The organism is Halioglobus sp. D3-4 (genome assembly GCF_055809315.1).
The window spans coordinates 980,418-1,038,088 of sequence record NZ_CM147907.1; the positions used below are offsets into that span (position 1 = coordinate 980,418).

Genomic DNA, 57,671 nt, shown 5'->3' on the forward strand with positions numbered 1-57,671 from the left:
ATGCGCGCGCGCAGTCGATTGCTCTGGCCAGCCGCGGCGATGTGCAGGGAGAGCTCAATGTGTCCGGTACGGTAACGGGCGACACCTGGCGGGGAACACTAGCGCCAACCCGCCTGCAAACTCCCGTCGGCGATTGGGTGCTGGCAGAGCCAGTTGCGCTGAATGGTAAGCTCGCAGAGGAGCAGTTCACGATTGCGGGGCATTGTTGGCGACATCAGTTTGCCGACGTGTGTCCCGGCAGCGCAGTGCTCGGCTCGGGGGGCAATGGCAGTATTGCACTGCAGGGAAATCTGCAGATTCTGGCAGGCATATTGCCACCTGAATTGGACATGACAGGGGACGTGGAACTGCAACTCGATGCGCAGTGGCAGCCGCAATCCCCGGTGACAGTGAGTGGACGAGCTCAGACTACAGCGGTGGTGCTGACACAGTATTTTGAGGAAGGCGAGAGCGCGGAGTTCGGATGGGATGCAGCGGATATTAGCGCGCACACTACCGGCAAAGGCCTGCAACTTGATGCCGCTGTGGAGCGCGGCAGTCGTCGCATCCTGGCGCTGGAACTCCTGCTGCCATCGGAAAGGGCAGAGGCCATCAGCGGCACGATAACCGTTGATCAGATACGGATGGCAGGGCTGACACCGTTTGTTCCAGCGCTGTCACAACTCGCGGGGAAGCTCAGCGGTGAGATCTCCCTTGCTGGTACCATCGACAAACCACAGGGTTTCGGCAGATTGACACTCGCCGATGGTCACATCGCGCTGGAAGGCAACCCCACTGTGCTGGAGGATCTGCAGCTGACTCTGGATGTGCGCGACGCTGCGGCGAGTATTGAGGGCACAGGTGTTCTCGGTGGTGGCTCTCTGGAACTTACCGGTAGCTTGGAATTGCAACCGGAGCTGCGCCTTGAACTCGATGTCCGCGGGGAGAATCAATCCATCCTTTATCCACCCACCACTGAATTGTTGCTGTCGGAAGCGCTGCAACTAACCCTGAAACGCGACCTGTTGATACTCACAGGGAAGCTTACGGTTCTCGATGGTGTGCTGGAGATCGAGGAATTACCAGAGGGCAGTGTCGCGCTGTCGACCTCGGTTGTGGAAGTCGATTCCGATGGTGAGATTGTCCACGAGCGCTTTCCCTTCAAGGTGCGCATGAATGTGCAAATCCATATTGAAGACAGGCTTCGCGTTACCGGCAGCATGTTGGAAACCCAGCTCGGCGGCGATCTGCGCCTGCAGCAGAGACCGGGACAGCCGCTACAACTGTTCGGTAGCCTCAATACCAACGGCGGGGAATTTCGCGCCTATCAGGCACGCCTACAGATCAAGCGAGGCACCATAAGTTTTACCGGCCCGCCCACAAATCCTTCGGTGAGTGTGCGGGCAGAGCGGCGCATCAATAATAGCGATGTTACCGTGGGCGTGCATGTGCAGGGGCCGCTAGAGGACAATCTGCAACTCGATCTCTATTCTGATCCGAGCATGAGCCAGTCGGAGGCTATGTCGTATCTTATCCGCGGCAGGGGTATGGACGCCGGTGCCGGCCTCGATGGCACCACAGCCGCGCTGTCGCTGGCCAGCGGCGTGGTAAACCGCTCGGAACTGGTGACGGAACTCAACCGTATTCCAGGCCTCAGTCACGTGGAGTTCGGCGCCGAGGGCTCGGAAACAGATGCAACAGCGACGGTTAGCGGTTACTTTGGTGAACGCCTCTATCTGTCTTACGGGGTCGGTGTGTACGAGCCGGTGAACGTGCTGACCTCTCGTTTTTATTTTCGCTCGAGACTGTGGCTCGAGGTGGTCAGCAGTATTGAGAATTCTGTCGATCTTTATTATTCGTTTGATATCGACTAGCGAGTAGCGCATACGGCACGGTTATCGGGTTGATAGAGTTTGCGCGGGTGGCACGCCGCCTCACAATTCTGTAAATTTGGCAGAATTTTTCCACAGAGGCAGTTTGTACGAATGAATGCGCACACGATTATTGATGGCATCAATTACGGCCCACTGGCCGCACTGGTTGGAACCTGGCGCGGCGACAAGGGGGTCGATAGAGTGCCGGAACCCGACGGTGAGGATCGCAACCCCTACTATGAGACCATAGTGTTTGAGGCCGCGGGTGATGTGACCAATGCCGAAAAGCAGACACTGTCCGTCGTGCGCTATCACCAGCAGGTCAGCCGTAAATCAAATGACGAGGTCTTTCACGATCAGGTCGGTTACTGGCTTTGGGACCCGGCAGACAACAGTATTGTTGAAACCTTCACTATTCCTCGCGGCGTAGCCGTGTTGGCCGTTGGGACGCTCGCTCCGGCGAGTGCTGTCGATGAGGAGCTGATTTTTGATGTGTCCGCTGACACCAGTGGTATCGTGCAGGCACCCTTCATGTTCAAACAGGCGCGCACGACAGCGTTTACACATACGATAACAGTGAAGGGGGACAAGATGCGTTACACTGAAAACACTGTGCTGGACATCTACGACAAGAAGTCTTTTGATCATCGCGATGTCAATACGCTGAGTCGCGTCAGCTAGTGGATCCCCTCACTCAGGGCGTATTGGGTGCGGCACTTCCGCAGGCATCCAGTAAACCACGCTATGCGGCGACTGCCGGTTTGCTTGGTTTTTTTGCCGGCATGGCAGCCGATCTGGATGTGTTGATCCGCTCTGGCTCCGACCCGCTGCTGTTTCTGGAATACCACCGGCAGTTCACGCATTCACTGATTTTTATTCCGATTGGAGGAATACTCTGTGCGCTGGTGTTGCACGCGGTGCTGGGGCGTCGGCGGGGGCTGACATTCCGCCAGAGTTGGCTGTTCTGCACACTCGGTTATGCCACTCATGCGCTGCTGGATGCCTGCACGACATACGGCACGATGTTGTTCTGGCCATTCAGTGATGAGCGCATCGCATGGAATACCATATCGATCATCGACCCATTGTTTACGCTCCCGTTGCTGTTGGCTGTTGTGCTGGCCGCGCGGCGGCGCAAACCGGTGTACGCGCGTATCGGCTTGGTGTGGGCGCTGAGTTATATGGCACTGGGGTTGTGGCAGCGCAATGAGGCGCAGGAGATGGGGCAGTTGCTGGCGGCACAGCGTGGACACACACCACTGAGATTGGAGGCCAAGCCCAGTTTTGCCAATATCCTCGTGTGGAAAATTGTGTACGAAACCGAGGATCGATTTTATGTCGATGCAGTGAGATCCGGCTTGTCGCCGCGGGTATTCGAGGGCGACTCAGTGCAAAAACTGGATATTGACAGGGATATGCCGTGGCTGGACCGCAGCTCACAGCAGGCAAAGGATATCGAGCGCTTCCGCTGGTTCAGCAACGGCTATATCGCGCGTGACCCGCTGCATGCGCACCGGGTTATCGATGTCCGCTACTCAATGATTCCCAATGAGGTGTCGCCACTCTGGAGTATCGAGCTCGATCCGCTGCGCGGGCGCGATGTGCATGCCGATTACCTGGTGCACCGCGAAACGGGCAGTGCCGGGCCGGCGCGTATGTGGTCGATGCTGAGCGGACCCTGAGGCCGGAGGTTTTCCTGCCCCAGAGTCTATCGCTGAGATCTATTGATTGAAGACCTCGCGAGCGGCCGCCAGCGCCTTACCCGCGGTGATCGACGCGCCCTGACGCTGCAAAATGGCTTCCAGCGCGTTCAGGCAATAGACCACATTGCGCTCACTGCTGCCGAAGCCCATCAGGCCGATACGCCAGGTTTTACCCGCCAGCGCACCGAGGCCGGCGCCGATTTCCAGGTCGAACTCATTGAGCAGAGCCGTGCGCAGTGCCGCATCGTCAACACCCTCGGGTATCACAACTGAATTCAATTGTGGCAGACGGTGCTCTGGTGCTACGGCCATAGCCAGCCCCATCGCTTCGAGCCCGGCTACCAACGCCAGATGGTTGTGGTGATGGCGGGCATAGGCGTTATCCAGGCCTTCTTCCTGCAGCATAACCAGTGATTCATGCAACGCGTACAGATTGTTGATCGGTGCGGTGTGGTGGTAGGCGCGTTTACTGCCACTGCCCCAGTAGCCCATCACCAATTGCATATCCAGAAACCAGCTCTGGACTTTGTGAGTGCGTTCGTTGATACGCTTTACTGCGCGCTCGCCAAATGTGACCGGCGAGATGCCGGGAACGCAAGACAGGCATTTCTGGGTGCCGGAGTACATGGCATCCACTCCCCATTCATCGACGCAGACTTCTATACCGCCGACCGAGGTCACCGCGTCGACGATTGAAAGTGCGCCGCGGCTGCTCGCCAGCGTACACAGTGATTTGACATCACTTTGAACGCCCGTTGAGGTTTCGGCGTGGACAAAGGCGAGGATGGCGGCATCGGGGTGTTCATCGAAGGCGGCCTCGACCTTGTCCAGACTGACCGGTTCACCCCAGGCATCCTCAACCATCACAGCGGTACCGCCGCAGCGCTCGACGTTTTCCTTCATGCGCCCGCCGAACACGCCGTTCTGACAGACGATCACTTTGTCGCCCGGCGATACCAGGTTGACGAAACAGGCCTCCATTCCCGCAGAGCCGGGAGCCGAGATCGGCAGTGTCAGTGCGTTTTCAGTTTGAAACGCGTACTGCAGGAGTTCCTTGATCTCATCCATCAGTTTCAGGAACAGGGGATCGAGGTGGCCAATCGTAGGTCGGGCCAGTGCGCCCAGTACTCGAGATGAAACATCTGAAGGTCCGGGGCCCATCAGGGTACGCTGTGGCGGGTAGAAACTGCTGATCATGGTGGCGGTTGCTCCGTGCTGCAAAAATGTGGGGCAACGGTAGCAGATTTTGACAGTTGACTTAAGCTCACTGGCCAAATTCCCTGTATTGACGCCTGTGATATACGCAGGGCCTTCAAGTGGCTGGCCGGACATACCGTTCTGGCGTAGTATCGGGTCCAGAGAAGACCCAACAATAAGCGACTTGTCCAAAGCGCATAACACTCGCACTCATAACGCTCGGATAGGAGGTAACTGTGCATAGACCCTCGGTAGAACCCAATCTCGCCGGTACGATGTTGCGGCGCGCGCGGCTCAATCCTGAGCGGACAGCCCTGATCTTTGAAGAGCAGGCGTTCAGCTATGGCGAATTTTCCGAGCGTGTGTTGCGACTGTCCAGCTTGTTGAAGTCGGGCGGTATATGCGTTGGAGACCGCGTCGGCTATCTGGGATTTAATCACCCGGCCCTGCTGGAAACAATGTTTGCCGCACAGGCCCTGGGGGCCATCTTTGTGCCGCTGAATTATCGCCTGACGGCACAGGAACTGACTTTTATCATCAATGATGCGGGCATCCACACTCTCGTGGTGGACGACGCATCACGGCCAGTACTGGAACCCGTGCTCAGTGATTTGTGCTGCCAACAGTTTTTTACCAGCGAGAGTGCCGCCGACGGTTGGCGGCACCTGCCGACAGAACGGCCAGAGGCGCAGCCACTGGCCGACGCCGTTTCGGTCGATATGCATGATGTGGCCGTCATTATGTACACCTCCGGTACCACCGGTTTACCCAAAGGTGCGATGCTGACACATGGCAATATCGTATGGAATAACATCAATGCCCAGCTCGCATTCGGGGGCTCACGTGATGACGTGATACTGACAGCGGCGCCACTATTCCATATCGGCGGGCTGAATGTTATGACGCTGGGCTCGTTTCACACCGGTTCTACCGTTGTACTGCTGCGCAATTTTGATCCGGCACAGGTGCTGAAAGACTTTGAGCGGCATCAGGTTTCCCACATGTTTGGCGCGCCGGCGATGTTTCTGTTTATGTCGCAACATCCGTCGTTCGCGACGACCAATCTGGATGCTGTCCGCGTGCTGATGTGCGGTGCCGCGCCGGTGCCGGAATCACTCATTGAGCTCTACGCGGCGCGCGGCATTAATTTTTGCCAGGGTTACGGCCTCACTGAGACCGCACCGTTCTCCTCATTCCTTACGCCTGAATGGAGTCGCAGCAAGCTTGGTTCAGCCGGTCAAGCTCCGCTGTTCAGTGACACGCGGATAGTCGATGAGAACAACCAGCCAGTTGCTGCCGGTGTGCGCGGAGAGATCTGTATGCGCGGGCCCAACATCATGAAGGGTTACTGGAATCGTCCAGAGGCAACAGCCGCCGCCATAGACGCAGAGGGCTGGTTTCACTCCGGCGATGTCGGGTATTTTGATGAGGACGGTTTCCTCTTTATCTGCGATCGCCTCAAGGATATGGTCATTTCCGGAGGCGAAAATGTGTACCCCGCAGAAGTGGAGGGCGCACTGTACAAACACGATTCCATCGCTGAGGTGGCTGTGATAGGCCTGCCGGATGAGAAGTGGGGCGAGGCGGTAACCGCCGTGGTAGCGTTGCACGATGGACACGAGTTGACACTTGAGGAACTGCGGGAATTTGCCGAGCCGATGCTGGCACGCTATAAATTACCACTGCGCATGCATGTCATCGACGTGCTGCCACGCAACCCCGCCGGCAAAGTACTGAAGTTCGTACTGAAAGAAAACCTGCAGCAGTAGCTGCGAGATCTGCCCTAATGGCAGCCTCGCAGTGTTCAGTTCTGTGTCAGCCTTTTTCATCTCCGACATTGGCCTGGGCTGCTGCAATACGTGCAATGGGCACCCGGAACGGGCTGCAGGAGACGTAGTCGAGCCCGATATCGTGGCAGAACTGGATTGAGCGAGGGTCGCCGCCGTGTTCGCCGCAGATGCCGTACTTGATGCCTTTCTTTTTGCCGCGACTTTCCGTGATCGCCATCTGCATTAAACGTCCGACTGCGCGTTGATCCAGCGACACAAAGGGATCTACGTCGATCAGCTTTTCCTTGAGATATTTGGGTATAAACTTGCCGGCGTCATCACGCGAGAAACCATAGGTCATCTGTGTCAGGTCATTGGTGCCGAAACTCATGAACTCCACCTCAGGTGCAAGGCGGTCCGCGCCGAGTGCAGCACGCGGCGTTTCCATCATCGTACCGATCTTGTAGCGAATGGAGACCTGGCGCGCAAGCGTCAGTTCGTGAATACACTTCTCGATAATGTCTGTGATAAGGCGTATTTCCCGCACGTTGATGACCAGCGGTATCATAATTTCAGGGAGTGGACGGTAGCCTTTCTCGATCGCGTCTGCCGCCGCATTGATGATCGCCTTGACCTGCATTTCAGTGATTTGCGGGTACACGACTGAAAGCCTGCAACCACGAAAGCCCAGCATGGGGTTGACCTCAGCCAAGCGGTGCGCGATCTCCTGTATCTGTTCAACCGGTTTGCCGACCTGCGCCGCCAGTGCTTCCATATCCTCGCCGCCCTGTGGCAGGAATTCATGCAGCGGCGGGTCGAGCAGGCGTATCGTCACTGGCAGACCGTCCATGACGCGGAACAGCTCCAGAATGTCATCGTGCTGGAATACCTGCAGCTGATCCAGATAGGTCTGTCGTTCCTCGTCGGTTTCCGAGAGGATCATTGCGCGCATCACGCCGATACGCTCTGCAGCGAAAAACATATGCTCAGTGCGGCACAGGCCGATTCCTTCAGCACCTAGTTCTCTGGCCTTGGCTGCGTCTTCCGGTGTCTCGGCATTGGCACGCACGCGCAAGCGGCGGTGTTTATCTGCCCAGCTCAGCAATTCCTGAAAGTCGTTGCTGGAGCTTGCCTCGATTTTTGCGATGTCGCCCAGCATGACTTCACCGGATGTGCCGTCGAGCGTGATAATGTCTCCGCGCTTCACACAGACACCATCCTGCGTTGTTGCAGTGCCGGCGCTGGTATCAATGCTCAATGCACCACAGCCGGTGATCGCGCATACGCCCATACCTCGCGCAACCACAGCAGCGTGAGAGGTCATGCCACCCAATTCTGTCAGTACGCCAGCAGCGACGCGCATGCCGTGAATATCTTCCGGTGTGGTTTCACGGCGCAGCAGAATCACGCTGTGGCCAGCGGCGTTTTCTGTCTCTGCCTCTTCCGCCGAGAACACTACTTTGCCAGTCGCGCCGCCGGGGCTGGCGGGCAGCCCGGTGGCGATAATGTCCTGTTTCGCAGCGGGGTCGACCATGGGGTGGAGGAAGGCCTCAACGTGTTCGGGTGAGACGCGCATCAATGCCTCACGTTCAGTGATCAGGCCCTCTTTCACCATATCCACTGCGATCTTTATCGAGGCCCTTCCTGTGCGTTTGCCACTGCGTGTCTGCAGCATGTAGAACTTGCCGTCCTGCACGGTGAACTCGATATCCTGCATATCCCGGTAATGCTTTTCCAGCAGTGACTGGGTTTTGAAAAGCTGGTCGTACACCTCGGGCATACGCTCCTGCAGTGCGGAGACGGGCAGGGGAGTGCGTATGCCTGCCACCACATCCTCGCCGGCAGCATTGAACAGGTACTCGCCAAAAAACATACGCTCGCCGGTGGCGGGATTACGTGTGAACGCCACACCCGAGCCCGAGTTGTCCCCGAAATTGCCAAACACCATGGCCTGTACGCCAACAGCAGTTCCCAGACTGTCGTCGATATTGTTCATTTCGCGGTACACAACCGCACGCGGTGTGTGCCAGGAGCGGAATACTGCTTCCACCGCCATTTTTAGCTGCACGAACGGATCTTCCGGGAGCTCGGCCAGTGTCTTGTAGATGCGCACGATTTCCCGCCAGTCGTCGGCAGTCATTTCGATATCATCGGACTTGTTATTTGCCTGCTTGTAGCGCTCCAGTTCGTGTTCAAATTTATTGCCACCAACGTCCAGTACGACATCGGCAAACATCTGGATAAAGCGGCGGTAGGAATCGAAAGCGAAACGCGGGTTGCCTGTCTTGATGGCCAGCCCTTCGGTAATTTCATCGTTGAGCCCGAGATTGAGTATGGTATTCATCATGCCGGGCATGGAGACCGGCGCACCGGAACGAACGGAAAACAGCAGGGGGTTTTCCGGGTCACCGAAACGTGCGCCCATTTTTTTCTCCACGAGGTCCAGCGCCACGCGGTATTCCTGCTCCAGCAGGGATGGCAGTTTGTTACCGGCCTGGAAATACTCGCGACAGGTACTGGTGGTTATTACAAAACCGTAGGGCACCGGCAGCCCCAGGCTGGTCATTTCACAAAGGTTGGCGCCTTTGCCACCGAGGAGGTCTCTGTCATCCTTGCTGCCTTCATCGAAGAGGTATACGCGTTTTGCCATGAAATTGTGCCTGAGTGCTGTGATTCAAGGCGCGAGTATAGCCTCCCACCGCGCTGAGTGGGAGTCCAAATCCCGCAGAATGCGCAGCGGCGATGGGTTTTTGGGACTTCGGGAAGAGTGGCGGTGGGGGTCAGCGGCGTGCCAGCAACTCGCACAGACGCTCGATTTCCGACAGCTCCGCTGTCGCAGGCACAACGAACAACTCCTCACAGCTGGCTTCTTCGGCGTTATCCAGCGCCTCGCGCACCGCATCTGCACTGCTGCGGTGCACTGATTCGGCCATCATTGTGGCGATATCGTCGCCGGCAATCGCGAGATATTCGTAGACATAGTCATAGAGTTTCTGTTGTCCGTCATCGGCCAGCGTGTACCAGAATCCTCCCATACGATAGGGCGTCTGCGCTCTGCCGGCGCGCTCCCATGCCGCATCGGCCAGCGCAAATGTTCTGCTCAGCTCTTCCGCTTCGCCATTGCCAGACCAGGCGTAGAGTCCATCGGCCCATTGCGCGCAGCGCTCTATACTTTTTGGACCCATGGCGCCGGCCAGTAGGCGAGGACCGTTTGCCCTGTTCATTGTCGGGCCTATCTCACCGCCCCCAGCGACAATCTCCTGTCCACGCCAGACCTTGCGCATCTCGTCCACCTGGCGGTCCATCCGGCCGTATCGTCCCTCAAAACGGGCGCCCAACGCCTCGTAGTCCTTGGGCCGTCCGCCGTAGCCGAGTACGATGCTGTTGACCCTGTCTCCCGACAGAATGTCCAGTGTCGCGACTTCCTTGGCGACTCGGGCTGCACTGTGCATTGGCAGCACGTACAGGGTGGGCGTAAGTTCGACTCTGGTGGTGGCCATGGTTGCGGCGGCCAGCAGCACACGCATGTCATAGGTTGGACCGTGAATTCGCTCGCCACAGGACAGCGCGTGAAACGGTCCGTCGTCGATGGCTTTGAACCATGCCTGGTAGTCTTTGCGGCTGAGGCCGGCTTTCATGTAAGGCAGGCAGATGCCGATTTTCATTGTGGAAGACACTATCGCAATACCCCGTTGTCTGGATGAGCTGGATTCAGTGCAGGTATAGTAGCCCAGTTTGCAGAGCTCGCTGTTCAGCATAGTGAACCGTTACCGTTTTGCGCTGTGCACACCATGCAGCGCTGCCGATATTCAATGGGTGATATAGGGGCAGCCACTGAGTTAAACTGTCTACAATTGCTCGCCGACAGGGAATGCCCTGAGGTAAACTTCCCGCCCATATGAATAGCTCTGAGAGATCAACACCGTGTACCGCGCCGAGACTGGTGTTGAACGCCTTGCTGTTCGCGCTGTTTGGTGTCCTGCTTGTAGCCTGTAGCAGCCCCGCGCCGAAGCGGGCAGTCCTGCTGGGCGACAATGTGCAGGCGGTGAATATGAGTGGCTCCTGGGAGATGGACTACAGCCAGAGCGACAATACCCAGCAGAAGCTGGACTCAATGATAGGCGAGCTGAACAGGGAGGCCCGACGGCGTGCACAACAGGGTGGTATGCAGCAGGGTAATTTCGGCGGCGGGGTGGTGATAGGCTCGGGTGCCAACAGTGGTTCATCCATTCTGGGGCTGGTGCGCATGGCAGACCTGATTACGCAATCGCCGCTACTGGAAATTACCCAGAGTGAACACAAGATCCGTATAGAGCGCGAAGAAGATTTCGATCTCACCTGTGAATTTTATCCGGGGGAGATGCGTAAGGTAGAGACTCCATTTGGTACCGAGATCTGTGGCTGGAACGGCCATCAACTGATGTTCAAATTACTGCTGCCAGATGGACTCAGTATCCAGCATGTGATGACAATGGGCGCGGCAGGACAGAAACTCAATGTTGCGACCACCGTCGTCACCAGCCAGGTGACTTTTCCCTTCGTACTCAACCGCGTCTACAACCGTTTTGAACCGGGCCAGAGTGGTTATAAATGTGAAGTGACCTTGACCAGAGGGACGGTATGTACCACCGAAACCCGATAGCGGCATCACTCAACCGTGGCGCAGCAAGAGCTCCCAATGCAGTTGCGTCTGCTATTTGTGTATTTTTCATTGCTGTTTGGCTGGCGCTTTACACCCCGTTTGCGCACAGTGTGGACGAGGCGCGGTATGTCGATGTTGGCATTGTCGTATTCAATCCTGGCATTCCGGCAGATGCCTCCACTCACAGCAAACTCGGCATCTTCCCGGAAATTCGCAAGGCCGAGGCGAAGTACATGCCAGTGGTGTTACGACGGACCCTGATCGATAGCGGAGAGTGGGGTGTCGTCAGGGTGCTTCCCGAAGCACTGGACTCCTCGGAACTGCTGGTGACGGGCGCCATAGAACACTCCGATGGACAGCGGCTCGACCTGCGCATTGTGGCGAGGGATGCGGCCGGCGCGCTGTGGCTGGACAAGCTGTATACCGGTACCACAACCTCCGCCGGTTATCCGGTGAAAATGGACAGCGATCCCTATCTGGATGTGTACCTGCGAATCGCGTCGGACCTGCTGGCGGTGCGCCGCCAGATGAGTAACAAGCAATTGGCTGATCTGCGACAGATCGCGCTGATGCGGTATGCCATAGCGCTCGCCCCCGAAGTTTTTTCATCCTATCTCGGAAGTACGCCGGAGGGAGGCTACACCTTGCTTCGACTACCCGCCGAGGATGACCCTATGCTGGTTCGTGTGGTGCGCATCCGCAATCAGGAATACCTGTTTATCGATACTGTTGACGAGCAGTATGCACAGTTGGCAGAGGCGATGGCACCTACCTACAACCTGTGGCGTCAGTACAGTGCGGAGCAGGCCGAGTACAGGGATGAATACGAGGCGCGGGTCAGCGGCAGGAGCAGTCAGGGCAGGCGTGGTTCTTTCGTCGCGCTGGAGCAGACCTATAACGCCTACAAATGGTCCAAAATTCACCAACAGGATCTGGATGAGCTAGCGCTGGGTTTTAACAACGAGGTGGCACCTACCGTGATGGAAGTCAGTGGCACAGTATTTAAACTCAGTGGCGGCCTCGATGCCCAGTACACCGAGTGGCGCGATATTCTGCGGCGCATTTTCGCGCTGGAGACAGGCTTGCCGCCAGCCGCCTGATTTCTGCTATGCTGTGGGCATGGCCGGAAAAGAAAAAGACAACGATTCCCTACTGGAGACCCTGCGTAAGCGGACAGAGCAGATTGCCGGGGGCACATTCGACTTTGCCCGCAATACTGCCACCCTTACCGCAATGTTCGGCGAGAGCTGGCTGCGTAATACCCTGCTGAATAAGTTGGAGCCCGAGCGTTTGGAGGCGATGGCCGAGGCCGGTCGCTTCCTGCAGGATGCGCGCGAGACAGCGGGTATGTCGTTGAAGGACCTGTCGGAAAGTCTCGGGCTGTCCGACCGGGCCATGCTGGAAGACATAGAAAGTGGCGAGACCATCATGCCGCTGGAGTTGATGCTGCGCAGTGCCGCATTGCTGGCGCGGCACGATCCCATTCCCTTTCTTATCAAGTTTATGAGGACGTACAACCCGGCTCTGGAGAAGACGCTGGAGCAGTGGGGCGTGCTGGCACTGCCCAAGCAGTACGAGCGGGAGCGTCGCTTCGTCAACCTGATGCGTCAGCACGATGTGCTCAGGCGCTTGTCAGACGATGAATACGACCGTTATATCCATTACATGGAAAGTTCTAGCAATCTCGTGCTGGATGTTATGAACAAAGAAAAGGCCGCGAATGCGCCGGCCGGTAAAGCCAGGGCGACGCACAAGCCAAAAGCCAAAGCTAAAGCTAAAGCTAAAGCCAACTCCAGAGCCCCCCGGAAGAAAAAGGCGGCTCCGCGAGCAGGCAAGCGAGCGCCTGCACCACGTTCCGACAACCGCTAGTCACCCAGTTAATCGCTACCTGTAACCATTACAATGAGGGGCAGTCTCTGCCGCTTTGACCGTACAAAGGATAAATGGCTTGTCCCTGATCAACGCCGATTCAAACGCCTGGTTTGCCACCTGCCCGAAGGGGGTCGAGTCGCTGTTGTGCGACGAATTGAACAGCCTGGGCGCGCAGACCACGCGGGAAACTGTCGCCGGTGTGCATTTCACCGGCCCGCGTGCGCTGGCTTACCGCGCCTGCCTGTGGTCGCGCCTCGCCAACCGTGTGCTGTGGCCAATCGCGCAGTTGGACGCGGCAGATGGCGATGCACTGTATCGCAGTATGCAGGACGTCGACTGGGGGCAACTGTTTGACCCTCGGATGACGATCACGATCGATTTTTCCGGCGAGAACCGGAATATTCGCAACACCCAGTTCGGTGCTCAGCGCAGCAAGGATGCCATCGTCGACTGGTTTGTCGCGGCAACCGCGCAGCGACCTTCAGTGGATCGCGCCAACCCCGATGTGCGGATAAATGTGCGGCTGGTGCGCGACCGCGCCCATCTGTCTGTCGATTTGTCCGGTGGCAGCCTACACCAGCGCGGCTACCGGCTGCAGTCCGGTGTCGCGCCGCTCAAGGAGAATCTGGCCGCGGCGGTTCTGTTGCGCGCCGACTGGCCGGGTATCGCCGCCCGTGGTGGTGCGCTTATAGATCCCCTGTGTGGCTCTGCCACACTGTTACTGGAGGGCGCAATGATGGTGGCAAATATCGCGCCCGGCCTGGCGCGCAAACGCTTCGGCTTTGAGCGATTACTGATGCACGACGCGGCGCAGTGGCACGCAATCCGCAGCGATGCACTGGCGCTGGCCGAACGAGGCAGGGCCGCACAGTTGCCCGAGATTCGCGGCTACGACTGGGATCCGGCAGTGATCCGCCGCGCGCAACAGAATATCGCCCGTATCGGACTTGAGAAGGTTGTGCGGGTAAGCTGTAAACCGGTGTCAGAACTGCGCAAGCCCGACCATCGCCCGCTGCCGTTCGGCCTGCTGATCAGCAACCCGCCCTACGGTGAACGCATCGGCGAGAAAGAAAGTCTTATGGGCCTGTACCGTCAGCTGGGCGAGGCGATGATCCGGGAGTTTCCCGGCTGGCAGGCCGGTGTGCTGACCTCTGACCTGGATCTGGGGAGGGCCACGGGATTGCGCAGTCACAAGCGCTATGCACTCTTCAATGGCAAACTCGCCACCAGTTTGTTGTTGTTTGATCTGGGCGACAATGAACTGCGCGATAGCGGCGCGCGCGAGTCTGGCGTGGCACCTGCGCTGACCGAAGGCGCGACCATGTTCGCCAACCGCATTGGCAAGAATCGCAAACGCCTGGCGTCCTGGGTGAAAAGGGAGCAGGTACAGTGCTATCGCCTGTACGATGCTGATATGCCGGAGTATGCCGTCGCTGTGGATATTTACGGCGAGTATGTCCATGTCGCCGAATACCAGGCGCCCAAATCAATTTCTCTGGAGGTCGCAGAACAGCGCCTGGAAGATGTGCGCGCAGCGCTGCCGCAGGCATTGGGAGTGGCAGCAGAGAATGTTGTCTACAAGCAGCGCAGTCGGCAGCGCGGGAAGGCGCAGTACATACGGCAGGACAGCCGTGGTGAGTTATTGACGGTGCAAGAAGGCAGCGCGAAGCTGCTGGTCAACCTGCACGATTATCTCGATACGGGTTTGTTTCTCGATCATCGTCCACTGCGGTTGCGTATTGCGCAGGAGGCAAAGAGTAAGGACTTTCTCAATCTCTTCTGCTATACCGGGACCGCCACAGTGCATGCCGCACTCGGTGGGGCGCAATCCACAACCAGTGTCGATCTGTCCAACACCTATCTTAACTGGCTCAATAAAAATCTCGCGGTGAATCAGTTGCAGGGTGGCCGGCATACCGTGATCAGGGAGGACTGTCTGTCCTGGCTGGGCAGTGCACAGGGGCGATACGACCTTATCCTGCTGGATCCGCCGTCCTTCTCCAATTCCAAGGCAATGGCTGACAGCTTCGACGTGCAGCGCGATCACGCCGATATAGTACGCGCGGCGATGGCGGTGCTGCGCGAGAAAGGACAATTGTATTTTTCTAACAATCGGCGTGGGTTTACGCTGGATGACTCATTGAAGCAGGCGTTTCACTGTGAGGATATAACGGCCAAAACGTTACCACCGGACTTTCAACGCAATCGAAAAATTCACTGCTGCTGGGCAATCCGCCATAAATAGAGGGCTATACCGTTAGTATTCGCCAACTTTTTGTAGTAAAGGATATCCACATAAGTTTGATAACCCTGCGTTATTTCTGTGTAATGTGGCTGAAACACTTTAAAAATAATGTAAGTCACTGATACATATAGTTAAAAGTAAAAATTGGCGGTGCATTGACCCGATGTCCGTGTGCAGGCGTATCCGGATATGCTGCGGGTATTGACATCCCTGTCCCCAATGTTATCCACAGCATAGGCTGTGGATAACTACTCGGGGTCAGCCAGTTTCAACAATTGCTTGCCGACATTGCTGCCGATGAACAGTCGCTGCAAGGTACTGGGAATATTGTCGAAACCCTGCTGGATATCCTCGCGCCACGCGATCTCGCCGTTGAGCACCCACTCACTGAGCGCCTGTATCGCTTCGTCGGCCCGATCGAGATAATCCAGAACGATAAATCCCTGCATTCTGATACGGCGGCTGGTCAGTAGCATCAGGTTGCGCGGCCCCGGCTTCGGCTCTACATCGTTGTAGCCCGATATCGCCCCGCACAGTACGATGCGGCCGAAGTCCGCCATATGGGCAATACCAGCCTCCAGTGTCTCTCCACCGACATTGTCAAAGAACACGTGCACACCCTCCGGGCATAACTCGCCAATGCGCTGTTGCAGGGGTTCATTCTTGTAGTCGATGACGGCGTCGAGTTTGCAAGCGCTGCGCAGCCAATCGCACTTCTCCGGCCCACCGGCCAGACCGACGACTCGGCAGCCCTTCAGTCTGGCGATTTGCGCGACTACCGAGCCGGTAGCGCCGGCCGCGCCCGACACCAGTACGGTTTCTCCCGCTTGTGGCTGACCGACATCCAGCAGCCCGAAATAGGCGGTGAGACTGGTGCTGCCGAATACACTTAGTGCAAGATTCGGGGGGGTGCCGGCGGGCAGTGCGGTCGGCGGAATCATCCCCTGTGGATCACCGATGCTGTATTCCTGCCAGTTCATCAGTCCCTGTACCAGCGTACCGACCGGTAGGGCATTATTCTGTGATTCTATAACCTGTCCGACCCCACTGGCACGCATCGGTTCGCCGATGGCCACTGGTGGCAGGTAGCTGGGCGCATCCTCAAGCCAGCCGCGCATGGCGGGATCAAACCCCAGCATCAGGGTTTTTAGTAACACCTGTCCTGCAGCCAGGTCGGGCTGTGGCATAGGGGACTGCACCTGCTCGAAGTGCTGGGGACCAACCACACCTGACGGGCGCTCTCGCAATACCCACTGCCTATTTGTCGTGTTCATACTGAATCTCTCTGCAAAATTTACCGGCTCGTATTAGAGCACTTGATCCATCATCTGAATAGCCCGAACTGTGCATGGAGAACCCATACCGGATTATAGGTGTGTACGCTTTTTGGCTTCTCGGGCAATGCTAAATTTCTTGCGCCTAAGGCGTCGCAATTTTTTACATCGCCAATACTGTCCATCTCTTGAGCGCATGACAGCGCGGTGCCACTGTGTTCAAATTCACGCAGCTGTTAGCAAGTAGCGAAGTTGAAATGAAATCCCTGTTGATCGTCTATCACAGCCAGAGCGGGACCTGTGCGAACCTTACCAGAGCAGCATTGCGCGGCGCGCAGTTGGAGTCGGGGGTTGAGACCACCGTGAAGCGGGCCTGGGATGCCGATACCCGGCAGTTGTCGCGGGCGGATGGTGTGCTGCTGGTGATGGCAGAAAACTCAGGCGCGCTGTGCGGCGCGATGAAGGATTTTCTCGACCGCACGTTTTATCCGGCGAATGACCGTGGACTGGTATTGCCATACGCATTGTTGATCAGCGCGGGCAATGACGGGCGCGGAGCGCAGCGTCAGGCAGAACGCATTCTGTCCGGCTACCCGTTTCCAGCGGCGGCAGAACCGCTGATTTTACGCGGGGCTTGGAGTACACAGCAGCGCAGGGCGAGTGAGGATTTGGGCCAGGCGTTTGCAGCCGGTCTATCGATGGGTATTTTTTAGGAGGAACGCAGTAGTGGGTGACGTTATTGAGGAAGCTGTGCCAGCGGGGTTTGAACCACTGCGTACAGGTCTGGGTTATACCGACAGTTTGCAGCCGTCTTATCGGTGTGTAGAGGGAGAGAACGCGAGTTTCGGCCTGCTGGTGCAGGCGCAGCACTGTAACACGATGGGTATCTGCCACGGCGGCGTGCTGATGACGCTGGCCGATATCACCGCGGCCACCGGTACCAACCTGGCGCGCGGTGTTACCTCGGGCAGCCCAACGGTGCACCTGAGTATCGACTTCATATCCTCGGCGCGTCTCGGTCAATGGCTGCAGGCCGATGTTGAGCAGGTCAGTATCAAGCGCCGCTTCGGTTTCAGCAGCGGTGGAATCTATAATCGTGACGGCGTTGTCGCGCGCTTTAACGGCACGTTCTATTTTCCCGATCACAAGGGTATGTGGAAAGACGGGCGACGCGGCGACGGTGTGCTGCACCAGTCTGAGCAGAAGGACTAGTTCGGTACTATCTCAGAAACGGATTCCAGCGCCTCGATAAAGGCGCGGGCGGCGCGTGACAGGCTGCGGCTTTCATGGTGGACGACGCCCAGTGTTCGCTCTATGCGCGCATCGTGAATCGGCAGGGTAACCAGTGATGCATCCAGCATGCTGCGAGGCAGTACAGTCCAGCCCAGCCCGACTGCTGCCATCATCCGTATCGTCTCAAGGTAGTTGGTGGCGATGGCTACCTGCATCGGTAGGCCACGGCGGTCGAACAGGCTTTTAACAATCTGCCCGGTATAGGTGTTGAGCCCCGGCAGGATGGCGGGGTATTTGCTCAACTGTTCCAGGTCCATGTCTTTGTGGCCAGACAAGCTGTGTCCCGTCTGTATCATGAAATCCAGTGGATCGGGCCAGATCGGACGCGTGACGACGTTGTCCACTGGCGTGGGGGCCAGGGTGACGACGGCCAGTTCCGCCTCGCCGCGCAGGGTCAGTTCATAGGCCTGCTCTGAATCCATAAACTCGATATCGAGTTGCACATTCGGGTAGGTCTGACTGAAAAAGCTCAATACCGGCGGCAGGCGGTGCAGCCCGATATGGTGGCTCGTCGCCAAACGCAGTCTGCCGCGCACCTCTCCGGCAAGGTCGCGCACCGATTGCTCTGCAGCTTGTAGTTCCAATTGCACCGCGCGGGCATGGGGCAGCAGCGCCTGGCCCGCTTCAGTTGTGCTGATGGTTCTGCCGATCCTGTCAAACAGGGTGGTATTGAGCTGTTCTTCCAGTTGTGCCACACGCTTGCTGACTGCCGGCTGCGTCAGGTGCAGCTTCTCAGCGGCGAGCGAAAATGACCGGGTTTCGGCCACCAGCAGGAACGCCTTAAGGTTCTGGGTATCCATAGATCTATTCCAAATAGGAATTCATGTGATAAAAATAATAAATTTGAGTTATCTATAATACAAGCCCATAATTTATCCATTGAAGCTTACGTGTCTTACTTTTTAATGGAGGTGCCCCTATGAGCGGACAAACACTTTACGACAAGTTGTGGCAGAGCCACCTGGTAGAGGAACGCGATGACGGCAGTGCGCTGATTTATATTGATCGCCAGTTGATCCACGAAGTGACATCGCCGCAGGCTTTTGAGGGGCTGCGAATAGCTAACCGTCAGCCGTGGCGGGTCGATGCGAACTTTGCCGTACCCGATCACAATGTGCCCACCGAGGCGCACGAGCGCAGCGGCGGGGTGGCCGGTATTACGGATGCGGTCTCGCGGTTGCAGGTGCAGACACTGGATGATAACTGCCGCGATTTCGATATTCTCGAGTTTCACATCAACGATGTACGTCAGGGTATTGTCCACGTAGTCGGACCGGAGCAGGGCGTGACTCTGCCGGGTATGACTATTGTTTGTGGCGATTCACACACCTCAACCCATGGTGCACTCGGCGCGATGGCGCAGGGTATTGGTACCTCGGATGTAGAGCATGTTATGGCCACCCAGTGTCTGGTGCAGCAGAAAATGAAAAACATGCTGGTTCGTATCGATGGGCAGTTGCGACCCGGTGTGACTGCCAAGGATGTCGTGCTTGCGGTGATAGGAGAAATTGGCACGGCCGGTGGCACGCACCACGCGATTGAGTTCGGTGGCGAAGTCGTGCGTTCCCTCAGTATGGAAGGGCGTATGACCGTTTGTAATATGGCTATTGAAGCGGGCGCCCGCGTCGGACTGATCGCGGTGGACGACACCACAATTGACTACGTCAAGGGGCGGCCCTATGCGCCGCAGGGCGCCATGTGGGATCAAGCTGTTGCTGCCTGGCGTGATCTGCATAGTGACTCCGATGCGCATTTTGATCGCATCGTCGAGTTACGTGGCGAAGATATACAGCCGCAGGTCACCTGGGGTAACTCGCCGGAAATGGTATTGCCGGTCAGTGGCGTTATACCCAACCCGGCGACAATCGACGATACCGGCAAGCGCGCAGCGACCGAACGCGCTCTGCACTATATGGGCCTGAAGGCAGGTATGCCGATTACGGATATAAAACTGGATGCGGTGTTCATCGGTTCCTGCACCAACTCCCGTATTGAAGATCTGCGCGCCGCTGCGGCTGTCGTGAAAGGCAAAAAAGTTGCCGCCAACGTAAAGCGCGCGCTGGTGGTACCGGGCTCGGGGCAGGTCAAGCAGCAGGCCGAGGAAGAGGGGCTGGACAAAATATTTATCGAGGCTGGCCTGGAGTGGCGCGAGCCAGGCTGTTCGATGTGCCTGGCGATGAATTCGGACAAACTCGGCGAAGGGGAGCATTGCGCATCCACCTCAAACCGCAATTTCGAAGGGCGCCAGGGCTTTGGCGGGCGGACGCATCTGGTCAGCCCGGCGATGGCTGCAGCGGCCTCGGTGGCCGGTCATTTTGTCGATGTCAGAGATTGGTAGGAGACGATTACTATGAAGAGTTTTACTGTGTTAAAAGGCATCGCTGCGCCGATGGACCGTGCCAATGTCGATACGGACCTGATTATCCCCAAGCAGTTTTTGAAGTCGATCCAGCGCAGTGGTTTCGGCCCCAACCTGTTTGATGGCCTGCGCTATCTGGATGAGGGTGAGCCCGGGCAAGACTGCAGCAATCGTCCACTGAACCCGGATTTCCCGCTCAACCAGCCGCGTTACAAGGGTGCGAGTGTGTTGCTGGCGCGGGAAAATTTTGGCTGCGGTTCCAGTCGCGAGCACGCGCCCTGGGCGCTGGAAGATTTCGGTATCTACTGCATCATAGCCCCCAGCTATGCAGATATCTTTTACAATAACTGTTTCAAGAACGGCATTTTGCCTATCGAGCTCGATGCGGCCATCGTCGATCGCCTTTTTGCGGAGCTCTACGCCAGTGAGGGCTACAGCGAGGAGTTTGAGCTGACAGTCGATCTCGCCAGCCAGACGATAGAAACCCCATCTGGTGAAGTTATTCACTTCGAGGTGGATGAATTTCGCAAGCATTGCCTGCTCAATGGCCTGGACGATATCGGCTTAACGCTGGAGAGTGCCGATGCCATTCGCGCCTACGAACAAAAACGGCGCGAGCAGGCACCGTGGTTATTCGACGTTATCGGCTGAAGCAGGCCCGATTAAAGATTTGCAATGCAAGGAGGAAAACGAGCAATGAGTAACGAGTACGATGTAGCCGTAGTGGGTGCCACAGGTGCGGTCGGTGAAGTAATGATGAGTGTGCTGGAGGAGCGTAATTTCCCAGTGCGCAATCTCTACCCGCTTGCCAGCAGCCGCTCTGCCGGTAAAAGTATTCAGTTCAAGGGCAAGTCTGTCAGGGTGACCGATCTCGCCGAGTTCGACTTCAGCAAAGCGCAGATCGGGCTTTTTTCCGCCGGTGGAAGCATTTCGGAAAAATACGCACCCATCGCGGCTGCCGCAGGTTGCGTAGTAATTGATAATACCTCCCATTTTCGTCGGGAGGACGATATCCCCCTCATTGTGCCCGAAGTGAACATCGAAGCGCTGGCCGGTTACACCACACGCAATATCATCGCCAACCCCAACTGTTCAACCATCCAGATGCTGGTGGCGCTCAAGCCCATTTATGACGCCGTTGGCATCGAGCGACTAAATGTGGCGACATACCAGGCTGTATCGGGGACCGGCAAGGAGGCAATTGAAGAACTGGCGGGGCAGACGGCCAAACTCCTCAACGGGCAGGAGATCACGGCTGAGGTTTATCCCAAGCAGATCGCGTTCAATGTGCTGCCACATATCGATACCTTCCAGGACAACGGCTATACCCGTGAAGAGATGAAGATGGTGTGGGAAACGCAGAAGATCTTCGGCAATGAAGGCATTCTGGTCAATCCAACCTGTGTCCGTGTGCCGGTATTTTTCGGGCATTCGGAAGCGGTCCACATTGAGACTGTAGACAAAATCAGTGCGCTGGAGGCAAGGGAACTGCTGGAAGCGGCAGCGGGCGTAACAGTGGTGGATGAGCACGCGGATGGTGGCTATCCTACTGCGGTGACTGAATCTGCCGGCAAGGATGCGGTATTCGTGGGCAGAATTCGTGAGGACCTGTCACATCCGAGGGGTCTGAATATGTGGATCGTCTCGGACAATGTCAGGAAGGGAGCTGCATTAAATAGTGTGCAAATTGCCGAGAGCTTGGTGTCAACCTACCTTGATTAATGCCCGTAATTCACTGATACTTGAGCCGAAATTCGGATTGTGATCATGGCCTTCGGGCGCCCGAAACACGGGTGTACCAGGCTAGCACAAACGGGTGTGAATCCGACCCATTCAGATTCACACTGCGAACTCCGAAAGCTGTGACCGATATCAGGGGAGTCGGTTTGAAATTCGCGGGTACAATAATAAGGGGCTGGTATGGCTCGTAAGTTAGCGGCTGTAGCGTTCTCGTTGGGATGTTTCCACACGAGTTCATTGATGGCGCTCGGCCTCGGTGAAATGCAGCTGGATTCATTCCTTAATGAGCCGCTTAGAGCCAGTGTTGACCTTCTAAATATGGAGGGGCTGCACGAGGATGAGGTCAGGGTTCGCCTGGCTACCTCCGAAGACTTCGAGAAACTGGGGCTGGATAGAGCGTACTTCCTCACCAATATCACGTTTGAAGTAGTGTCCGACGGACAGGGCGGTGCGAAGATACTGCTGCGCTCGGAAGAGCCCGTGCTGGAACCGTATCTGGATTTTATTGTAGAAGCGCGCTGGCCCTCGGGGCGGCTTTTGCGCAATTACACGGTGTTGATAGATCCACCGGTGTTTTCGCAAGCGACTCCCGTTGTTTCTGCGAGTGAGCGCGTTGCGACCACTGAGGGTATCCCTGCTCCTGCGCCGGCAAAAAAAAGTGAATCTTACTCGTACGACTACAACGCCGACCGTGTAAACGTGCAGCAGCGTTCCGACCTTGCCGCTGGTGCCATGCCGCAGCGCAATTACAATGCGTCAACGGCAGGGACTCCTACACCTGGCAGTCGTTACATGATTCACCGTGACCAGACTCTGTGGGAAATCGCCAGTATGGCGAAGCCGGCAGGGGTTTCCGTGCACCAGACGATGCTTGACATACAGCGCCTGAACCCCGATGCGTTCATTAACGGGAATATCAATCGCATCAAGGCAGGATTCATTATTTATATACCCACTGCCGAAGATATCAGCTCAGCCGATTTACCCACGGCGCTGGAAGAGGTGCGTGAACAGAATGCCGCTTGGCGCGAAGGTCGCGATACCGCACCTTATGCCAGCAGTGGTCCATCCCTGAGAATTTCTGCAGAACCGGAAGCAGCTGCCGCCACCGAGACAGTCGATGCCAGTGGGTCGCCTCGGGCCGCTGAGACGGGGTCACCGGCGCCCGACGCTGGTCGCACGGGAGGTGCCTCAGCAGAGACGCTGGAGCGACTTGCCGCTCTTGAGCAGCAGCTTGAGACATTGCAGCGGATCGTTGCGCTCAAGGATGACCAGATTGCTGCGCTGCAAAGCGCGTTGAGGGAAGCAGGCGGGAGCGTGGATGTCGATGAGACCGGACTCCTGACGCCTGATACTGAGCCGGACATCGATGTGGAGATCGCATCTGATGACATGCCGGTGACAAGCGATGACGAAGAGGTGGACGTTGACCTTGCCGCTGAGGCGCCAGTTGTTGCGGCCGTTGTTGAGAAGAAAACTCCCGCAGAAAGCACGAAACCAACACCGGTGAAACCGGTTGAAACAGCCGCGCCAGCCGATAAGAAGCCGCCTGTACCGGCAGAGTCTGCGGATGGCTGGACCAGTTACATCCTTTATATTGTGGGCGCACTGGTACTGCTGATTGCCGGCTTCGTGTTTTCCCGGCGCCGTGGTGAAAAGGATCAGGAAGAAGAGGCACTGCCAGTTGCGCCAGTCGCTGCAACCGCAGCAGCGACGACAGACGATGTATTTGCCGATGTGCAACTGCAGGATTCGAATGTTGAAGTACAACCCGAAATGTCATCGGGCGATGATAAAACAGCCGACCAGCCCGAGGCGGATAACCGAGGTTATGGCGAGCACAAACACGATGCGTATGCCTCCGATGTGGATGCGGCAGATGCCCTCGCCGAAGCGGACATCTATATCGCGTATGGCCGCCACCCCCAAGCCATTGACCTGCTCAATAATGCGTTGGTCTCAGAGCCGGGCAACCCGGTGTACCGTCTTAAGTTGCTCGAGATCTATGTAGAGCTGGATAACCAGGGCGCCGCGATGGCGCAGTACAAGAAAATAATGGATATCGGGGACAGCGACAGCATTGCGCGTGCCGAATTGATGATAGAGCGCCTTGGCGATGAAGCTTTCGTGGATGAGGGGCTAAGGTCAGACGCGCCGGCGGTAACCGAAGCGCCAATAAAAGCGGACGATGCTCCGGGACTCTCGCCCAATCCTCTGAATATACTCACCGATTCAAATGAGTCACTGGAGGAAGTATTCACCGGTCTGGAGATAGAAGAGGAGATCGGTGAGGACGAGGAAGAGGACGACCTGGATTTGTCCAGTGACTTCGAGGTCGATCAGCCTGACAGCGAGGAGGACGAAGAATTGGTTATCGCTGCCGACAGTAACGCACTGTCCACCAAGCTGGATCTGGCCCGTGCTTACCTCGATATGGGCGACGATGACGGTGCCCGTCAGATACTCGATGAAGTCGTCGCGGAAGGCTCCGCTGAGCTGCAAGCCGAGGCGCGCGACCTGCTCGAACGCATTGGTTGAGAGCCCTTTTTCCTCTGAACCACTGGCGGCGGGTACGCGAGTAGCGTGTCGTATTGAGTACGACGGCAGTCTCTACAATGGTTGGCAGTCGCAGCCCCACCTGGGTGTCGTCACCGTTCAGGATCAACTGGAACAGGCACTGGCGGAGATCGCCAACTCGCCACTGCGGGTTCAGTGTGCCGGGCGTACCGATACCGGCGTTCACGCCTACTCCCAGATTGTTCATTTTGACAGTCCGATTGCCCGCAGCAGCAAGGCGTGGGTGATGGGAGGCAATGCCTGTCTCCCACAGACGATCCGCATCCATTGGGCCGTTCCGGTTGACGGTGAGTTTCATGCCCGCTTTTCGGCGCTGTCGCGTCGCTATCGCTACGTGATTGCCAACACCCCAATACGCCCGGCATTGATGCAGGGACAGTTGACCTGGCATCGCCGTAAACTCGATGTGCCCGCCATGCATGAAGCGGCGCAGGCGTTGCTGGGTGAGCAGGATTTCAGTGCTTTTCGTGCCGCTTCCTGTCAATCGCGTACGCCGATGCGCAATGTGCAGTTCATCGATGTCAGTCGCCGCGATGACCTGGTAGTACTGGAAGTGCAGGCCAATGCGTTTCTGCATCACATGGTGAGAAATATTGCCGGCTCCTTGCTGGCGGTTGGTGACGGGCGCAGGCCGCGCGAGTGGATAGCCGAGTTGTTGGCTGGGCGCGATCGCACCGCAGCGGCCGAGACTGCGCCTGCCACTGGCTTGTATCTCGTGGAGGTGGAGTATCCTGCGCACTACGGCTTGCCGATGACGCCCTACGGGCCAATTCTACTGGGCACAAAACCGCGATCCAGTCCCGGCAGTTAAAGACACTCTGCCGCGTGATCTGGTATCATGCGCCCCTTGTTTTTGCAGGGTTTCAGGGGACATGGCCACTACGCGCGTCAAAATATGCGGGATAACCCGTGAAGAGGATGCGCTCGCCGTCGCAGCCAGTGGCGCGGATGCCATTGGGCTCAATTTCTACGGCGCAAGCCCCAGATTCGTCAGTGGCGATAGGGCGGCCGAGCTGGCGGAGGTGGTTCCACCCTTTTTAAGCATTGTTGCACTGTTCGTCGATGAACCAGTCAGCGGAATCAAGCGTATACTGGATACAGTACCCATTGACATCATTCAGTTTCACGGTGACGAAACACCCGGGTTCTGCGAGCAGTTCGGCCGCCCGTGGATCAAGGCGTTACGCGTTAAACCGGGGCTCGATATCGTTGGCGCCTGTCGCCGGTATCACCGCGCACGCGGTGTGCTGCTCGATACCTGGCAAACTGGCGTCCCCGGTGGCACCGGAAAAACGTTCGACTGGAATCTGGCGCCGGGCAATCTGTCTTTACCAACAGTGCTTGCGGGTGGTTTGCATCCGGAGAACGTGGGTGAGGCGATTATGGCGCTGCAACCGGCAGCGGTGGATGTCAGCGGTGGTGTCGAGAGCGCGCCCGGTATTAAGGACGCGGAAAAAGTTCATCGATTTGTAGCGGCTGTACGAGCCGCAGAGCACAAGGCAGACGGAGTAGGATATGTCGACTAGTACGAAACAGGACGCATTTGCCGCAGTACCGGACGCGCAGGGCCGTTTCGGGGAATACGGGGGCAAGTATGTCTCTGAAACCCTGATGGCAGCGCTGGCCGAGTTGGAGGCAGTCTATGCCGAACTCTCTGTTGATGAGACCTTTCAACGCGAGCTCGACGAGGACCTCAAGCATTACGTGGGGCGCCCTTCACCGTTGTACGAGGCTGCCCGATGGTCAGACAATATCGGCGGTGCGCGGATCTATCTCAAGCGAGAGGATCTCAATCACACCGGCGCGCACAAGGTGAACAATACTATAGGGCAGGCATTGCTGGCCAAGCACATGGGTAAGAAGCGGGTTATTGCCGAGACAGGTGCCGGTCAGCACGGTGTGGCTACTGCCACCATCGCCGCGCGCCTCGGGCTCGAGTGTCAGGTATTTATGGGTGAGGAAGATATCCGTCGTCAGGCGCTGAATGTTTATCGCATGAAGTTGCTGGGCGCTGAGGTTATTTCCGTCACCTCCGGTTCGCGCACATTGAAAGACGCGATGAATGAGGCTATGCGGGATTGGGTAACCAATGTCGATGACACCTTTTACATTATCGGCACGGTCGCTGGCCCCCATCCTTATCCGCTTTTGGTGCGGGACTTTCAGTGCGTCATTGGGCGTGAGGCGCGTGCCCAGAGCCTGGCGCAGGCTGGTCGTTTGCCCGATGCGCTGGTCGCCTGTGTCGGTGGCGGTTCCAATGCGATCGGGTTGTTCCACCCGTTCCTGAACGATGAAGCGGTCGCAATGTACGGTGTGGAGGCCGGTGGGCACGGACTGGCCACCAGCGAGCACGCGGCGCCGTTGAACGCCGGTACGCCCGGTGTTCTGCACGGCAATCGAACCTATCTGATGCAGGACGACGATGGGCAAATTGTGCACACGCACTCCATTTCTGCCGGTCTGGATTATCCCGGTGTCGGGCCCGAGCACGCCTGGTTGAAGGATGTCGGCAGGGTGAATTATGTGGTCGCGGACGACGACGAGGCGCTGCGCGCCTTCCATACGCTCACCCGAGTCGAGGGTATTATGCCCGCGCTGGAAAGCAGCCATGCACTGGCATATGCAGAGAAACTCGCAGCGCAGATGACCCCTGAGCAGATGATCGTCGTCAATCTCTCGGGACGTGGTGATAAGGATATTCACACGGTCGCCCAGATCGACGGCATAGAGTTTTAATTTACCCACCGGAGATAATGAAGTGAGTCGAATTGCGGGATGTTTCCAGAAACTGGCCGAGGAAGGCCGCACCGCCTTAATCCCTTATGTGGTCGCGGGTGATCCCGGTCAGGCATTCACCGTGCCTCTGATGCACAAACTGGTTGAAAGTGGTGCCGATATACTTGAGCTAGGTGTCCCTTTTTCTGATCCAATGGCAGAGGGCCCGGTTATCCAACTGGCGCACGAGCGCGCACTGGCCAATGGCACGACACTGAGCAAGGTGCTGGCGATGGTACGCGAGTTCCGCAAGACGAATACCGCTACACCGGTACTGCTTATGGGCTATGCCAACCCGGTAATGCACATGGGTTATCGCGCTTTTGCAGATACTGCTGCCGACGCCGGTTTGGACGGGTTATTGACGGTGGATATTCCACCGGAGGAAGTGGACGACATCAACGCTGAACTGAAGCGTGTGCAGATGGACAATATATTTCTGGTGGCGCCGACCACCCCCGACGAACGTATTGCCCGTATTGCCAGTAGAGCCAGCGGTTTTATCTACTATGTGTCGCTGAAGGGCGTGACCGGAGCAGGGCACCTCGATACGGCTGAAGTCGCAAGCCGCGTTGGAGCTATCCGCCAGCAGAGTAGCCTGCCCGTAGCGGTGGGTTTCGGTATCAAGGATGCCGCATCTGCTCGCGCGGTCGCCCAGACGGCTGACGGTGTTGTTGTCGGCAGCGCTTTGGTAAATACGATGGCCGAAGTGATCGAGCAGGGTGGCGAGCCAGATGCGGCGACCGGAGCCGCGGCCGCACTGTTGGCTGCGATTCGCGAGGGAATTGACAGCTAGTCATAGCGCCCCATCGTGGCAATATCACCATCAGGTAGTTCTAGTTGAGCGGTACCCCGTCTATAATGCGACATTCGACACGGTAGAGAGGAAGACAATGAGCTGGATTGACAAGATTCTGCCGGCCGGTGTGCGCAGTGATTCTGGTGGAAAAACCTCCAGCAGCGTGCCGGAGGGCCTGTGGAAGAAGTGTGTCAAATGCGAGGCTGTACTCTATCTGCCCGATGTCGAGCGCAATAATGACGTCTGCCCCAAGTGCGATCATCACATGCGTATTGGGGCACGCAAGCGCCTGGGTCGATTCTTCGATGAGGGCACTGGCGAGGAAATTCTGGCCGAAATCGAGCCTGTCGATCGCCTCAAATTCAAGGACAAGAAACGCTACCGCGATCGCCTGAGCGCTGCGCAGAAATCCACCGGTGAAAAAGATGCCTTGATCGCGATGAAGGGCAGCGTACGCGGCCTATCACTGATCGCAGTGGCGTTTGAGTTTGAGTTCCATGGTGGCTCCATGGGGTATGCAGTGGGTGAAAAGTTCACCCAAGCCGCGCAACTGGCACTGGAAGAACAGGTACCTCTGGTGTGTTTTTCCGCATCGGGCGGGGCGCGTATGCAGGAGGCCCTTATCTCATTGATGCAGATGGCCAAGACCAGTGCTGTGATAGAGCGCATGAAGCTTGCACGCGTGCCCTATATTTCGGTGATGACAGACCCCATCTATGGCGGCGTATCCGCGTCGCTGGCTCTGCTGGGCGATATCAATATTGCCGAGCCGGATGCCCGGGCGGGATTTGCCGGTCCCAATATCATTGAGCAGACCATTCGGCAGAAACTGCCGAAGGGCTTCCAGCGCAGTGAGTTTCTGCTGGAACATGGTGCGATTGATATGATCGTGCACCGCACCGAGATGCGCGATACCATCGCGCGTCTGTTGTCCAAGTTGACAGGGCGTCCACTGGCTCCGCTGGAAGAACCGGCCAGCGATATGCCTGAGGACAGCGACGATGTGGCAAAGGAAATCGCGGCAGGAGATGAGTAAGACAACGCTGGAGCAGTGGCTGCAGCGACTGGAGACTATTCACCCTAGTGAGGTGGAGCTGGGTCTGGAACGTATTTCCACCGTGGCCCGTTCACTGGATCTGCTACCCGTCTCCAAAACCGTTATTACTGTCGCTGGTACGAACGGCAAAGGCTCAACGGTGGCTCTGTTGGAGGCGATTCTGCTGCAATCCGGTTACCGTCCCGGCACGTTTACGTCTCCGCATTTTTTGCGTTTCAACGAGCGTATTCGGATTGCCGGCGCCGAGGCGTCGGATACAGAGATCATCGCGGCATTTTCCGCCATTGATGATGCCAGAGGCGCGGTTTCACTGACATACTTTGAATTTGCGGCACTTGCCGCGCTACTGCTGTTCAAGACAAATGCGACTGATATCCTCCTGCTGGAAGTCGGGCTGGGAGGGCGTCTGGACGCGGTGAATATGGTGGACCCGACGCTGGCAATCATTACCAGTATCGATCTGGATCACCAGAACTGGCTCGGAGAATCCCGCGGTGAAATAGCCCGAGAAAAAGCCGGAATTCTGCGTGAATCTGTTCCTGTGGTGGTGGCAGACTCTAATCCACCACCTGAATTGTTGCACCGCATCACGGAAGTGGGTGCTCGTCCTGCCCTCTTTCTGGGAAAGGAGTTTACACTGGCGAAGGGGCAGCACGCCTGGCAGGCCGTGTTGCAGGGGAGTAATGGTGAGCCTGTCGCGCTGGTGCCGCGCGAGTATGGTTCGATACTGCCAGAGAATATTTGTGCAGCGGCACAGGCTGCTCTGTTATTAGGTTTGACGCCCAGCGAAGCGGATTTATCGCGTGCACTGGAGCGAGCTGTCCCTGTAGGGCGCCGGCAGCGCCGGCAGATTGACGAGCGGGAATATGTGCTCGATGTCGCACATAATCCGGCAGCAGTGGGAAAACTGGTTGAGTATTTGCAGGTGTCGCCCTGTGAGGGACGAACAATTGGACTTTTTTCTGTGATGTCGGACAAGGATTTGAAGAGCATCGTTGCAACAGCGCTCGGCCACTTCGACGCGTGGTTTCTGGCCGATCAACCGCACAATGAGCGCGCGGCCCGAGCCAGCGATATTGCCGCGGTGCTGAGTGAAGCTGGGGAGGATATGATCAGCGTCAGCAAGAATCTTCGCCAGGCATTTCGGCGCGCCCAGAGTGTCATGAGCAGAGGGGACAGATTGGTTGTATTCGGTTCGTTCACCACTGTAGCAGGTGTGTTGCCGTTTCTGGAAAACTCAGATGGTGACAGCGCAGCGCGCGCCAAGGACGAACAGGTTCAGATCTGTATCGGGGGGGGCAAGTGAACGAGATCCTCAAGCAGCGACTGGTCGGCGCGCTCATCCTGCTCGCGTTGGGCGTGGTTTTTTGGCCGATAGTATTTGTGGAACCAGAACAGGAGACAAGCGCTCAGCAGCGCCCCATTCCGGAACCACCCGCTGTGTCTACTGCGGATATCGAAGCGCCGGGGCAGGCCGGCCTCAGGGCGTCACCGGCACTCACCGCAGACGAATCTAGGCAGGGTGTGGACTCTCCGCTGCCTGAAGCTCGCGAGTCAGAAATGACCGCAGAGGTGCAACAGGCGGTTGCCACGACCGAAGTGACTGGCGATACGTTGCACAGCACTGAGGGTGCCAGCATGGTTCGAACGGAGGCACCGCAGCCACTGGAAGTGGATAATGACGGTGTACCAGTCGCGTGGACGCTGCAGGTTGCCACAGTCAGCAGCGCTGAGAAAGCTGAGGTGCTGCGCAGCCAATTGCTGGCGAAAAATGAGAAAGCCTATATCAAGACGATATCCAGTGGCGGGAAACAGCTCTACCGTGTTTGTGTCGGCCCAAAGTTTGAGAAGAAGGAGTTGGAGCGGATACAGGGCCAAATCAATGCCCAGTTCGGTGTGAAAACGATGCTCGTAAGGTATTTACCCTGATGTGCGCGCAGGCTGCCTGACCGCCATGGTGGACTGGTTACAGTTTAACGCGGCCGACTGGGCTATCATTGTAATCCTCGGGCTTTCGATACTGCTCAGTTTGTGGCGCGGATTTATCCGTGAAGCAGCCTCGCTGCTCGGCTGGATTGCGGCCTTTATTATCGCCAATATGTTTGTCACGGAGATGGCGACGCTGTTGTCACAATGGATTGCCAACGTAACAGGGCGCTATATCGCAGCGTATGCCCTGTTGTTCGCCGGTACACTGGTTGTCGTTGGCGTACTTGGAAATATAGGGGCGCAACTGGTCAGGGCGACCGGTCTGACGCTGTTGGATAGATTACTGGGCACCGCGTTTGGATTTGCGCGCGGTATCATTATTGTATTGGTGTTGGTGTATCTATTGCGGCAGTTGGCACCGCCACAGAATCTGGTGTGGTTGGATCAGGCTCAGCTGATGCCGCATGTCGATATGCTGGGACAGTGGGTACAGCAGCTATTTTCCAGTTATCAGTCCGGACGAGGTCTGGGCGTTTCAATTTAATTGTGCGTAGTGGGGTAAGTGCAGCATGTGTGGCCTTGTAGGAATGGTAGCGAAATCCGGTGTCGCTCCCGAAATATACGATGCCCTGACAGTTCTGCAGCATCGCGGGCAGGATGCAGCGGGCATCGTTACCTGTGGTGACGGCAGGTTCAGCCAGCGTAAAGCGGAGGGTCTGGTGCGGGATGTCTTCCGCCAGGATCACATGCAGCGCCTGAAAGGCTCTATGGGAATAGGTCACGTGCGCTATCCGACAGCCGGCAGTTCGGGTATTGCGCTGGCGCAACCCTTTTATGTGAACTCGCCGTATGGCATCGCGTTGGCGCATAACGGGAATCTGACGAACTCGGAACAGCTCACGCTGGAGATTTTCCAGGATGATCTACGTCACCTGAATACGGACTCTGACACTGAAGTGCTGCTCAATATTTTTGCCCATGAATTACAAACGCTGGGCAAACTCAACCCCTGTGCGGATGATATTTTTACTGCCGTCGAAGCTGTTCACAACCGCTGCCGCGGCGGCTATGCGGTGGTGGGGTTGTTGGTCAACCACGGCGTGTTCGGGTTTCGGGACCCGTCAGGTATCCGTCCGCTGGTGATCGGTACCCGCGACACCCCATCGGGGCAGGAATACATGATCGCCTCGGAGAGTGTCGCGCTCGATGTGCTGGGTTTCACCCTGCTTGATGACGTCGCCCCGGGAGAGGCGATATTCATCGACGAGGAAGGGCATTTGCATCGACGTCGGTGTGCGGCAAACGCACAGCTGCGACCGTGTATTTTTGAGCATGTATACTTTGCGCGGCCGGATTCCCTGATGGACGGTATTTCAATCTACAAGACGCGTATGCGGCAAGGTGAGGCGCTGGCTAAGAAAATTCGACGTCTGCGCCCGGAACTGGATATCGATGTCATTATCCCGATTCCCGACACCAGCCGTATCGCGGCGCAATCCATGGCCTATGAGCTGAATATAAAGTTCCGCGAGGGGCTGATGAAGAATCGCTACATAGGCCGGACCTTTATTATGCCGGGCCAGAGTCACCGCAAAAAGTCCGTGCGGCAGAAACTCAACCCGGTACCACTGGAATTTTCTGGCAAAAATGTGATGTTGGTTGACGATTCCATTGTACGTGGCACCACTTGTCGTCAGATTATAGACATGGCCCGAGAGGCCGGTGCAGCCAATGTTTATTTTGCATCAGCTGCACCGCCGGTGCGTTATCCCAATGTATACGGGATTGATATGCCATCCGCGTCGGAACTAATAGCGCATAACCGCACAGTGGAAGAGGTCTGTGAACTGATCGGTGCCGATTGGCTGGTATATCAGGATCTTGACGATCTCATACACTGCTCGTTGGAGGGCAATCCACACGTTGACGGGTTCGATTGTTCAGTATTCAACGGTGAGTATATTACCGGTGATATCGATCAGAATTACCTTGATCGGGTGGAATTGTTGCGCAACGATGAGGCGCAGAACGAACGTCGTGTGGCACTGCAAACAGACGGTGCCGTCGTCGGCTTGTACAACGATGTCTAGGACAGTTTCATGAATGAGGACGACCCGCTCGTCGGGGCACATATAGATACGCTGGCCATACGCAGTGGTATCGCGCGGTCGCAGGAGGGTGAGCACGCGGAGCCAATCTTCGCGACCTCCAGCTATGTCTTTGAAAGCGCAGCCCAGGCAGCGGCACGTTTTTCCGGGGAAGAGCCGGGCAATGTCTATTCCCGCTATACCAATCCGACCGTGCGCTCATTTGAACAGCGGCTGGCTGCGCTGGAAGGCGCTGAGTCTGCGGTGGCGACAGCCTCCGGAATGGCCGCTATTCTCGCTGTTGGTATGGCGTTGCTGAAAGCCGGTGACCACGTTATCTGTTCGCGCGATGTGTTTGGCACCACCGTCAATCTGTTCAGCAAGTTTCTCGGGAAATTTGGTGTGGAAGTGACCTATGTGCCATTGCTGGATGCCGATGCCTGGCGCGCAGCGGTGCGGCCTGAAACCGTTATGCTGTTTCTAGAGACGCCCTCCAATCCACTGTGTGAAATAGTGGATATGAAGGTGATCTCTGAACTGGCCAAAGTGAATGATTGTGTGTTTGTCGTGGACAACTCGTTTTGCACTCCGGCGCTGCAACTCCCTTTACAGGCAGGTGCGGATATTGTCGTCTATTCCGCTACCAAGTACCTCGATGGTCAGGGGCGCTGCATGGGAGGTGCGGTTTTGGGGAGCGCTCAACAGATGAACGAAGTGCGCACCTTTTTGCGCACCTGTGGACCGACAATGAGCCCGTTTAACGCGTGGGTCTTTCTGAAGGGGCTCGAGACGCTGCGTCTGCGGATGGAAGCTCACAGTCGTTCCGCACAGGAGATCGCGCAGTGGTTGCAGCAGCAGCCGTTGGTTGAACGGGTGTTTTATGCCGGTCTGCCGGACCATCCCGGTCACGCGATAGCCGCGCAACAGCAGTCCGGCTTTGGCGGGGTTTTGTCTTTCCTTATAAAAGGCGGCAGAGAGCAGGCGTGGCAGTTTATAGACGCCACCCGACTGATGTCGCACACGGCGAATCTGGGTGATGCAAAAACAACCATCGTGCATCCGGCGACAACCACTCATGGACGCCTTACACCTGAACAGCGCGAACAGGCAGGCATTCGGGACGGCCTGATTCGTATCGCAGTGGGCCTGGAAGACGTGGCCGATTTGAAGGCCGATATTCTGTGCGGGTTTGCCGGAATTAGATAACAATAGACAGCATTCATGGGGTAATACAATGCAGGTAAGGGGCTTGGTGGATTCTGCGGTGCAGGAGGTGGGTAACATCCTGCTTGGGAAGGAACCACAGATCAGATTGGCGTTGTGCTGTTTGTTTGCCCGCGGTCACCTGTTGCTTGAAGACCTTCCCGGCATGGGGAAAACTACTCTCTCGCATGCGCTGGCAGCTGTGCTCGGCCTGTCCTGGAAGCGTGTGCAGTTCACCAGTGACCTGCTTCCGGCGGATATTCTGGGCGTTTCAGTTTTTGACACCAAGGAATCGAGTTTCACGTTTCACCCGGGTCCGATTTTCACCCAGCTATTGCTGGCTGATGAAATCAACCGTACCACCCCCCGTACGCAGAGTGCGCTGCTCGAAGCCATGGCGGAAGGGCAGGTGACCGTCGAGGGCGAAACGCGGCCTTTGCCGCAGCCCTTTTTCGTAATCGCTACCCAGAACCCCGTGCATCAATCGGGTACTTATCCGCTGCCGGAGTCGCAACTGGATCGTTTTTTGATGCGCCTGGAATTAGGGTATCCCCACCCGCAGGCAGAGCGGCAGATGTTTGAGCGCCGCCACAGCGGTGCACAGGAGATTCAGAATCCGCAGCAGTGCATCGATCTGGAGCAGCTTGAGATGATACGCATAGCAGTCAGCAAAGTGCATGCGTCCGAGAATCTTATCGACTACCTGCAGCGCCTGGTTGCCTATACGCGTCAGTCGCCAGAGTTCGAAGTGGGCCTGTCGCCGCGTGGCGCGCTGGCGTTGCTGGACTGCGCCAAGACCTGGGCCGCGATGAACAACCGCAGTCATGTAGTGCCTGAGGATATACAGGCTGTTCTGCCATCGGTGGCCTCTCACCGCCTCGTTCCCAGCGGAGATTATGCGGGCGACGGTGACGCACTTGTCGAGCTGTTGCGACGTGATGTGGATGTCGTAGGGCGCTGAGAGAGCCCCGGTGAATAATAACCAACCCAGTTTTGACATGCGTGATCACAGTTTTTTGGGGCGCATGCGTCGGCGCTTTCGCGGCTGGGTAAATCGGCGCATCCCCCCTTCACGGGAGGTGACGCTGGATCAGCGTCGCATCTTCATCTTTCCCAGTCGCACTGGCTTATTTTTTGGCTGCAGCCTGACGGTTATGCTAATTGCGGCTATCAATTTTGAGAATAACCTCAGCTATGCGCTGACCTTCCTGCTTGCTACGCTGTTCGTTGTGGCAACGCTGCATACCTACGCCAATCTGTCCGGATTGACTCTTCGTGCCGTGCGAGCCCAGCCGGCGTTTCCCGGGCAGCAGTCTGAGTTTTTGGTGATGCTGGAGAGGAAGAAGCGCCGCGATCACTACGCCTTGTACCTCAAGTGGCCAACGAGTAGCGATGCATTGGTGAACCTTGTTGATGACGACTGCATCAAGGTGCAGTTGCATATGCCTGTTGATAAGCGCGGCTGGTTCCGCCCTGGGCGCCTGTTACTGGAATCGACGTATCCGCTGGGGCTACTGCGCTGTTGGACCTGGGTCGACCTCGACCTGCACGCACTCGTCTATCCGCGGCCCATGTCGTCAGCGGAGTTGCCAGGGCTGGCCACTGACACGCCTGACGGCGCCGCTGCAATGGTGGACGGCAACGACGATTTCTACGGTTTCCGCGATTACCGCAAGGGCGATTCTCTGCGGCAGGTACACTGGAAAGGTTTGGCAAAAGGTCAGGAGATACAGACCAAACAATATACGGCTTACGCCGATCGCAGCGTGTGGCTCGATTGGGAGTTATTTCCCGGTATGGGCGTAGAGCAGCGCCTGTCGCATCTATGCTATTGGGTGCTGGAATTCGACGAGCGCAGGGAGGAGTACGGATTGCGCCTGCCAGGCGTCACCATTGACCCAGGTGTGGGTGATAAGCACCGGGAACTTGTTCTCAAGGAACTCGCCCTTTTTGGCAAAGGGGGTAGCAAGGGGTGAACGTGTTGCAGCAGGTACCGCGCAATGCCCTGATGTGGATAATCATCAGCCTGTTTGCCCTGGTTGCACCGCATGCAGCCCGACTACCAATCTGGGTGCTTGCCGTCTATGTGATTGCCGTTATCTGGCGGTTGCAGGTACATCGCGGTCGCTGGTCCTTCCCCGGTCGCTGGGTGAAGGTGGCAATGACAGTCAGCGGGTTTGCGGGAATTTACGCGAGCTATGGCACGCTAGTGGGGCTGGAGCCCACTGTGGCGTTGCTTCTGACTGCATTCGCGCTCAAGTTTATCGAGTTGTCGCAGCGCAAGGATGCCTATGTACTGTTGTTCCTCGGATACTTCATCTGCATCACTGAGTTCCTGTTTAGTCAGGATCTGTTGATTACGCTCTACTCGATGCTCACTGTTCTGCTGGTCACTACAGCGCTGGTCGCCCTGCACCAGCCCGGGCTAAATCGGTTTAACCGCGGCACCGTGCGGTTAGCGGGGTTTATGCTGTTGCAGGCCATGCCTCTTATGGTGGTTCTGTTTTTTGTCTTTCCGCGATTTGGCCCTCTGTGGACGGTGCCGCTGAAGAGTCATGCCGCCAAAACCGGCATGAGTGATTTTATGAAACCCGGCGATGTCGCCAGTCTCAGTCAGTCGGCCGATGTGGCGTTCAGGGTGAAGTTTGAAGGCGCTATTCCGCCAAAATCTGAATTGTATTGGCGCGGCCTGGTTTTCAGTCGACTGGAGCAGAATGTCTGGTCTGGACTGGGTTACTACGATGTGCCGCTGAGTGAGCAGAGAGCGGATGATATTGCTACCTCCGGAAAACCCGTGCGTTATAGCGTCATCATGGAATCCACGCAGCAGACCTGGTTGTACGGTTTGCACTATGCGCTTGCCAGATCGCCGGGTGTGCTGCACTCACCAGATTACAGAATGATGTCTCCGGCTCCGGTGGAGACAGAGTACATGTACAAGGTGAACAGTTGGATGAATGTTCCGACGGAACTGGAACTTTCGGATTGGCGGCGCAAGACAGAAACCAAGCTGCCGCCGCAAGGTAATGACCGGGCGCGACAACTGGCACTGGATTTACGGGCGTCTGTGGACAGTGATGAGGCCTTTGTCGACGATGTGCTGAACAAGTTTAGCCAGGAAAATTATGTTTATACACTGCGTCCCGGCCAGTTGTCCGGGCCCGATACTATAGATCAGTTTTTGTTTCAGACACAGCGGGGGTTTTGCGAGCATTACGCCTCTGCGTTTGTGTTCATGATGCGTGCAGCAGGTGTGCCGGCAAGGGTGGTCGCGGGCTATCAGGGCGGCGAGATAAATCCGCTGAACAAAACTGTTATCGTGCATCAGTTCGATGCCCATGCCTGGGCCGAAGTCTGGCTGGAGAACAAGGGGTGGGTACGCGTTGACCCTACCTCTGCGGTTTCACCGTTGCGCATAGAGATGGGGCTGGAAGAAGCGATGGCGTCAGAGGGCAGTTTTCTCGCGGCTGCGCCACTGTCGCCATTGCGTTATCGCAGTATACCGCTGTTGAATCAGTTGCGCCTGCGCTACGACGCGCTGACGTATCGCTGGCAGAGTTGGGTAGTCGGTTTTGACAGCGAGCAGCAGTTTGATCTGCTGCAAAGCATGTTCGGTGAGATCAGCACACGGGTGTTTGCCACGCTGCTTCTGGGGAGTTGGGCGTTGGTGCTTATTCCGGTTGCCATATCGCTTTTTCTCAAGCGTGATACCCAGCCCGTGAGTCCGCTCGATAAGTACTACAGGCTGTTTTGTGAGCGTATGGCGGGCCTTGGTCTGGAGCGTGCTCCCGGCGAACCACCCGGACAGTTTGCGCAGCGGGCGATAGCGGCGCTGCCGGGGTTCAGGGAGGAGTTACAGCATATTACCGGGCTCTACGATAACCTTGCGTATGCCGGCGTCGCCGACAAAACTGAACTGCTGCAATTCACCCGTGCGGTGAAGCGCTTCCAGCCGGACAGGCGCCGTGGCCTGATTGAGGAAGACAATACTATCTAGCGCACAACGCCGTGTTGGGGATATTACAGGCAAAAAAAACCCCGCTTACGCGGGGTGGTGTGCAGTGTCAGCAGTGTCGGGGATCAGGCACTCAGTTCCTGTATTTCGACCGCTGCAATTCTGGCTCCTTCCTCGGCACTCTTCTGGAACTCAGCAATCTGGTCAAAGTTGAGATACCGATAAATGTCCGCAGCCATGGAGTCGATATTGTTCGCAAACTCCATGTACTCGGCGGGTGTCGGCAGTTTGCCGAGAATGGCGCCCACGGAAGCCAACTCTGCCGATGTCAGATAGACATTGGCCCCGTCACCGAGGCGGTTGGGGAAGTTGCGGGTAGAGGTTGAAAGCACCGTCGAATTGGCGGCGACTCGCGCCTGGTTACCCATGCACAGCGAGCAGCCCGGCATTTCCGTGCGCGCACCGGCGGCACCGAAGATGTTGTAGTAACCTTCTTCCATCAACTGGTGCTCGTCCATGCGCGTGGGGGGAACAACCCACATGCGCGTGGATATTGTGCCCTTGTGTTGCTCGAGGAGTTTACCCGCGGCCCGGAAATGTCCGATATTGGTCATGCAACTGCCAATGAACACCTCATCGACCTTGTCGCCAGCCACTTCAGACAGTAGTCGTGCATCATCCGGGTCGTTGGGCGCACAGACGATGGGTTCGTTGACTTCCGCCAGATCGATCTCGATAACGGCCTTGTACTCGGCATCGGCATCGGCCTTCATCAGGCTCGGCTCTGCCAGCCATTCCTCCATTTTGCGTGCGCGCCGCTCCAGTGTTCTGGCGTCGCCGTAACCCTCAGCGATCATGGTGCGCAGCAGGACGATATTGGAGCGCAGGTATTCGGCAACAGTGTCTTCATCCAGGGCGATGGTGCAGCCAGCAGCGGAGCGTTCTGCGGACGCGTCAGACAACTCAAACGCCTGTTCGACAGTGAGGTCACCCAGCCCTTCGATCTCAAGGATGCGACCGGAGAAGATGTTCTTCTTGCCCTTCTTGTCGACTGTGAGTAGCCCCTGCTGTATCGCGTAATAGGGAATGGCGTGGACCAGGTCGCGCAGGGTGATGCCGGGTTGCATCTTGCCTTTGAAGCGCACCAGCACGGACTCAGGCATATCCAGTGGCATTACGCCGGTGGCGGCGGCGAAGGCCACCAGCCCCGAGCCCGCCGGGAACGAAATACCCATAGGAAAGCGTGTGTGGGAATCGCCGCCGGTACCGACGGTATCCGGGAGCAGCATACGGTTCAACCAGGAGTGAATGATGCCGTCGCCGGGGCGCAGGGAGACACCGCCCCGTGTCATGATGAAATCGGGTAGCGAGTGCTGTGTTTCGATATCAACCGGTTTCGGGTAGGCAGCCGTGTGGCAGAATGACTGCATGGTCAGGTCTGCGGAGAAGCCCAGACAGGCCAGATCTTTCAGTTCATCGCGGGTCATCGGCCCGGTGGTGTCCTGTGATCCGACAGTGGTCATGCGCGGCTCACAGTAGGTACCGGGGCGGATACCGTCGGTGCCGCACGCCCGGCCAACCATTTTCTGTGCCAGCGAAAAGCCCTTGCCGGTATCGTTTGGCTGCTCCGGTTTGCGGAACAACTCGGAAACGGGTAATCCCAGTGCCTCTCTGGCCCGAGTGGTCAGGCCTCGACCGATAATCAGGTTGATCCGGCCACCGGCGCGCACTTCGTCTAGGAGTACGTCGGATTTCAGGGTGAACTCGCTCAATACCTCGCCGGACTCAGACAGAATCTTGCCGTCGTAGGGGCGTATCTCAATCACATCGCCCATGTTCAGTTTTTCGACGGGCGCTTCAAAGACCAGCGCGCCGGCGTCTTCCATGGTGTTGTAGAAAATCGGCGCCACGTTCCCGCCGATACAGATGCCGCCGCTTTTCTTGTTGGGCACGCCGTCCATGTCTTCGCCGAAGTACCACAGTACGGAGTTTGTTGCAGACTTGCGCGAGGAGCCGGTACCGACCACATCGCCGACGAGGGCGACGGGCAGGCCCTTTTTCTGCAGCGCTTCGATCTGCTGCATCGGGCCGGTAACGCCGTGCTCCTGTGGCTCCAGGCCATCGCGCGTCATTTTGTACATAGCCAGTGCGTGCAGCGGAATATCCGGGCGCGACCAGGCATCGGGAGCGGGGGAGAGGTCGTCGGTGTTGGTTTCACCAGTAACCTTGAACACCGATACCTTGATAGATTCGGGTACTTCTGCCTGGTTGGTAAACCACTCGCCATCGGCCCATGACTGCATCACACCCTTGGCATTTTCACAGCCGGATTTGGCCAGTTCAGCGACATCGTGAAAGGCTTCAAACACCAGCAGGGTGTGCTTGAGCTCAGTCGCTGCGGCCTCGCCCAGATCCGCGTCAGTCAACAGGCTCACCAGCGTCTCGATGTTGTAGCCGCCGTGCATATTGCCGAGTAATTTCACGGCGCTGAGCTTGTCGATCAGGGGGCAGGTCGTCTCGCCTTTAGCGATGGCCGACAGAAAACCGGCTTTGACGTAGGCCGCTTCGTCCACGCCCGGTGGTACGCGGTTGCTTATCAGGTCGAGCAAAAAGGCTTCTTCGCCAGCAGGCGGATTTTTCAGCAGTTCCACCAGATCCGCAACCTGATCGGCTTTCAGCGGTTTGGGAGGAATATTCAGGGCGGCCCGTTCAGCCGCGTGGACGCGATATGCTTCTAGCACAATTGAGCTCCTTTGCATTGCCTGTATCGTCTCGGAAAGGCCCGGGACGCGTGTTCAGAAGGGGTGTAAGCAGGCGCTTATTATAGCGTAGAGTGCTATTGAGATAAACGAATCAGGCGCTTATATCTCGCATTCACCCAGGTGATATCGTACACTCGCGATGAATTCCCAGCCCCTCGGAAACTGCTTACGCAATGCTGCAACGCACTGTTAAAACCCCTTGTATCGGAGTCTGTTCGACCGGTATCGGAGACAGTGTGTGTCGTGGCTGCAAGCGTTTCAGCCACGAGGTGATCGACTGGAACAGCTATACGCTCGCACAAAAACAGGCTGTGGACTCGCGGCTTTCAGGCTTCCTCTCTCAGTGTGTCAGCAACAAGTTGCAGGTGCGTGATACAGCCCTGTTGAAGTGGCAACTCGAGGTACAGAAGGTGCGCTACGTCGAGCACCACGACGAGTATTGCTGGGTGTTCAGCCTGTTGAAGGCGGGGGCAGGGCAGATAAGCGACACGCAGGCATTCGGGTTTGAGGTTGACCTGCGCTATCGCGAGTGGCCGTTGATAGAGCTTCGAGAGCACATTGACCAGGAGTTTTACATTTTGTCAGAGGCACACTACGAACGGTATATGCTCGCACCCGATCTCTTTCGCGAGAGCTCCAGATGACAGCGGCGCCGGATATCAGCGCAGTGCAGTCCTTTCTGCTCTGTCCCACGCCGCGCGCCTGGGTCGAATGGGCGCTGCAACACCCCGAAATCCTGTTGATCGATCACGCCAATTGTGAAAAAAAGGCGGCATCCACGGCGTTGAACCTGATGTATCGCTATGTCGACCACTACAAGCTGTTAACCAAACTTTCGCGGCTGGCGCGGGAGGAGTTGCGCCATTTTGAGCAGGTGATCGCGATCATGCGCGCGCGCGGGATCGATTACCGTCAAATCGCCGCCTCGCGCTACGCGGGCACATTGCGTGAGCAAGTCAGGAAGCAGGACCCTGCAAGGTTGCTGGATACCCTGTTGATAGGCGCGATCATTGAGGCCAGGTCGTGTGAGCGCTTTGCCGCCCTGGCGCTTGAGCTGGATGCAGAGTTGGCCGCTTTTTACCTGTCGCTGTTAAAGTCTGAATCCCGGCATTTCACCGATTATCTCAAGCTGGCAGCCGAATTGGGCTCTGAGGCCGGTGTGGCTGAACGGTTGCCGGTACTGCTTGAATGCGAGCGCGAACTGGTTGAGTCGCCAGATACCGAATTTCGGTTTCACAGCGGTGTACCGGTGCCGACAGCGCCGTAAAGGGTGCTGAAGGTTGCTCGAATCAATATTAAGTTAACTTTAATAAAATCTGGTATATAGCTGTTTTATAAAGAAATAGCATAATATTTTCCGTCTGCTGTCTGCTGTCTGCTGTCGTGCGTGTGGGGCTGCGCTCGTGCATCGGCGAAGCCGCCCATGGCGTGGGAAGATGAAGGAGTGGGGTGGGATGTGTGAACACTGCCAGCCGGGTAGCGGCCAGCAGTGGAAGCGAATTTACTCTTCGACGACTACAACAGACTCGATGATCACCGGGTCAGAAGGGACATCCTGATGACCCTTTTTGCTGGATGTCGGCACAGCGCGGATTTTGTCCAATACTTCGGAGCCCTCAGTGACCTTCCCAAAGACCGCGTAACCCCAGCCTTGCATGTTTTTACCGCTGTGGTTGAGGAAGTCATTGTCTTTCACATTGATGAAAAACTGGGCGGTTGCAGAGTGCGGGTCGGAGGTTCTGGCCATAGCAATTGTGCCGAAATCATTTTTCAGCCCGTTATCAGCCTCGTTCTCTATGGGTTCACCGCTGGCTTTCTGTTGCATCTCAGTGTCGAAGCCGCCGCCCTGGATCATAAAGTTGTCGATCACACGATGGAAAATGGTGCCATCGTAGAAGCCGTCACGGGCATAATTTAAGAAATTGGCGACGGTTTTCGGCGCTTTTTCGGCGTCTAGTTCAAGTTTTATTTCGCCGAATGTCGTGCGAATAATGACCATGTTATCTTTCCTTGGGGGTGTCTGAAGCAAGCCGGCCAATAATACGGACTTTTAGCGCTCAGTAAAACATTTAGCGGGCAAAGATGGTCAGAAATGCGAGATTGGTCAGCACAGCGGTGTGAATTCGCGACTGGCGGGTGAATTGGCTATAAGCACAGCCGGGGAGCCGTTATAATACGCGACTTTTTTAATCGGCGCAGTACACCCTATGGACGACACACCAGCCAGTAATTTCCTGCAAACCATCATCTCTGATGATATCGCCAGCGGCCGCGTAGCCACTGTCGTGACCCGCTTCCCTCCTGAGCCTAACGGTTACTTGCATATCGGGCATGCCAAGTCGATCAGTGTAAACTTTGGTCTGGCCGAGTCCAATGGCGGCCGTTGCAACCTGCGTTTTGACGATACCAATCCCGAGAAGGAATCCAGCGTGTATATTGAGGCGATCATCGCCGATGTGCGCTGGCTGGGCTACCAGTGGGAAGGGGATGTGCGCTATGCCTCGTCATATTTCCAGCAATTTTACGAGTGGGCTGTGCACCTCATAAAGGCGGGTAACGCCTATGTGTGCGACCTGAATGCCGATGAGGCCAGAGAGTATCGCGGCACATTGACCGAGCCCGGGCGCAACAGCCCATATCGGGAGCGCAGTGTTGAGGAGAATCTTGATCTGCTCGCCCGTATGAAAGCGGGTGAATTCGCCGAGGGCGCAAAAGTACTGCGAGCGAAAATTGATATGAGTTCGCCCAATATGAATATGCGTGATCCCATCCTGTACCGCATACGCAAAGTGACTCACCATCAGACGGGTAATGACTGGTCAATTTATCCCACCTACGATTTTGCCCACGGGCAGGAGGACGCTATCGAGGGCGTGACGCATTCCATTTGTACGCTGGAATTCGAAGATCACCGCCCGCTGTATGACTGGTTCCTGGAACATTTGCCGGTGCCCTCGCGGCCCCGGCAGTATGAGTTTGGCCGATTGAACCCCAGCTACACGGTGACCAGCAAACGCAAGCTCAAACAGCTGGTGGATGAGAATATTGTCAACGGTTGGGATGATCCGCGCATGCCCACGATTTCTGGTATGCGCAGGCGCGGCTACACTGCAGCCTCTATCCGTCGTTTCTGCGAGATGATCGGTACCACGCGCAGTGATGGCGTGGTGGATGTGGCGATGCTGGAATTTGCCATTCGCGAAGATCTCAATGAAAACGCCGTGCGCGGGATGTGTGTGCTCAACCCACTGAAAGTCGTGCTCACGGATTATCCCGAGGACAAGATCGAGACGTTAAGCGCACCGCGCCACCCAAATCGTGACGATCTGGGGGAGCGTGAGTTGCCGTTCACCCGCGAGATCTATATCGATGCGGATGATTTTCGCGAGGAAGCCAACAAGAAATACAAGCGCCTGGTGCTGGGCAAGCGTGTGCGTTTGCGCAATGCCTATGTGATTGAGGCGGATGACGTCATAAGGGACGACAACGGCGAAATCACCGAGATCCGTGCACACACCATCCCCGGTACGCTGGGCGAGAATCCCGCCGACGGCATCAAGCCCAAGGGGGTTATCCACTGGGTGTCTGTCTGCAGGGGTGTGGCAGCCGAGGTTCGCCTCTACGACCGGCTGTTTAACCACGAGGCTCCTGACAAGGGCGATAATGACTTCATGGATCACATTAACCCCGATTCACTGAGTGTCGTCACCAACGCCTGGATAGAGCCGGCACTGGCCTTGGCTAGCAACGAACAGCAGTTCCAGTTTGAACGTGAGGGGTATTTTGTGGCCGATCGCTTCGACCACAGTACCGATAAACCGGTTTTTAATAAGACAATCGGCCTGCGTGATACGTGGGTGGATGGATAAGGAAGGAACAATGAGCCTCACGCTTTACAACACGCTGAGCGGCCGCAAGGAAACCTTTGAACCGCTGATCCCCGACACGGTCACCATGTATGTCTGTGGGCCAACCGTGTACAACCTCGCCCATATTGGCAATGCGCGCCCGGTGGTGGTGTTCGATACGCTATTTCGCCTGCTGCAGACGCACTATGACACGGTGACCTACGCGCGCAATATCACCGATATTGATGACAAGATCATCGCAGCGGCGCGGGAGGGTGGCCGCAGCATCGGGGCTGTCACTGAGGAGTACACGACCAAGTACCGGGAAGATATGGCACAACTCAATGCGCTGCCGCCAACACTGGAGCCGCTGGCCACACAGAATATCGATGCGATGATCGCCCTGACCGCCACACTGTTGGAAAAAGGCCATGCCTACGAGGCCCAGGGACATGTGTTGTTTGCGGTTGAATCAATGGAGGATTACGGCAAGCTGTCCAAACGTTCACTGGACGATATGCTAGCTGGCGCGCGGGTGGAAGTGGCTGATTACAAACGGCACCCGGGCGATTTCGTGCTGTGGAAGCCCGCCAGTGATGATGATCCCGGTTGGGATAGCCCCTGGGGGCGCGGGCGGCCTGGGTGGCACCTCGAGTGTTCGGCGATGATCCGCGAACACCTCGGAGAGACCATCGATATACACGGCGGTGGTCGCGATCTGATTTTCCCGCATCACGAAAATGAGATTGCCCAGAGCAAATGTGCGCATGGTGGCGATTACGTGCGCTACTGGATGCACAATGCCTACCTAGATATAGACGGCGAGAAAATGTCCAAATCACTGGGCAATTTCCGCACCGTGCGCGATTTGCTGCAAAGCTATCGCGGTGAGGTGTTGCGCTTCGCGCTGCTGTCCGCGCAGTATCGCTCACCGCTGAACTTCTCCGCGGAGCTACTGGACCAGGCGCAGGCCACGCTCGACAGCCTCTATAGCACGTTGCGGGACGTGCAGGATGTCGATGTGGATATGGACGTCAGCCTGCTCGACGAGCCGTTCTACCACGCGTTGAACGATGATCTGAACACACCTGTCGCGATTGCGGAGATTCACGCGCTGGCCAAGCAACTGCACAAGGCGGCGCCGGAAGATAAGCCCGCGCTAAAGGGCCGTATCCTGGCAGCGGGGAACCTGCTGGGTATTCTCGAGCAGGATGCTGTGGAGTGGCTGCAGGGAACGGCGGCGTCCGACGCGATTTCAGCGGCGGATATCGAGGCGCTGATCGAGGAGCGGCACGCGGCGAAGCTGGCGAAGAATTATGCACGGGCGGATGAGGTACGCGAGGAGTTGCTGGCGCAGGGTGTGGTGCTGGAGGATTCTCGCGACGGTACGCAGTGGAAGCGTAAGTCGGATTGACTATCGCTTTGTACAAATATGACGATGTCCCGTAGCCGGTGAGTATGGCTACTCCCCGCAACCGTCCAGTATGATCAACTCTCACAGCCGGCAGGTAATGCCACTTCCCGTAGCCAGCAGGTAGGGCAACTCGCTACAGCGGGATCGAAGCTACCCCAGGCTTTTTTCACCCGATACAACACTCTGCATGATCAGGGTATTGATCGTCATAGGCCCAACACCGCCCGGAACCGGCGTATAGGCAGAGGCTCGTTCGACCAGTGGTGCCAACTCGATATCGCCGACGCCGCCCGGGTGGTAGCCAGCGTCAACTACGACTGCACCATCTTTTACCCAGTCCGCCTTGATGAATTCCGGCTTGCCAACGGCGCCGACCAGAATATCGGCCTGCGCGATAATGCTCGGAAGGTCTTTGGTACGCGAATGGCAGATGGTGACAGTGGCATTTTTCTGTAGCAGCATCATTGCCATGGGTTTGCCGAGAATCGGGCTGCGGCCGACGACAACGGCGTGTTTGCCCTCGATCTCAATGCCGTAGTGCTCCAGTATGCGCATGATGCCCTGGGGGGTGGCGCAACCGTAGGCGTCCTCGCCCATCGCCATGCGGCCGAAGCCCAGGCATGTGACGCCGTCTACATCCTTGGACAGGGCTATGGCGTCGAAACAGGCGCGCTCGTCGATTTGTCCCGGCACCGGGTGCTGCAACAGGATGCCGTGGACATTGGGGTCATTGTTCAACTCGTCAATACGGGCCAGCAGTTCCTCGGTAGTGGTGGAGGAGGGCATTTCAACTGCCAGTGATTCCATGCCGACTCTGCGACAGGCGTTACCTTTCATTTTGACGTAGGTGGCGGAGGCGGGGTCATCGCCCACCAGAATGGTCGCCAGTATCGGTGTTCTGCCGCTGGAGCGGGCTTTTAACTGCTCTACCCGCGCCAGTAATTCAGCTTCTGATTGTGCAGCGAGGGATTTGCCGTCCAGGACGAGTGCAGACATGCGGTATGATCCTCAGATTTCGGTAGAATTTTGGGCCAGTGGGCGTGGCGGCGAGCCGATTGCCCTGCTTTAGCGGACCTATTGTCCCATGAGAACTTGTGTCAGTGAAAGTGCCGGCGTACATTTGCAGTGAATCGTTGCTGCTTTTTAGCGTTGACGCTCGCCGGAGGGCTGAGTATGATGCGCCCTCCTGAAAAACAGGGCCGGGCGGCAACGCCTGAATGACTTCACATCGTGTGAAATCAGCATTTGTAAGTACATCGGGGTATAGCGCAGTCTGGTAGCGCGCCTGCTTTGGGAGCAGGATGTCGGGAGTTCGAATCTCTCTACCCCGACCACTTACAAACCTTCATTCTACTTTTCTACAAGACAACACACGCCTGTAAGGTATGCGTCGCCAGCGGCTGTCCGCGATTCCGGGCACTGGGTGCTGTGTAAGTCCTTGGCGGCCTCATGCTAGTATTCCCCGGCACACAGTGCCGAGATACCACTGAAATTGAAGCGCGCAGAGGGGGCAGGGCCCACATCGATGCTACAGGCAATTGTTAACGGCAAGGTTTTTGACGGTGTGAGCCTGCTCACCGATAAGGCCGTACTTGTCGAGGGCGGGCGGGTTCACTCGCTGGTCGATGCCGCCCAGCTCCCTGATAATGTGGTGGATATTTACGATCTTCAAGGCGGTATTCTAACCCCCGGTTTTATCGATCTGCAGGTCAACGGTGGCGGGGGGGAGCTGTTCACTGCACATCCTACTGTCGACAGTCTTCGCACTATAGGCGCAGCACACCGCGCAACCGGTACTACCGGCTTTTTACCGACACTGATCACCTCTGACTACCGTGTGATGCGCGAGGCCGTCAGTGCTGTCGAACAGGCGATTTCTGAGGGTGTGCCGGGCGTGCTGGGTATTCATCTGGAGGGGCCGTTCCTGAACCCGCAGCGTCGCGGAGTGCATGACGCGAACAAGTTTTGCATAATCGATCAGACCGGGTTTGACATCATCACCTCGCTGGGGGTGGGTAGAACACTGGTCACCCTGGCGCCTGAGCTGACAACGCCTGCAATGATTCGCCAGCTGGTAAATGCTGGCGTAATCGTCAGTTGCGGGCACAGTGCTGCCACCTATGCGCAGACACGCGAGGCGCTGGATGCCGGTGCCACAGGTTGTACCCACCTGTTTAATGCAATGACCCCGCTGCAAAGCCGCGAGCCGGGTATGGTGGGTGCTGCGCTGGAAGATGAGAACAGCTGGTTCGGTATTATCGCCGATGGCCATCATATCCACCCGGCGGCCTTTCGTATTGCTGTGTCAGCAAAGAATACCGGTGGCGCAATTCTGGTGACCGATGCGATGCCGACGGTCGGCTCCCAGCGCGAGTCCTTTGAGCTGGACGGTGAACTCATCACTGCCAGCCACGGTCGCCTCACCAATGCTGAGGGTACACTGGCCGGCTCCAATCTGGATATGTTGTCTGCGGTGAACAACGCAGCACGGTTTGCCGCACTGGACTGGTGGGAGGCGGTGCGCATGGCGACGGAGTATCCAGCCAGCGCGCTTGGGCTTGCGGGAGAGCTGGGCGCGATCAAACCGGGTTATCGAGCGTGCCTGCTGGCGTTTGACGCAGAGCGTCACATCCAAACCAGCTGGATCGACGGGATCAGGGTTTAGCTGCCACCCACTCAATGGCATTCAGCACCAGTTCCCGCGCGTTGTCGTTCTCCCAATTGGCATGAAAATGCCCGCCGGTATAACCAAAACCGCGACCGCCGCCACTGCGTTCATGCGCCCAGGCCACGACCTGGGGAACTTCATCTGCGACTAACTGGCGCACGGTATCATTGCCACTGTGGGCGCCATTCCAGCGATCCATCGTTGACTCCGGTGCTATTGCACTGAGCAAAGGGTATACGCCGTCCTCTACAAAACGCATGTTGAAATACCACTCGTCTTCCAGGCTGAACGGTTCGATATTGCGGGTGATCGCGTGCGGCGGCAATGTGGTGAACTGTGCTATCCAGTGTGGGTTTACCGACCACCAGGTTTCGAAATAACCCCCAATGGCCGCGAGCATTGAGTCCGCCGCGGGGCTGCCCTTGGGTACTTCCACGCAATAGTGCAGCGCGACAACACCCACGCCTTCATCCAGCAGGCGATTGAATGTCTGCAGGTGGTCGATGATCAAGTGGGAGTCACCGCCGTCGCAGTACATTACCAGCGCGTCTGCGTCGTCGAAAATGGATTCATCAGTCGGCCAGCCGCCGTAGACCGTGACCGTTTCGATAGAGGCCTGCCGCTCGCGCAGGGCCGCCGACAACAGCTCTGACCCCGCCTTGTGCTCATGGGCTCCAGGCATATGGCTGTCCGGTCCTGCCAGGAACACGACTTTGGTTGTGCGTCCATCGTTTGAAGCGGCGGCATGGGTCTGTATCGAAATCTCTCTCTGTCCACAAGCGGTGAGCAGGATGGCGAGTCCTGACAGGCAGACAGCCAAGATTACACTGCGATTTGATCTATACATTGCATTCGCCTTACAAGCGTTGCGCGAGTTTCAGCGCATAATAGGCAGGCTTTTGTGTATGCTTCAAGCTGTACTGGTGAGATGCTGTTGGTATTGCCCGACAAGCACTAAACTTGACACCCATAGACAGCAAAAGCTACCATGCGCGCCGCATCGAAAGAGGCGTTCGCAAAGGCGCTAGGTATTTGATCCAACGGATCAAATCGCTTTCAAGCACGATGCAATGGTGGCCGTAGCTCAACAGGTAGAGCACCGGATTGTGACTCCGGAGGTAGCGGGTTCAAGACCCGTCGGCCACCCCATCCATGTCCCCGATAGTCGTGCTATCAATCCTAAGACCTTGCGTTGTGTCCACTCCCAGGTCCGTACTGTACATAGACAGCGAAGTATCACCGACGCTATCGATCGCTACAAGCCCGCAAAGACTTGCCGGGGTATATAGTAATACTGTGATTGGCATCGCGCCCGCCACCCCATTATGGGGGTGCTCAGTTTTTTCGCTCTCGTTAACATCCTCGTTGATTTCCGCGGTTGCGTGATTACACCGATCGGCAATCCCTTTCTCAACCTGCCAGGATTGTTTCCGTTGTACAGTGACAGATCGTTTCTATTGGGAGACACCATGAAAGTGATATACCCGGCATGGGCGAGTGCAGTGTTTATTGGCGGCTGTGCCAGGGAGGGGGCTTCCAGGCGGAGAGGACGACACATTCAACAAAAATATCGGTGCGGTCTTTCTGGGTTAGCCGGTCTACACCATGTATGAGTTTGGCACCGTTGAGGAGACAACCTCTACAGCTGAATGTGCGGCAGGGGGCTTCAATATCGTCGTCGGTGGCCTTTCGGGCACCAGCTCCATCAACAGCGTAACATTCGTGGTATCTGCTGACGTGGAGGCTTATGCGTCGTTAACAGAGAGCTTGCTTAAATAGGCGAACACGCAGTTGGTTGCAGCAATGGTGGCGGACCGCTAGCACCAAAACGCGACGGACACAGCATCTGATAGAAGAGCCTCTCTTGCGCGTATTTTCCAGATTGATCACCGGCGTGACCACTTCAGCGGTATTCTGATAGTGCTGTCGCTGATTCGCGCTGTTATCATCCACGTTGGCCTGTCAGGAATACTGCGTGGCGTTAGCGGGGTCGGGTGGTGCGAAAGCCGGCCGCCCCCTATTGCCCAGTGAGAATCGTATGTCATCTTCCCACTGTAGTTGTAGTTTCAATTCCGCTTGGGCTATCATGGCCGCCCTCTGGCATCAGCCAGAGTGAGACGTCGCAAACTTAGTGACAACTGATCTTCGGGGGTATAGCTCAGCTGGATAGAGCACCGGCCTTCTAAGCCGACGGTCGTAGGTTCGAATCCTACTACTCCCGCCATCTAACATCGGTCCATTCCGGCTCTACGCAGTTAACGGGGGATGAGCATTCATCCGTACCCGATTGATAATACCGTCCCACCCGCAGTGGGTCAGCACCCATGGCCTATAGTTCTCCACGTTGATACAACCGAAAGCTGTTCTCTCAATCATCTCCATTCTCTTGTGGAAGCGCATGGGAATGGCGCCTGCTAGACGTCGGAAGGTGCACAGGAAAAGATGAAAAGTGTTAAGCACAGCTCAATAATGACAGCCTGTTAGCCGCTAAACGTTTGAAAATAAAGCAAAATGGTGAAAAATGGGTTGCGCTAGTAGGCGGGATCTATAATCTTGAAGTCGGCACGCGTTGTTGCGCTAAGTGACCGACATCTGGAGAACATCCACACCATGGAGTAGGGGGCACCCGTATGGGGTCGAGCTTCAAGAAAACAAATCGATCGGCATTCGAGAACTTCCTGCGTGCAAAGTACGAGATGTTCAGCGAAAAGGTCCACGTCAGTACGCTGCCTTACTATCTTTGTCTCGATCCGGCGGATAAATGCCAGCTGCGTTGTCCTACCTGCCCTACCGGTATTGAAAACGAGAGCCGTTTCAGCAAGGCGGGGCCGCCCACCATCTATCGCGAGGATCGAAAGACTCTGTCCGTTGAACTGTGTGACAGTCTTTTGGATGAGCTCGGTGACAACCTGTTTATGGTGATGTTCTACAACTACGGCGAGCCGCTGCTCAACCCGAACCTGCATAAGTTTATTCGCAACGCAAACGACAAGGATATCGCCACTGAGTTGCACTCCAACCTCTCTTTGCCCCTGTCAGATCAGCGTATCGACGAACTTTTGAGTGCCGGGCTGGGTACGCTTGCTGCCTCCGTGGACGGCTTTTCACAAGAGGCGTATGAGATTCATCGCGTCGGCGGCAGGGTGGAACTTGTCCATGAAAACCTGGAGCGACTTGCTCGCGCCCGGGATCGGCTCGGGCTCGATACTGAGATCATTTATAACTATCTGGTGTTCAGTCACAACGAGCATGAAATTGAGAGCGCACGCAGGTTCGCCAGTGATATCGGTATCTGCTTCAGCACCCGCGATGCGCTGATTCAGGATCCAAGCTGGTTGCCGAGTCACCGCAAAGACGAACAGCCCTACTATTCACAGCAGCATATGGATGAGTTGACAAGAGTTTGGGCAGAGGCCGGGCGCAGCGATTATTTTTTTGAGCACGAATCTCAGTATTTCTGGAGCCCGATACCCAAGCAATTTGAGTCAGTCCTCCCTCGCACTTGCGGCTGGCATTACGGGTTTTCTGTGGTCACTGCCGGCGGTCCGGTTGCTCCCTGCTGCGCGACCACCAAGGATAGGGAGGATATGGGCACCGTCGTGGCCGGTGAAGTCAGCTTTGGCGATATCTGGAATAGTGAGGTTTATACCAAGTCACGCAAAGCGATGATCGGCGAGCCTACTGAGGGACTGGAGCACGTCGACTCCACCTGCATGCGCTGTTATTTTCCCAAGTTTGTGCACCATCTTTACGACACTTACGATGCCAGGGTCGCGCGGCAGTTCGGCGCGGTGTTCGGTGACTCTGAACCCGAAATGGCACAGGCCTTCGCGCTGCTAGGCGACGACATTGGCCGCGCCGATGCTGCAGGTTTTGTGGCGCACTATGAGCGGTACTTGCTCGATAACATTTCGACCAAGAGCGCGGCGGTGGAGACGATTTCCACGCAGAACACAGTGCTTTGCAGCGATATGTCGCACGACGAAGCCACTGACATACTGCAGCAGTTTGGCAGGGTCATCTCCGCCCTCGGATTGAACGGCAACAAGGTATTTGACGAGTGTTTGCTCAAGCACTCCAAAGGTCAGGTTCTGGCTTCCATCATGACCATCCTGAATAATGCAGCTGCCCCGGAGCAGCAGGCCTTTGCCAGAGAAGCTGCACTGGTGCTTGCGTTCTTTCAGCCAGAAGTTGGCCGTGAGGGTGTCTCGATTGATACCCAGCGCACCCATCAACTGACCTGGCGCAGCGATGTGGAACTGGAAATCCAGCAAAATAATGGGGCAATCGCCGCGCAAGCCGTCGCCCGGCAATAACCTCTGTAAGGCAGTGCAGGCCTAGGCCGTTTAGCGCATGTATGGCCGAATACCGCAAGGCCGGGTCAAGGGTCCTGTTTCAACAAGCGGGCTCCCGGTTTCACCTATTACAGGGGTTTGGACATCTCCACCCAGTCGATGGTGCCGTCATCGGGCAGGTGTTCAAATTCCAGTAGACCCAGTTCCTCAAATTTTGGCCGTATTGCATCCGTCAGTAAGCCGATGCGTTTCAGGTTGGGTACTATTCGTGAAAACACCAGATTGCGGAACTCCTGCCGCGCTTTGCCGCCGAGGGAAATGTCGCGGGTCTCGGAGATGTCCCAGCCAAAGCGTGCGTGGACGTCAGTGGGAATCATGCGTTCGCGCATCACGATGCATGCCTCCAGCGAAAACTGAGCACGCTCCTCCTTCTCCTCCTGGGAGAGCGTTTTCACATGCTCTTCCAGATAGTTCACGCCGAAGGTGACATGACGCGCCTCGTCGCGTGTCACAAGGTGCAACAGTTGTGCGAACACTGGGTCTTTTGTGGTCATTTTTGCTACGTTAAATGCGGCCAGCGCGAGGCCCTCGATGATGATTTGCATGCCGATAAACTTGAGGTCCCAACGCGGGTCGGTAAGTATTTTGTCCAGCAACGCCTTGAGGCTGTCGTTAACCGGGTACATCAGCCCCACCTTGGTCTGGATGAATTTGTTGAAAACCTCGACATGTCTCGCTTCGTCAAATGTTTGGGATGCGGCATACAGCTTGGCGTTGTAGGTGGGCGCGCAGGAGGCGAGTTGGGAAGCGACGAGTAGCGCACCCTGTTCACCGTGCAGGAACTGGCAGACGAACCAGCTATTCAGGTGGCGGTGTAGTTCCAGTGCCGTGTCGTCGTCCATTGTGAGGTAGGGGCCGTAATCGGCAAACGGAAAGCCTTGCCGAAATTGCGCGAGGTCCGCAGCCTTTTCTTGCTCGGTGCGCGGCGCGACTTCATCCACATTGGGCGTCTGAGACCAGTCCACATCAATTTGTGCATCCCAGTTCAGCTGTTTACCCAGGTTGTAAAGTTTCTTTATGCGGTCGTCCTGGATGGTGTAATCCCAGTTGTACGCGCCGGTCAATGGCGTATTGAATATCTCGACGATGTGTTGGATTTGCTCTTCGTGCAGTGCCTCAGGCTCTGGGTAGTGTGCCAGATCCTGAGGTTGTTGATCGACAATCTGAAGTTTCATGGGCAGGGCTCTTTTTATAACTGCGGCAGGACACTATATCGGCTTTTGGAGTGAAAGGAAGTAAGTGAAATTGCTTGAACTCGCCAGGCTGTTTAGCGTTTCAGTTATCGCGACAGCCTGTTCCTGTCGCGACGTGCCCGACGGGTTTCAACACCGTTTTGCGCGGGCTTCTCTCCTTTGGCGATTTTTGACGCGCGACTCAACTCGATCAATGTCAGGGTTTCGCTGTCGCGCAGTTTGGTCGCATTTTTTTCAAGGGTATCCAGTTCTTCAAAACTGTAGATGTCATTTTTGAGCTTTTCGATTCGGTCCATCTGCGACTCCTGTGCTTTGCGGGTAGTGTAATGGGTATCACTCGGGCAGCTGTACCCGCAGTGTGTCCCCGACAGTAATTTGTCCACTTCTGAGGATGCGGCAGCACAGACCGCCGTGACCGAACATCGCCGCCGTACCGCCTTTGCCCAGCGCTGCCTCCATGCGAGAACACGGATGGCACAGAGCGCCGGCCTCAAACAGCGCCTCGCCGATGGTGAACTGTTGATGTCGCAGTGCATGGAGATTGATTCCAGACACTACCAGGTTGCGGCGCAGCAGGCTGGGCTCGATAGCGTCTCGGCCCAGAAAGTGCGCTGTCTGTGCAATAAATTCACGGGATATTAATGTGACCTGCCGTCCGGACCCCGATGTTTTGGTTGATCTGTGGTCACCTTCCAGACCATGTTCGGAAATCGCCATGGCGTGTTGTACGGTCGTTACTGGCGCGCGTCGTGCAGTGCGTAGGCCGATCCACTCCAGCGTGCCCAGCGGCAGGTCTTTGGCATATCGGTCCAGCGGGTTTGTTGTCTTCGACATTGCACTACTATAGCACCTGAGGTAGCTGCTTAGCGCGTGTGAATTGGGTCAGAGGCAGAAGAATTTCTTGTTGTTAAGCCTGCAATAGGCTGTCAAGATAGGCAAAGCGCGCTTTACAGTGAGTGGTCGTATCGCCTGGAGGAATGGATTCCAGCGCGGTGCGCGAGCTGTTCCAGGGGTAAATCTCTTATCCAGACTCTGGCCTCCTCTATGTCTTTAATAGGGTAGTACTGCACCTCGGCCGAAGTGAACGATTTGGACAGTGTCCCCATCCAGTGATTCAGCGGGACTGTACCGACAATAGCCAGACGCCCTATGCCTTGATAATGCTCGACATCAAACTTGATATTTTCGCACAGGGCTGCCGGCGTCCATCCTGAAAACTCGGTGATCACGACCAGCAGGTTAACCTGCCCGAATCGGTTGATACGTTCTTCAGCTAACTCCTTGAACTCGCTGTAGTCCTCACTCCTGAGTTTACCCTGGACGTTGAACTCAAGTCCGTCCGGGCCAGCGTTTCTTATTGCAGTGCACATGGTCCCTCCAGTTGGGAATTGTCTGCTGTTTAACAGTATGTGCAATATCGACAGACGGTGACTCAGAAAAGTTCCACAATTGTGAAAATGTTCACGAATAAGGGGGCAAAGTGTGAGGTGTGCCCGCTACGGCCGTTTATGGTCCAAGATAGGCCACGGATTCTTGTTGTGTATCAGGTGTGGTCGATTTCCAGCGCACTGAGCCGAAGGGCCGTTCCAGCCGACGGCGAATACCGGCGATTTCTCCCTCGATGGTAAGCTGATTGGCAGCCGCTTGAGCTTCTCTGTCAGCCTGGGTATAACGGTCCCTCATGCGCAGGTAGTCACCCCAAGTGGGAAAATGAAACTGCTCTATCCACAGCGAGGGGTCACCAATGTCACGCGAGATAGACCAGTTGAACCCGCCGTTGCGCAACCGTACTTTTCGCACGTCTTGCATCGCGGTATAAAACGCACGCGGGTCTTCGGGTTCTACGTGATATTCGATTTCTATCACTACCGGCCCGGAGCGCATGGTAATGGCGAGTCCAACCTCTGGTTCATGCTGCACATTCACCGCCTCGACGCCGGAAATAGTTACTTCCGGCAAGCGTAAAATAAGTGCGAACAGCGGTAACCCGAGCATTGTTACACCAGAGGCGATAATGGCGACATCTATTGACCAGACGTTGGCGACTTCTCCCCAGAACCAGGATCCGATTGCAACCCCACCGGTCAGCAGGGAGGTGAATATGGATAGTGCGCGGGCCGTGACCCAGCGCGGCGCTGATAGCTGAACCGAAATATTCAGGAGTGAAATGGTGAGCATGGTGGCTCCCCCGGCCAGATACATCCCGAGGCAGGTCAACGGCAGAGAGCGGCTGAGGCCCACGCCGATAAGTGATGTACCGCTGATTAATGCGAGCATGAAGCATGCCTGCTCAGTACCAAAGTGTGTGCGGCATGTTTTGATAAGCAGAGCGCCTGAAACCGCACCAAAACCGCCCGCGCCGAGCAAAATGCCGAAGGTGCTTGCGGTGCCGCCGAGTAAATCCTTGGCAATGAGTGGCGCCATGGCGGTGGCAGTGGCGCCGGCGAACGTGAACAGAAACGAGCGTAGCAGTGCCGTACGAATCGGGTGTGAGTGAAATGCATAGCGCAGCCCCGAGACCATGGCGCGTGAAATTCGCTCAGGCGGTAGACGAGAGGGAATCTGGACGCGTTTCCACAGGATAAAAGCCAGAATAAGCGGTAGATAGGCCAGTGCATTCACTGAAAACGCCACCTGCGCGCCAGCCGCCACAACAATGAGTCCACCGATGGCAGGTCCAAAACTGCGTGCGACATTGTAGCTGATCGTATTGAGCGCGATGGCGGCCGGCAGGTCTTTAGGTGCTACCTGTTCACCGATAGACGATTGCCAGGCTGGGTTATAAAGTGCTACGCCGGTGCCAATTAGTGAACAGAAAATCAGTAATATCCACGGCGTGGTCAGCTCTAAAAATGCCAGAACCGACAGGATGGTGCCGAAGAATGCGGCGATGCACAACCCAAGAATGGCGACTCTCTTGCGATCAAACGTATCGGCAAACGCACCGGCCGGGAGAGCGACCAGCATCAGTGGCAACATCATTGCCGTCTGTACCAGTGCGACCATACCTGGGACGGAAGTGAGCCGGGTCATTTCCCACGCTACGCCTACGCCCAGAATCAACTGACCAAAATTTGAAAGGATGCTGGCCGACCAGATCCA

47 protein-coding genes and 3 tRNA genes (2 of these 50 cut by a window edge) are annotated in these 57,671 nt (G+C 56.6%); 36 read left to right on the forward strand and 14 right to left on the reverse strand.

The window, feature by feature from the left end:
- The 3 genes from AC0L6S_RS04160 to AC0L6S_RS04170 all read left to right on the forward strand — a co-directional run.
- Nucleotides 1-1,853: the 3' portion of a translocation/assembly module TamB domain-containing protein gene (locus AC0L6S_RS04160; RefSeq protein WP_473427163.1), read on the forward strand. 1,792 nt of this gene lie to the left of the window's left edge; 1,853 of the gene's 3,645 nt are visible here — the last part of the coding sequence; the start codon falls outside the window, past its left edge; the stop codon is at nucleotides 1,851-1,853.
- Nucleotides 1,854-1,964: 111 nt separating this feature from the next.
- Complete coding sequence (locus AC0L6S_RS04165; protein ID WP_473427164.1) at nucleotides 1,965-2,534, forward strand: heme-binding beta-barrel domain-containing protein; 570 nt, start codon at nucleotides 1,965-1,967, stop codon at nucleotides 2,532-2,534.
- A complete protein-coding gene (locus AC0L6S_RS04170) occupies nucleotides 2,534-3,535 on the forward strand; it encodes a metal-dependent hydrolase (protein WP_473427165.1) in 1,002 nt (333 codons plus the stop codon). Before AC0L6S_RS04165 ends, AC0L6S_RS04170 begins: the two co-directional genes overlap by 1 nt.
- 39 nt (nucleotides 3,536-3,574) lie before the next feature.
- On the opposite strand, the gene AC0L6S_RS04175 is transcribed toward AC0L6S_RS04170, so the two are convergent.
- A complete protein-coding gene (locus tag AC0L6S_RS04175; protein WP_473427166.1) occupies nucleotides 3,575-4,753 on the reverse strand; it encodes a pyridoxal-phosphate-dependent aminotransferase family protein in 1,179 nt (392 codons plus the stop codon).
- 236 nt (nucleotides 4,754-4,989) lie between these two features.
- Between AC0L6S_RS04175 and AC0L6S_RS04180 the strand changes: the two genes are divergently transcribed.
- The gene (locus AC0L6S_RS04180) at nucleotides 4,990-6,522 is read left to right on the forward strand and encodes an acyl-CoA synthetase (RefSeq protein WP_473427167.1); all 1,533 of its coding nucleotides are present in this window, start codon (nucleotides 4,990-4,992) and stop codon (nucleotides 6,520-6,522) included.
- A 46-nt stretch (nucleotides 6,523-6,568) separates the two neighbouring features.
- On the opposite strand, the gene ppdK is transcribed toward AC0L6S_RS04180, so the two are convergent.
- Both ppdK and AC0L6S_RS04190 read right to left on the reverse strand, forming a co-directional pair.
- Nucleotides 6,569-9,172, reverse strand: a complete 2,604-nt coding sequence (gene ppdK / locus AC0L6S_RS04185) for a pyruvate, phosphate dikinase (protein ID WP_473427168.1) — start codon at nucleotides 9,170-9,172, stop codon at nucleotides 6,569-6,571.
- A gap of 130 nt (nucleotides 9,173-9,302) precedes the next feature.
- A complete protein-coding gene (locus tag AC0L6S_RS04190; protein WP_473427169.1) occupies nucleotides 9,303-10,280 on the reverse strand; it encodes an LLM class flavin-dependent oxidoreductase in 978 nt (325 codons plus the stop codon).
- Nucleotides 10,281-10,420: 140 nt separating this feature from the next.
- On the opposite strand from AC0L6S_RS04190, the gene AC0L6S_RS04195 reads away from it, so the two are divergent.
- From AC0L6S_RS04195 to rlmKL, 4 genes are all read left to right on the forward strand, one after another.
- On the forward strand, nucleotides 10,421-11,164 hold the full coding sequence (locus AC0L6S_RS04195) for a hypothetical protein (RefSeq protein ID WP_473427170.1): 744 nt from the start codon (nucleotides 10,421-10,423) through the stop codon (nucleotides 11,162-11,164).
- Nucleotides 11,143-12,264 carry a hypothetical protein gene (locus AC0L6S_RS04200; RefSeq protein ID WP_473427171.1) on the forward strand — a complete coding sequence of 374 codons (1,122 nt, stop codon included), beginning with the start codon at nucleotides 11,143-11,145 and terminating at the stop codon, nucleotides 12,262-12,264. The genes AC0L6S_RS04195 and AC0L6S_RS04200 overlap by 22 nt, the downstream gene beginning before the upstream one ends.
- 19 nt (nucleotides 12,265-12,283) lie before the next feature.
- Nucleotides 12,284-13,033, forward strand: coding sequence for a helix-turn-helix domain-containing protein (locus AC0L6S_RS04205; RefSeq protein WP_473427172.1), 750 nt, complete (start codon nucleotides 12,284-12,286; stop codon nucleotides 13,031-13,033).
- A 79-nt stretch (nucleotides 13,034-13,112) separates the two neighbouring features.
- Complete coding sequence (gene rlmKL, locus AC0L6S_RS04210; RefSeq protein ID WP_473427173.1) at nucleotides 13,113-15,281, forward strand: bifunctional 23S rRNA (guanine(2069)-N(7))-methyltransferase RlmK/23S rRNA (guanine(2445)-N(2))-methyltransferase RlmL; 2,169 nt, start codon at nucleotides 13,113-13,115, stop codon at nucleotides 15,279-15,281.
- 248 nt (nucleotides 15,282-15,529) lie between these two features.
- Here rlmKL and AC0L6S_RS04215 read toward each other — a convergent pair whose 3' ends face one another.
- The gene (locus AC0L6S_RS04215) at nucleotides 15,530-16,555 is read right to left on the reverse strand and encodes an NADP-dependent oxidoreductase (protein ID WP_473427174.1); all 1,026 of its coding nucleotides are present in this window, start codon (nucleotides 16,553-16,555) and stop codon (nucleotides 15,530-15,532) included.
- Nucleotides 16,556-16,812: 257 nt separating this feature from the next.
- On the opposite strand from AC0L6S_RS04215, the gene AC0L6S_RS04220 reads away from it, so the two are divergent.
- Both AC0L6S_RS04220 and AC0L6S_RS04225 read left to right on the forward strand, forming a co-directional pair.
- Entirely contained in the window at nucleotides 16,813-17,268 is a 456-nt protein-coding gene (locus tag AC0L6S_RS04220) for a flavodoxin family protein (RefSeq protein WP_473427175.1), read from the forward strand.
- 13 nt (nucleotides 17,269-17,281) lie between these two features.
- On the forward strand, nucleotides 17,282-17,767 hold the full coding sequence (locus AC0L6S_RS04225; protein ID WP_473427176.1) for a PaaI family thioesterase: 486 nt from the start codon (nucleotides 17,282-17,284) through the stop codon (nucleotides 17,765-17,767).
- Here AC0L6S_RS04225 and AC0L6S_RS04230 read toward each other — a convergent pair.
- Nucleotides 17,764-18,648 carry a LysR family transcriptional regulator gene (locus tag AC0L6S_RS04230; protein ID WP_473427177.1) on the reverse strand — a complete coding sequence of 295 codons (885 nt, stop codon included), beginning with the start codon at nucleotides 18,646-18,648 and terminating at the stop codon, nucleotides 17,764-17,766. The two genes, AC0L6S_RS04225 and AC0L6S_RS04230, sit on opposite strands and share 4 nt — an antisense overlap.
- 119 nt (nucleotides 18,649-18,767) lie before the next feature.
- Here AC0L6S_RS04230 and leuC point away from each other — a divergent pair, with 119 nt between their 5' ends.
- The 17 genes from leuC (at nucleotide 18,768) to AC0L6S_RS04315 (ending at nucleotide 38,371) form a co-directional block, all read left to right on the forward strand.
- Nucleotides 18,768-20,186, forward strand: a complete 1,419-nt coding sequence (leuC, locus tag AC0L6S_RS04235) for a 3-isopropylmalate dehydratase large subunit (RefSeq protein ID WP_473427178.1) — start codon at nucleotides 18,768-18,770, stop codon at nucleotides 20,184-20,186.
- Between the two features lie 12 nt (nucleotides 20,187-20,198).
- On the forward strand, nucleotides 20,199-20,858 hold the full coding sequence (gene leuD / locus AC0L6S_RS04240) for a 3-isopropylmalate dehydratase small subunit (RefSeq protein ID WP_473427179.1): 660 nt from the start codon (nucleotides 20,199-20,201) through the stop codon (nucleotides 20,856-20,858).
- A 45-nt stretch (nucleotides 20,859-20,903) separates the two neighbouring features.
- On the forward strand, nucleotides 20,904-21,929 hold the full coding sequence (locus AC0L6S_RS04245; RefSeq protein WP_473427180.1) for an aspartate-semialdehyde dehydrogenase: 1,026 nt from the start codon (nucleotides 20,904-20,906) through the stop codon (nucleotides 21,927-21,929).
- 198 nt (nucleotides 21,930-22,127) lie between these two features.
- Nucleotides 22,128-24,485, forward strand: coding sequence for a motility hub landmark protein FimV (locus AC0L6S_RS04250; protein ID WP_473427181.1), 2,358 nt, complete (start codon nucleotides 22,128-22,130; stop codon nucleotides 24,483-24,485).
- Nucleotides 24,478-25,335, forward strand: coding sequence for a tRNA pseudouridine(38-40) synthase TruA (gene truA / locus AC0L6S_RS04255; RefSeq protein WP_473427182.1), 858 nt, complete (start codon nucleotides 24,478-24,480; stop codon nucleotides 25,333-25,335). Before AC0L6S_RS04250 ends, truA begins: the two co-directional genes overlap by 8 nt.
- A 61-nt stretch (nucleotides 25,336-25,396) precedes the next feature.
- Nucleotides 25,397-26,050 carry a phosphoribosylanthranilate isomerase gene (locus AC0L6S_RS04260; protein WP_473427183.1) on the forward strand — a complete coding sequence of 218 codons (654 nt, stop codon included), beginning with the start codon at nucleotides 25,397-25,399 and terminating at the stop codon, nucleotides 26,048-26,050.
- Nucleotides 26,040-27,260: a tryptophan synthase subunit beta gene (gene trpB, locus AC0L6S_RS04265; RefSeq protein WP_473427184.1), complete on the forward strand. Its 1,221-nt coding sequence runs from the start codon at nucleotides 26,040-26,042 to the stop codon at nucleotides 27,258-27,260. Before AC0L6S_RS04260 ends, trpB begins: the two co-directional genes overlap by 11 nt.
- A 22-nt stretch (nucleotides 27,261-27,282) precedes the next feature.
- Nucleotides 27,283-28,095, forward strand: a complete 813-nt coding sequence (trpA, locus tag AC0L6S_RS04270) for a tryptophan synthase subunit alpha (RefSeq protein ID WP_473427185.1) — start codon at nucleotides 27,283-27,285, stop codon at nucleotides 28,093-28,095.
- Nucleotides 28,096-28,192: 97 nt separating this feature from the next.
- A complete protein-coding gene (gene accD / locus AC0L6S_RS04275; protein ID WP_473427186.1) occupies nucleotides 28,193-29,134 on the forward strand; it encodes an acetyl-CoA carboxylase, carboxyltransferase subunit beta in 942 nt (313 codons plus the stop codon).
- Entirely contained in the window at nucleotides 29,127-30,461 is a 1,335-nt protein-coding gene (locus tag AC0L6S_RS04280) for a bifunctional folylpolyglutamate synthase/dihydrofolate synthase (protein WP_473427187.1), read from the forward strand. The genes accD and AC0L6S_RS04280 overlap by 8 nt, the downstream gene beginning before the upstream one ends.
- The gene (locus AC0L6S_RS04285) at nucleotides 30,458-31,084 is read left to right on the forward strand and encodes an SPOR domain-containing protein (protein ID WP_473427188.1); all 627 of its coding nucleotides are present in this window, start codon (nucleotides 30,458-30,460) and stop codon (nucleotides 31,082-31,084) included. Before AC0L6S_RS04280 ends, AC0L6S_RS04285 begins: the two co-directional genes overlap by 4 nt.
- A gap of 1 nt (nucleotide 31,085) precedes the next feature.
- Entirely contained in the window at nucleotides 31,086-31,628 is a 543-nt protein-coding gene (locus tag AC0L6S_RS04290; RefSeq protein WP_473427189.1) for a CvpA family protein, read from the forward strand.
- A gap of 25 nt (nucleotides 31,629-31,653) precedes the next feature.
- A complete protein-coding gene (gene purF, locus AC0L6S_RS04295; protein WP_473427190.1) occupies nucleotides 31,654-33,174 on the forward strand; it encodes an amidophosphoribosyltransferase in 1,521 nt (506 codons plus the stop codon).
- Nucleotides 33,175-33,183: 9 nt separating this feature from the next.
- On the forward strand, nucleotides 33,184-34,377 hold the full coding sequence (locus AC0L6S_RS04300; RefSeq protein ID WP_473427191.1) for an O-succinylhomoserine sulfhydrylase: 1,194 nt from the start codon (nucleotides 33,184-33,186) through the stop codon (nucleotides 34,375-34,377).
- A 28-nt stretch (nucleotides 34,378-34,405) separates the two neighbouring features.
- Nucleotides 34,406-35,335, forward strand: a complete 930-nt coding sequence (locus tag AC0L6S_RS04305) for an AAA family ATPase (protein WP_473427192.1) — start codon at nucleotides 34,406-34,408, stop codon at nucleotides 35,333-35,335.
- A 10-nt stretch (nucleotides 35,336-35,345) separates the two neighbouring features.
- Entirely contained in the window at nucleotides 35,346-36,350 is a 1,005-nt protein-coding gene (locus tag AC0L6S_RS04310) for a DUF58 domain-containing protein (protein WP_473427193.1), read from the forward strand.
- A gap of 2 nt (nucleotides 36,351-36,352) precedes the next feature.
- A complete protein-coding gene (locus AC0L6S_RS04315) occupies nucleotides 36,353-38,371 on the forward strand; it encodes a transglutaminase TgpA family protein (protein ID WP_473427194.1) in 2,019 nt (672 codons plus the stop codon).
- A gap of 83 nt (nucleotides 38,372-38,454) precedes the next feature.
- On the opposite strand, the gene acnB is transcribed toward AC0L6S_RS04315, so the two are convergent.
- Nucleotides 38,455-41,070 carry a bifunctional aconitate hydratase 2/2-methylisocitrate dehydratase gene (acnB, locus tag AC0L6S_RS04320; protein WP_473427195.1) on the reverse strand — a complete coding sequence of 872 codons (2,616 nt, stop codon included), beginning with the start codon at nucleotides 41,068-41,070 and terminating at the stop codon, nucleotides 38,455-38,457.
- Between the two features lie 194 nt (nucleotides 41,071-41,264).
- Between acnB and AC0L6S_RS04325 the strand changes: the two genes are divergently transcribed.
- Together AC0L6S_RS04325 and AC0L6S_RS04330 are read left to right on the forward strand one after the other, a co-directional pair.
- Nucleotides 41,265-41,735, forward strand: a complete 471-nt coding sequence (locus tag AC0L6S_RS04325) for a DUF1289 domain-containing protein (protein WP_473427196.1) — start codon at nucleotides 41,265-41,267, stop codon at nucleotides 41,733-41,735.
- Nucleotides 41,732-42,358 (forward strand): MiaE family protein, encoded by a 627-nt coding sequence (locus AC0L6S_RS04330; RefSeq protein WP_473427197.1) that lies wholly within the window; start codon nucleotides 41,732-41,734, stop codon nucleotides 42,356-42,358. The genes AC0L6S_RS04325 and AC0L6S_RS04330 overlap by 4 nt, the downstream gene beginning before the upstream one ends.
- 234 nt (nucleotides 42,359-42,592) lie before the next feature.
- Here the strand turns inward: AC0L6S_RS04330 and AC0L6S_RS04335 are convergent, their stop codons facing one another.
- Nucleotides 42,593-43,090 carry a peptidylprolyl isomerase gene (locus AC0L6S_RS04335; protein ID WP_473427198.1) on the reverse strand — a complete coding sequence of 166 codons (498 nt, stop codon included), beginning with the start codon at nucleotides 43,088-43,090 and terminating at the stop codon, nucleotides 42,593-42,595.
- Nucleotides 43,091-43,298: 208 nt separating this feature from the next.
- Here AC0L6S_RS04335 and AC0L6S_RS04340 point away from each other — a divergent pair, with 208 nt between their 5' ends.
- Together AC0L6S_RS04340 and cysS are read left to right on the forward strand one after the other, a co-directional pair.
- Nucleotides 43,299-44,960 (forward strand): glutamine--tRNA ligase/YqeY domain fusion protein, encoded by a 1,662-nt coding sequence (locus tag AC0L6S_RS04340; RefSeq protein ID WP_473427199.1) that lies wholly within the window; start codon nucleotides 43,299-43,301, stop codon nucleotides 44,958-44,960.
- Nucleotides 44,961-44,970: 10 nt separating this feature from the next.
- A complete protein-coding gene (gene cysS, locus AC0L6S_RS04345; RefSeq protein WP_473427200.1) occupies nucleotides 44,971-46,353 on the forward strand; it encodes a cysteine--tRNA ligase in 1,383 nt (460 codons plus the stop codon).
- Between the two features lie 150 nt (nucleotides 46,354-46,503).
- Here cysS and folD read toward each other — a convergent pair whose 3' ends face one another.
- Nucleotides 46,504-47,349, reverse strand: coding sequence for a bifunctional methylenetetrahydrofolate dehydrogenase/methenyltetrahydrofolate cyclohydrolase FolD (gene folD / locus AC0L6S_RS04350; RefSeq protein WP_473427201.1), 846 nt, complete (start codon nucleotides 47,347-47,349; stop codon nucleotides 46,504-46,506).
- Nucleotides 47,350-47,610: 261 nt separating this feature from the next.
- On the opposite strand from folD, the gene AC0L6S_RS04355 reads away from it, so the two are divergent.
- Nucleotides 47,611-47,687: transfer RNA gene (locus tag AC0L6S_RS04355), tRNA-Pro, on the forward strand.
- A gap of 191 nt (nucleotides 47,688-47,878) precedes the next feature.
- Nucleotides 47,879-49,018, forward strand: a complete 1,140-nt coding sequence (gene nagA, locus AC0L6S_RS04360; protein WP_473427202.1) for an N-acetylglucosamine-6-phosphate deacetylase — start codon at nucleotides 47,879-47,881, stop codon at nucleotides 49,016-49,018.
- Here nagA and AC0L6S_RS04365 read toward each other — a convergent pair.
- Nucleotides 49,008-49,868, reverse strand: a complete 861-nt coding sequence (locus tag AC0L6S_RS04365) for a ThuA domain-containing protein (protein WP_473427203.1) — start codon at nucleotides 49,866-49,868, stop codon at nucleotides 49,008-49,010. The genes nagA and AC0L6S_RS04365 overlap by 11 nt on opposite strands.
- Before the next feature lie 226 nt (nucleotides 49,869-50,094).
- Here AC0L6S_RS04365 and AC0L6S_RS04370 point away from each other — a divergent pair.
- From AC0L6S_RS04370 to AC0L6S_RS04380, 3 genes are all read left to right on the forward strand, one after another.
- Nucleotides 50,095-50,170: transfer RNA gene (locus tag AC0L6S_RS04370), tRNA-His, on the forward strand.
- A 998-nt stretch (nucleotides 50,171-51,168) separates the two neighbouring features.
- Nucleotides 51,169-51,245, forward strand: a tRNA-Arg gene (locus AC0L6S_RS04375).
- Nucleotides 51,246-51,651: 406 nt separating this feature from the next.
- Complete coding sequence (locus AC0L6S_RS04380; protein WP_473427204.1) at nucleotides 51,652-53,337, forward strand: radical SAM/SPASM domain-containing protein; 1,686 nt, start codon at nucleotides 51,652-51,654, stop codon at nucleotides 53,335-53,337.
- A gap of 107 nt (nucleotides 53,338-53,444) precedes the next feature.
- Here the strand turns inward: AC0L6S_RS04380 and AC0L6S_RS04385 are convergent, their stop codons facing one another.
- The 5 genes from AC0L6S_RS04385 to AC0L6S_RS04405 all read right to left on the reverse strand — a co-directional run.
- A complete protein-coding gene (locus tag AC0L6S_RS04385; RefSeq protein WP_473427205.1) occupies nucleotides 53,445-54,551 on the reverse strand; it encodes a ferritin-like domain-containing protein in 1,107 nt (368 codons plus the stop codon).
- Nucleotides 54,552-54,655: 104 nt separating this feature from the next.
- Nucleotides 54,656-54,865, reverse strand: a complete 210-nt coding sequence (locus AC0L6S_RS04390; RefSeq protein WP_473427206.1) for a hypothetical protein — start codon at nucleotides 54,863-54,865, stop codon at nucleotides 54,656-54,658.
- A 37-nt stretch (nucleotides 54,866-54,902) separates the two neighbouring features.
- A complete protein-coding gene (locus tag AC0L6S_RS04395) occupies nucleotides 54,903-55,403 on the reverse strand; it encodes an MOSC domain-containing protein (protein WP_473427207.1) in 501 nt (166 codons plus the stop codon).
- Between the two features lie 113 nt (nucleotides 55,404-55,516).
- Nucleotides 55,517-55,939, reverse strand: coding sequence for a SpoIIAA family protein (locus AC0L6S_RS04400; RefSeq protein ID WP_473427208.1), 423 nt, complete (start codon nucleotides 55,937-55,939; stop codon nucleotides 55,517-55,519).
- 136 nt (nucleotides 55,940-56,075) lie between these two features.
- Nucleotides 56,076-57,671 carry the 3' portion of an MFS transporter gene (locus AC0L6S_RS04405; protein WP_473427209.1) on the reverse strand. Its footprint extends 48 nt past the window's final position, so 1,596 of the gene's 1,644 nt are visible here — the last part of the coding sequence; the start codon falls outside the window, past its right edge; its stop codon occupies nucleotides 56,076-56,078.

Bases quoted from the DNA above. Each gene is read 5' to 3' on its own strand.
- AC0L6S_RS04165 (WP_473427164.1), top strand. From the start codon at position 1,965: ATGAATGCGCACACGATTATTGATGGCATCAATTACGGCCCACTGGCC.
- AC0L6S_RS04175 (WP_473427166.1), bottom strand. From the start codon at position 4,753: ATGATCAGCAGTTTCTACCCGCCACAGCGTACCCTGATGGGCCCCGGA.
- ppdK (WP_473427168.1), bottom strand. From the start codon at position 9,172: ATGGCAAAACGCGTATACCTCTTCGATGAAGGCAGCAAGGATGACAGA.
- AC0L6S_RS04190 (WP_473427169.1), bottom strand. From the start codon at position 10,280: ATGCTGAACAGCGAGCTCTGCAAACTGGGCTACTATACCTGCACTGAA.
- AC0L6S_RS04195 (WP_473427170.1), top strand. From the start codon at position 10,421: ATGAATAGCTCTGAGAGATCAACACCGTGTACCGCGCCGAGACTGGTG.
- AC0L6S_RS04200 (WP_473427171.1), top strand. From the start codon at position 11,143: ATGTACCACCGAAACCCGATAGCGGCATCACTCAACCGTGGCGCAGCA.
- AC0L6S_RS04205 (WP_473427172.1), top strand. From the start codon at position 12,284: ATGGCCGGAAAAGAAAAAGACAACGATTCCCTACTGGAGACCCTGCGT.
- AC0L6S_RS04215 (WP_473427174.1), bottom strand. From the start codon at position 16,555: ATGAACACGACAAATAGGCAGTGGGTATTGCGAGAGCGCCCGTCAGGT.
- AC0L6S_RS04220 (WP_473427175.1), top strand. From the start codon at position 16,813: ATGAAATCCCTGTTGATCGTCTATCACAGCCAGAGCGGGACCTGTGCG.
- AC0L6S_RS04230 (WP_473427177.1), bottom strand. From the start codon at position 18,648: ATGGATACCCAGAACCTTAAGGCGTTCCTGCTGGTGGCCGAAACCCGG.
- leuC (WP_473427178.1), top strand. From the start codon at position 18,768: ATGAGCGGACAAACACTTTACGACAAGTTGTGGCAGAGCCACCTGGTA.
- leuD (WP_473427179.1), top strand. From the start codon at position 20,199: ATGAAGAGTTTTACTGTGTTAAAAGGCATCGCTGCGCCGATGGACCGT.
- AC0L6S_RS04245 (WP_473427180.1), top strand. From the start codon at position 20,904: ATGAGTAACGAGTACGATGTAGCCGTAGTGGGTGCCACAGGTGCGGTC.
- AC0L6S_RS04250 (WP_473427181.1), top strand. From the start codon at position 22,128: ATGGCTCGTAAGTTAGCGGCTGTAGCGTTCTCGTTGGGATGTTTCCAC.
- AC0L6S_RS04260 (WP_473427183.1), top strand. From the start codon at position 25,397: ATGGCCACTACGCGCGTCAAAATATGCGGGATAACCCGTGAAGAGGAT.
- trpB (WP_473427184.1), top strand. From the start codon at position 26,040: ATGTCGACTAGTACGAAACAGGACGCATTTGCCGCAGTACCGGACGCG.
- accD (WP_473427186.1), top strand. From the start codon at position 28,193: ATGAGCTGGATTGACAAGATTCTGCCGGCCGGTGTGCGCAGTGATTCT.
- AC0L6S_RS04280 (WP_473427187.1), top strand. From the start codon at position 29,127: ATGAGTAAGACAACGCTGGAGCAGTGGCTGCAGCGACTGGAGACTATT.
- purF (WP_473427190.1), top strand. From the start codon at position 31,654: ATGTGTGGCCTTGTAGGAATGGTAGCGAAATCCGGTGTCGCTCCCGAA.
- AC0L6S_RS04300 (WP_473427191.1), top strand. From the start codon at position 33,184: ATGAATGAGGACGACCCGCTCGTCGGGGCACATATAGATACGCTGGCC.
- AC0L6S_RS04305 (WP_473427192.1), top strand. From the start codon at position 34,406: ATGCAGGTAAGGGGCTTGGTGGATTCTGCGGTGCAGGAGGTGGGTAAC.
- AC0L6S_RS04325 (WP_473427196.1), top strand. From the start codon at position 41,265: ATGCTGCAACGCACTGTTAAAACCCCTTGTATCGGAGTCTGTTCGACC.
- AC0L6S_RS04330 (WP_473427197.1), top strand. From the start codon at position 41,732: ATGACAGCGGCGCCGGATATCAGCGCAGTGCAGTCCTTTCTGCTCTGT.
- AC0L6S_RS04335 (WP_473427198.1), bottom strand. From the start codon at position 43,090: ATGGTCATTATTCGCACGACATTCGGCGAAATAAAACTTGAACTAGAC.
- AC0L6S_RS04340 (WP_473427199.1), top strand. From the start codon at position 43,299: ATGGACGACACACCAGCCAGTAATTTCCTGCAAACCATCATCTCTGAT.
- cysS (WP_473427200.1), top strand. From the start codon at position 44,971: ATGAGCCTCACGCTTTACAACACGCTGAGCGGCCGCAAGGAAACCTTT.
- folD (WP_473427201.1), bottom strand. From the start codon at position 47,349: ATGTCTGCACTCGTCCTGGACGGCAAATCCCTCGCTGCACAATCAGAA.
- nagA (WP_473427202.1), top strand. From the start codon at position 47,879: ATGCTACAGGCAATTGTTAACGGCAAGGTTTTTGACGGTGTGAGCCTG.
- AC0L6S_RS04365 (WP_473427203.1), bottom strand. From the start codon at position 49,868: ATGTATAGATCAAATCGCAGTGTAATCTTGGCTGTCTGCCTGTCAGGA.
- AC0L6S_RS04380 (WP_473427204.1), top strand. From the start codon at position 51,652: ATGGGGTCGAGCTTCAAGAAAACAAATCGATCGGCATTCGAGAACTTC.
- AC0L6S_RS04385 (WP_473427205.1), bottom strand. From the start codon at position 54,551: ATGAAACTTCAGATTGTCGATCAACAACCTCAGGATCTGGCACACTAC.
- AC0L6S_RS04390 (WP_473427206.1), bottom strand. From the start codon at position 54,865: ATGGACCGAATCGAAAAGCTCAAAAATGACATCTACAGTTTTGAAGAA.
- AC0L6S_RS04395 (WP_473427207.1), bottom strand. From the start codon at position 55,403: ATGTCGAAGACAACAAACCCGCTGGACCGATATGCCAAAGACCTGCCG.
- AC0L6S_RS04400 (WP_473427208.1), bottom strand. From the start codon at position 55,939: ATGTGCACTGCAATAAGAAACGCTGGCCCGGACGGACTTGAGTTCAAC.